General features: G+C 68.2%; 51 protein-coding genes and 6 pseudogenes (2 of these 57 cut by a window edge). 30 read left to right on the top strand and 27 right to left on the bottom strand.

Translation table 11 applies throughout. The features are described from left to right. From LZP97_RS21435 to LZP97_RS21420, 4 genes are all read left to right on the top strand, one after another. Positions 1 to 689 carry the 3' portion of a cytochrome c biogenesis CcdA family protein gene (locus tag LZP97_RS21435; protein ID WP_006554629.1) on the top strand. It extends 304 nt beyond the left edge of the window, so the window shows 689 of its 993 coding nt (coding positions 305–993); its start codon lies beyond the left edge, outside the window; it ends in the stop codon at positions 687 to 689. Between the two features lie 78 nt (positions 690 to 767). After that, positions 768 to 2129 (top strand): dihydrolipoyl dehydrogenase family protein, encoded by a 1362-nt coding sequence (locus tag LZP97_RS21430; RefSeq protein ID WP_006554628.1) that lies wholly within the window; start codon positions 768 to 770, stop codon positions 2127 to 2129. A gap of 182 nt (positions 2130 to 2311) precedes the next feature. Next, complete coding sequence (locus LZP97_RS21425) at positions 2312 to 3406, top strand: recombinase family protein (protein ID WP_006554627.1); 1095 nt, start codon at positions 2312 to 2314, stop codon at positions 3404 to 3406. Between the two features lie 207 nt (positions 3407 to 3613). Then, positions 3614 to 4087 (top strand): ATP-binding protein, encoded by a 474-nt coding sequence (locus LZP97_RS21420; RefSeq protein WP_006554626.1) that lies wholly within the window; start codon positions 3614 to 3616, stop codon positions 4085 to 4087. Between the two features lie 407 nt (positions 4088 to 4494). Here LZP97_RS21420 and LZP97_RS21415 read toward each other — a convergent pair whose 3' ends face one another. Together LZP97_RS21415 and LZP97_RS27525 are read right to left on the bottom strand one after the other, a co-directional pair. Further along, entirely contained in the window at positions 4495 to 5418 is a 924-nt protein-coding gene (locus LZP97_RS21415) for an HAD-IC family P-type ATPase (protein WP_048774330.1), read from the bottom strand. A 97-nt stretch (positions 5419 to 5515) separates the two neighbouring features. Continuing rightward, positions 5516 to 5650, bottom strand: a pseudogene (locus tag LZP97_RS27525) (IS256 family transposase); the annotation flags it as partial. A gap of 359 nt (positions 5651 to 6009) precedes the next feature. Between LZP97_RS27525 and LZP97_RS21410 the strand changes: the two are divergent. From LZP97_RS21410 to LZP97_RS21395, 4 genes are all read left to right on the top strand, one after another. Beyond that, on the top strand, positions 6010 to 6717 hold the full coding sequence (locus LZP97_RS21410) for a M23 family metallopeptidase (protein WP_006934825.1): 708 nt from the start codon (positions 6010 to 6012) through the stop codon (positions 6715 to 6717). A gap of 247 nt (positions 6718 to 6964) precedes the next feature. Further along, entirely contained in the window at positions 6965 to 7657 is a 693-nt protein-coding gene (locus tag LZP97_RS21405) for a DUF3105 domain-containing protein (RefSeq protein ID WP_081636958.1), read from the top strand. After that, entirely contained in the window at positions 7654 to 8388 is a 735-nt protein-coding gene (locus LZP97_RS21400) for a DUF305 domain-containing protein (protein ID WP_006934828.1), read from the top strand. Before LZP97_RS21405 ends, LZP97_RS21400 begins: the two co-directional genes overlap by 4 nt. Before the next feature lie 108 nt (positions 8389 to 8496). Next, the gene (locus LZP97_RS21395) at positions 8497 to 8736 is read left to right on the top strand and encodes a DUF4229 domain-containing protein (RefSeq protein ID WP_082061308.1); all 240 of its coding nucleotides are present in this window, start codon (positions 8497 to 8499) and stop codon (positions 8734 to 8736) included. A gap of 21 nt (positions 8737 to 8757) precedes the next feature. On the opposite strand, the gene LZP97_RS21390 is transcribed toward LZP97_RS21395, so the two are convergent. The 3 genes from LZP97_RS21390 to LZP97_RS21380 form a co-directional block, all read right to left on the bottom strand. Then, on the bottom strand, positions 8758 to 9996 hold the full coding sequence (locus LZP97_RS21390) for an Nramp family divalent metal transporter (RefSeq protein WP_006934830.1): 1239 nt from the start codon (positions 9994 to 9996) through the stop codon (positions 8758 to 8760). 90 nt (positions 9997 to 10086) lie between these two features. Beyond that, a complete protein-coding gene (locus LZP97_RS21385; protein ID WP_040273216.1) occupies positions 10087 to 11010 on the bottom strand; it encodes a cytochrome c oxidase assembly protein in 924 nt (307 codons plus the stop codon). 45 nt (positions 11011 to 11055) lie between these two features. Beyond that, complete coding sequence (locus tag LZP97_RS21380; RefSeq protein WP_006934832.1) at positions 11056 to 11616, bottom strand: copper resistance CopC family protein; 561 nt, start codon at positions 11614 to 11616, stop codon at positions 11056 to 11058. 185 nt (positions 11617 to 11801) lie between these two features. Here LZP97_RS21380 and LZP97_RS21375 point away from each other — a divergent pair, with 185 nt between their 5' ends. Beyond that, positions 11802 to 12461 (top strand): DsbA family protein, encoded by a 660-nt coding sequence (locus tag LZP97_RS21375; RefSeq protein WP_006934833.1) that lies wholly within the window; start codon positions 11802 to 11804, stop codon positions 12459 to 12461. Then, entirely contained in the window at positions 12458 to 13105 is a 648-nt protein-coding gene (locus LZP97_RS21370; RefSeq protein WP_006934835.1) for a vitamin K epoxide reductase family protein, read from the top strand. The genes LZP97_RS21375 and LZP97_RS21370 overlap by 4 nt, the downstream gene beginning before the upstream one ends. Before the next feature lie 69 nt (positions 13106 to 13174). On the opposite strand, the gene LZP97_RS21365 is transcribed toward LZP97_RS21370, so the two are convergent. The 7 genes from LZP97_RS21365 to LZP97_RS21335 form a co-directional block, all read right to left on the bottom strand. Then, positions 13175 to 13795, bottom strand: coding sequence for an Rv2732c family membrane protein (locus LZP97_RS21365; protein ID WP_006934837.1), 621 nt, complete (start codon positions 13793 to 13795; stop codon positions 13175 to 13177). 91 nt (positions 13796 to 13886) lie between these two features. Further along, positions 13887 to 14420: a hypothetical protein gene (locus LZP97_RS21360; RefSeq protein ID WP_006934838.1), complete on the bottom strand. Its 534-nt coding sequence runs from the start codon at positions 14418 to 14420 to the stop codon at positions 13887 to 13889. A 28-nt stretch (positions 14421 to 14448) separates the two neighbouring features. Beyond that, complete coding sequence (ctaD, locus tag LZP97_RS21355; RefSeq protein ID WP_006934840.1) at positions 14449 to 16215, bottom strand: aa3-type cytochrome oxidase subunit I; 1767 nt, start codon at positions 16213 to 16215, stop codon at positions 14449 to 14451. A gap of 111 nt (positions 16216 to 16326) precedes the next feature. Next, positions 16327 to 17274 (bottom strand): M56 family metallopeptidase, encoded by a 948-nt coding sequence (locus LZP97_RS21350; protein ID WP_006934841.1) that lies wholly within the window; start codon positions 17272 to 17274, stop codon positions 16327 to 16329. Beyond that, entirely contained in the window at positions 17271 to 17633 is a 363-nt protein-coding gene (locus LZP97_RS21345) for a BlaI/MecI/CopY family transcriptional regulator (protein WP_040273202.1), read from the bottom strand. The genes LZP97_RS21350 and LZP97_RS21345 overlap by 4 nt, the downstream gene beginning before the upstream one ends. A gap of 37 nt (positions 17634 to 17670) precedes the next feature. After that, the gene (locus LZP97_RS21340) at positions 17671 to 18567 is read right to left on the bottom strand and encodes a M23 family metallopeptidase (RefSeq protein WP_081636957.1); all 897 of its coding nucleotides are present in this window, start codon (positions 18565 to 18567) and stop codon (positions 17671 to 17673) included. Between the two features lie 137 nt (positions 18568 to 18704). Then, positions 18705 to 20696 carry a cytochrome c oxidase assembly protein gene (locus LZP97_RS21335; RefSeq protein WP_006934844.1) on the bottom strand — a complete coding sequence of 664 codons (1992 nt, stop codon included), beginning with the start codon at positions 20694 to 20696 and terminating at the stop codon, positions 18705 to 18707. A 211-nt stretch (positions 20697 to 20907) separates the two neighbouring features. Here LZP97_RS21335 and LZP97_RS21330 point away from each other — a divergent pair, with 211 nt between their 5' ends. Beyond that, positions 20908 to 21831, top strand: a complete 924-nt coding sequence (locus LZP97_RS21330) for a cation diffusion facilitator family transporter (protein ID WP_006934845.1) — start codon at positions 20908 to 20910, stop codon at positions 21829 to 21831. A gap of 667 nt (positions 21832 to 22498) precedes the next feature. On the opposite strand, the gene LZP97_RS21325 is transcribed toward LZP97_RS21330, so the two are convergent. Continuing rightward, complete coding sequence (locus tag LZP97_RS21325) at positions 22499 to 23728, bottom strand: L,D-transpeptidase (protein ID WP_044475839.1); 1230 nt, start codon at positions 23726 to 23728, stop codon at positions 22499 to 22501. Positions 23729 to 23989: 261 nt separating this feature from the next. Between LZP97_RS21325 and LZP97_RS21320 the strand changes: the two genes are divergently transcribed. Together LZP97_RS21320 and LZP97_RS21315 are read left to right on the top strand one after the other, a co-directional pair. After that, entirely contained in the window at positions 23990 to 24214 is a 225-nt protein-coding gene (locus LZP97_RS21320) for an SHOCT domain-containing protein (protein WP_200903480.1), read from the top strand. Next, entirely contained in the window at positions 24211 to 25713 is a 1503-nt protein-coding gene (locus LZP97_RS21315) for a multicopper oxidase family protein (RefSeq protein WP_234574913.1), read from the top strand. The genes LZP97_RS21320 and LZP97_RS21315 overlap by 4 nt, the downstream gene beginning before the upstream one ends. A 1074-nt stretch (positions 25714 to 26787) precedes the next feature. Here the strand turns inward: LZP97_RS21315 and LZP97_RS21310 are convergent. Continuing rightward, positions 26788 to 26970: a hypothetical protein gene (locus LZP97_RS21310; protein ID WP_006939070.1), complete on the bottom strand. Its 183-nt coding sequence runs from the start codon at positions 26968 to 26970 to the stop codon at positions 26788 to 26790. Between the two features lie 136 nt (positions 26971 to 27106). On the opposite strand from LZP97_RS21310, the gene LZP97_RS21305 reads away from it, so the two are divergent. Both LZP97_RS21305 and LZP97_RS21300 read left to right on the top strand, forming a co-directional pair. Beyond that, complete coding sequence (locus LZP97_RS21305) at positions 27107 to 27397, top strand: hypothetical protein (RefSeq protein ID WP_040273253.1); 291 nt, start codon at positions 27107 to 27109, stop codon at positions 27395 to 27397. 273 nt (positions 27398 to 27670) lie between these two features. Beyond that, positions 27671 to 28423, top strand: coding sequence for an Abi family protein (locus LZP97_RS21300; RefSeq protein ID WP_006939069.1), 753 nt, complete (start codon positions 27671 to 27673; stop codon positions 28421 to 28423). A gap of 454 nt (positions 28424 to 28877) precedes the next feature. Here the strand turns inward: LZP97_RS21300 and istB (LZP97_RS21295) are convergent, their stop codons facing one another. Together istB (LZP97_RS21295) and istA are read right to left on the bottom strand one after the other, a co-directional pair. Next, positions 28878 to 29651, bottom strand: a complete 774-nt coding sequence (gene istB / locus LZP97_RS21295) for an IS21-like element helper ATPase IstB (protein WP_040273250.1) — start codon at positions 29649 to 29651, stop codon at positions 28878 to 28880. Beyond that, the gene (istA, locus tag LZP97_RS21290; protein ID WP_283159852.1) at positions 29651 to 31225 is read right to left on the bottom strand and encodes an IS21 family transposase; all 1575 of its coding nucleotides are present in this window, start codon (positions 31223 to 31225) and stop codon (positions 29651 to 29653) included. Before istA ends, istB (LZP97_RS21295) begins: the two co-directional genes overlap by 1 nt. Before the next feature lie 188 nt (positions 31226 to 31413). Between istA and LZP97_RS21285 the strand changes: the two genes are divergently transcribed. After that, entirely contained in the window at positions 31414 to 32790 is a 1377-nt protein-coding gene (locus LZP97_RS21285) for a Mu transposase domain-containing protein (RefSeq protein WP_006935272.1), read from the top strand. Continuing rightward, complete coding sequence (gene istB, locus LZP97_RS21280; RefSeq protein ID WP_006935277.1) at positions 32787 to 33632, top strand: IS21-like element helper ATPase IstB; 846 nt, start codon at positions 32787 to 32789, stop codon at positions 33630 to 33632. Before LZP97_RS21285 ends, istB (LZP97_RS21280) begins: the two co-directional genes overlap by 4 nt. 7 nt (positions 33633 to 33639) lie before the next feature. On the opposite strand, the gene LZP97_RS21275 is transcribed toward istB (LZP97_RS21280), so the two are convergent. From LZP97_RS21275 to LZP97_RS21255, 5 genes are all read right to left on the bottom strand, one after another. Then, a complete protein-coding gene (locus LZP97_RS21275; RefSeq protein ID WP_145961968.1) occupies positions 33640 to 34356 on the bottom strand; it encodes an ETEC_3214 domain-containing protein in 717 nt (238 codons plus the stop codon). Further along, on the bottom strand, positions 34353 to 34916 hold the full coding sequence (locus tag LZP97_RS21270; RefSeq protein WP_006935278.1) for a recombinase family protein: 564 nt from the start codon (positions 34914 to 34916) through the stop codon (positions 34353 to 34355). Before LZP97_RS21270 ends, LZP97_RS21275 begins: the two co-directional genes overlap by 4 nt. Positions 34917 to 35041: 125 nt before the next feature. Next, entirely contained in the window at positions 35042 to 35854 is an 813-nt protein-coding gene (locus LZP97_RS21265; protein WP_225223587.1) for an AAA family ATPase, read from the bottom strand. Next, positions 35851 to 37236, bottom strand: a complete 1386-nt coding sequence (locus LZP97_RS21260) for a Mu transposase C-terminal domain-containing protein (protein WP_040273247.1) — start codon at positions 37234 to 37236, stop codon at positions 35851 to 35853. The genes LZP97_RS21265 and LZP97_RS21260 overlap by 4 nt, the downstream gene beginning before the upstream one ends. 1 nt (position 37237) lies before the next feature. Then, positions 37238 to 37840: a recombinase family protein gene (locus tag LZP97_RS21255; RefSeq protein WP_003939266.1), complete on the bottom strand. Its 603-nt coding sequence runs from the start codon at positions 37838 to 37840 to the stop codon at positions 37238 to 37240. A 197-nt stretch (positions 37841 to 38037) separates the two neighbouring features. Between LZP97_RS21255 and cmtR the strand changes: the two genes are divergently transcribed. The 12 genes and pseudogenes from cmtR to LZP97_RS21195 all read left to right on the top strand — a co-directional run bounded on the left by cmtR (position 38038) and on the right by LZP97_RS21195 (position 50265). Continuing rightward, positions 38038 to 38397, top strand: a complete 360-nt coding sequence (cmtR, locus tag LZP97_RS21250) for a Cd(II)/Pb(II)-sensing metalloregulatory transcriptional regulator CmtR (protein WP_234574912.1) — start codon at positions 38038 to 38040, stop codon at positions 38395 to 38397. Further along, positions 38394 to 38990 (top strand): cadmium resistance transporter, encoded by a 597-nt coding sequence (locus tag LZP97_RS21245; RefSeq protein ID WP_003939264.1) that lies wholly within the window; start codon positions 38394 to 38396, stop codon positions 38988 to 38990. The genes cmtR and LZP97_RS21245 overlap by 4 nt, the downstream gene beginning before the upstream one ends. Before the next feature lie 256 nt (positions 38991 to 39246). Next, on the top strand, positions 39247 to 39636 hold the full coding sequence (locus LZP97_RS21240; protein ID WP_081637036.1) for an ArsR/SmtB family transcription factor: 390 nt from the start codon (positions 39247 to 39249) through the stop codon (positions 39634 to 39636). Beyond that, a complete protein-coding gene (locus tag LZP97_RS21235; protein ID WP_006943047.1) occupies positions 39633 to 41591 on the top strand; it encodes a heavy metal translocating P-type ATPase in 1959 nt (652 codons plus the stop codon). The genes LZP97_RS21240 and LZP97_RS21235 overlap by 4 nt, the downstream gene beginning before the upstream one ends. Beyond that, positions 41588 to 42097, top strand: a complete 510-nt coding sequence (gene lspA / locus LZP97_RS21230; RefSeq protein WP_006943046.1) for a signal peptidase II — start codon at positions 41588 to 41590, stop codon at positions 42095 to 42097. Before LZP97_RS21235 ends, lspA begins: the two co-directional genes overlap by 4 nt. Positions 42098 to 42102: 5 nt before the next feature. Beyond that, positions 42103 to 42276: a DUF3703 domain-containing protein gene (locus LZP97_RS21225; RefSeq protein ID WP_081637035.1), complete on the top strand. Its 174-nt coding sequence runs from the start codon at positions 42103 to 42105 to the stop codon at positions 42274 to 42276. Positions 42277 to 43690: 1414 nt separating this feature from the next. Continuing rightward, positions 43691 to 44248, top strand: a complete 558-nt coding sequence (locus LZP97_RS21220) for a TlpA disulfide reductase family protein (protein WP_040273242.1) — start codon at positions 43691 to 43693, stop codon at positions 44246 to 44248. Next, a pseudogene (locus LZP97_RS21215) lies at positions 44245 to 45050 on the top strand (cytochrome c biogenesis CcdA family protein). Before LZP97_RS21220 ends, LZP97_RS21215 begins: the two are co-directional and overlap by 4 nt. Next, positions 45047 to 46678 carry a cytochrome c biogenesis protein ResB gene (gene resB, locus LZP97_RS21210; RefSeq protein WP_006942279.1) on the top strand — a complete coding sequence of 544 codons (1632 nt, stop codon included), beginning with the start codon at positions 45047 to 45049 and terminating at the stop codon, positions 46676 to 46678. Before LZP97_RS21215 ends, resB begins: the two are co-directional and overlap by 4 nt. A gap of 4 nt (positions 46679 to 46682) precedes the next feature. Then, positions 46683 to 47642: a c-type cytochrome biogenesis protein CcsB gene (gene ccsB, locus LZP97_RS21205; protein WP_040269861.1), complete on the top strand. Its 960-nt coding sequence runs from the start codon at positions 46683 to 46685 to the stop codon at positions 47640 to 47642. 114 nt (positions 47643 to 47756) lie between these two features. Then, complete coding sequence (gene lnt / locus LZP97_RS21200; RefSeq protein ID WP_040273286.1) at positions 47757 to 49256, top strand: apolipoprotein N-acyltransferase; 1500 nt, start codon at positions 47757 to 47759, stop codon at positions 49254 to 49256. 256 nt (positions 49257 to 49512) lie between these two features. Continuing rightward, a complete protein-coding gene (locus LZP97_RS21195; RefSeq protein WP_040273277.1) occupies positions 49513 to 50265 on the top strand; it encodes a M23 family metallopeptidase in 753 nt (250 codons plus the stop codon). A gap of 931 nt (positions 50266 to 51196) precedes the next feature. Here the strand turns inward: LZP97_RS21195 and LZP97_RS21190 are convergent. Further along, the gene (locus tag LZP97_RS21190) at positions 51197 to 52132 is read right to left on the bottom strand and encodes a M56 family metallopeptidase (protein WP_006946599.1); all 936 of its coding nucleotides are present in this window, start codon (positions 52130 to 52132) and stop codon (positions 51197 to 51199) included. Then, on the bottom strand, positions 52129 to 52491 hold the full coding sequence (locus LZP97_RS21185; protein WP_006946598.1) for a BlaI/MecI/CopY family transcriptional regulator: 363 nt from the start codon (positions 52489 to 52491) through the stop codon (positions 52129 to 52131). Before LZP97_RS21185 ends, LZP97_RS21190 begins: the two co-directional genes overlap by 4 nt. Positions 52492 to 52710: 219 nt before the next feature. Between LZP97_RS21185 and LZP97_RS21180 the strand changes: the two are divergent. Beyond that, positions 52711 to 54146: pseudogene (locus LZP97_RS21180) on the top strand (IS1380 family transposase). A gap of 244 nt (positions 54147 to 54390) precedes the next feature. Here the strand turns inward: LZP97_RS21180 and LZP97_RS27520 are convergent. The 4 genes and pseudogenes from LZP97_RS27520 to LZP97_RS21175 all read right to left on the bottom strand — a co-directional run. Continuing rightward, positions 54391 to 54540 (bottom strand): annotated as a pseudogene (locus LZP97_RS27520) (alpha/beta-hydrolase family protein); the annotation flags it as partial. A 25-nt stretch (positions 54541 to 54565) separates the two neighbouring features. After that, a pseudogene (locus LZP97_RS27515) lies at positions 54566 to 55069 on the bottom strand (alpha/beta-hydrolase family protein); the annotation flags it as partial. A gap of 44 nt (positions 55070 to 55113) precedes the next feature. Next, positions 55114 to 55344 (bottom strand): annotated as a pseudogene (locus tag LZP97_RS27510) (alpha/beta-hydrolase family protein); the annotation flags it as partial. A 457-nt stretch (positions 55345 to 55801) separates the two neighbouring features. Next, positions 55802 to 57340: the 3' portion of a phosphoketolase family protein gene (locus tag LZP97_RS21175; protein WP_040273279.1), read on the bottom strand. The gene runs 900 nt beyond the window's last position; only the last 1539 of its 2439 coding nucleotides appear in the window; the start codon falls outside the window, past its right edge — the gene reads right to left on this strand; the stop codon is at positions 55802 to 55804.

Below are 57340 nucleotides of genomic sequence, written 5' to 3'. Positions count from 1 at the left end.
GCCGGACCCTGACCCTCCGGCTGCCCGCCTCCGGTGGCCGGGCGGCCGAAGGCCCGCCCACCGCCCGCCGCATGGCCGTCTTCGGAATCGGCTACGCCGCCGCGTCCCTGTCCTGCACCTTCGGCGTGCTCCTCGCCGTCATCGCCCAGGCCCAGGCCACCGCCAGCTACGCCGGTCTCCTGCTGCTCTTCGCCGTGTACGCCGCCGGATCCGCCACCGTCCTGCTGCTCATCTCCCTGACCACCGCGGCCGCGGGGTCCGCCCTCACCCGGAAGGTCACCGCGCTGGCCCGCTACGGCCCTCGCGTCACCGCCGCCGTCCTGGTCCTGACCGGCGCGTATCTGACCTGGTACTGGTGGACCCCCGCCACCGCCGGCAGCACCTCCATGAGCACCACCTCGGGCGCTCTGGCCGGTTTCTCCGCCACCGCCTCCGTCTTCATCCAGGCCCACACCACCATCCTGGCCACCCTGGCCGCCCTCGCGGTGCTGGCCGTGATCACCGCCTACTGGCGCCACCACCGGCGCGTCCCCGCACCCCGACAACCCGCCTCCGGCTGCTGCACGGCGAACGACGACACCGCCCCCGCCGCTGCGCCCGCCGGCCGCCCGGGCGAAGAACCCTGCTGCACCCTCCCGGCTGCGGCCCGGCAAACAGCAGGCCAGGCTGAACACCGGACCCGGCACTGACCCACCCGCCGGCGGGAAGCCGCCACCGTACGGACCACAGCCCAGACCCGGGCCGGGCGCTCGGATCGGAGGAGGATCATGAGCGAGCACTTCGACGCCATTGTGATCGGCATGGGGCCGGGCGGGGAGGTAGCCGCCTCACGGCTACTGGCCGCAGACCGGCGCGTCGCCGTCATCGAACAGGAACTGATCGGCGGAGAGTGCGCCTACTGGGCCTGCATCCCCTCCAAGACCCTGCTCCGCCCCACCGAGGCACGCGCGGAAGCCACCCACACCGCCGGTCTCGAGCGGCCCGCCCTCAACTGGCCGCAGGTACGCGACTACCGCGACTACATGATCCGCCACCTGGACGATTCCGCCCAGGCCGACGGCTACCGCAAGCAGGGCGCCACGGTCATCAAGGGCACCGCCCGCCTGACCGGCCCCGGCCACGTCGACGTCGACGGCCGGCAGCTCACTGCCGAACACATCATCCTTGCCACCGGCTCCGAAGCCACCCGGCCCCCCATCGAGGGCCTGGAGACGGTACCGGTGTGGACCAACCGGGAGGCCACCACCCTTACCGACATACCCCAGCGCGCCCTGATCATCGGCGGCAGCGCGGTGGCCGCCGAACTCGGCCAGTTCCTCGCCCGCATGGGTACCCAGGTCACCGTCGTCCAGCGCGGCCCGCTGCTGCTGGGCCGCGAAGAGCCCCGCCTGGGCGAGATCGCCGCCGAGCACCTGGCTGCGGACGGCATCGACATCCGCCTGAACACCCAGGCCCGCGCCGCCCGCCGCGACGGCACGGACACGGTCGTCGAACTCGACGACAACACCACCGTGCGCACCGACGTCATCGTCCTCGGCGCCGGCCGCACCCCCCGAACCCGCGGACTCGGCCTGGAAAATGCCGGTGTTCAGACCGGCTCCCGCGGTGAACTCGCCGTCGATGCACACGGCCGCCTGACCGATGGACTGTGGGCGCTCGGCGACGTCACCGGCGTAGCGATGTTCACCCACGTCGCCAAGTACCAGGCCCGCATCGTCACCGACGCCATCCTCGGCACCCCTCGCCCCGCCGACTACACCGCAGTCCCCCGCGTCATCTTCACCGAACCCGAGATCGCCGCCGTCGGCCTCACCACCGAACAGGCCCGCCACCAAGAAATCGACACCGCCACCACCGAACTCGCCCTCGCCGACGCCATCGCCCGCCCCTGGACCTACCAGAAAGACCCCTCCGGCACCCTCGGGCTGATCGCCGACCGCAACCGCCGCACCCTCATCGGCGCCTGGGCCATCGCACCCCAGGCCGGCGAATGGATCCACACCGCAGCCCTGGCCATCCGCCACCGCCTGCCCCTGGAGGCCCTCACCGAGTCCATCGCGCAGTTCCCCACCTACAACGAGGCGTACGCCCAAGCCGCCGAACGCCTCACCCGTGACCTCACCCGATAGCGAGACGGCCCGCGCTCGGCTTGGGCAGCCGGCGCAGGATCACCCTGGGGGTCTCTCATAAATGAACAGTTGCGAGAGTTCTGCGAGAGGCCCGAAGTGGATCACGTTTCCGCAGGTCGCCGTTCGCAGAAGTCCTCTCAGAACCCGCACGTTGTGCGAGACAGTTCTGACAGACTTCCGGGGTGGATCTGACGCCCGATCAAGCCGCAAACGCGGTAGAACGAAACGACTGTCCGAAGTGTGAAGCCCCGGCGGGCAGTGCCTGCCGCACGCGCGGCGGGAAGACCGCGACGAAGTACCACACGGCCCGCTTCATCCTCGTGCCCGCGCTCCGCGAGGAACTCGACGTCCTCGTGCCCGAGGACCGCGGCCCGGGACGGCCGTGGAAGCCCGGTCCGCCCGCCGAGGCTCTGCCGGCCGCCGCGGCGGCCAAGCCGATCCGGATCGGGTACGCGCGCTGCTCGACCGCGCAGCAGGAGTTGCAGAGCCAGCTGGATGCGCTCGAACCGGTCTGCAAGCGGATCTTCTCCGAGAAGATCAGCACGCGCGTGAAGACGCGGCCAAAGCTGGAGGCGGCGCTGAAGCTGGCGTACGACATCAAGGAGGCCGCCCCCGACCAGGAGGTCATCCTCACCGTCCACGAGCTCAAGCGCCTGGCCCGCAACGCCGCCGAGCTGATGACCCTGTCCAACCAGCTCCAGAAGGCCGGCGTCCAGCTCGAACTCCTCACCGGCCCCCTCACCGGCATCTACGACCCCAACGGCATGGGCGCCATGTTCTTCGCCGTCCTCGCCGTCGCTGCCCAGCTCGACCGCAACTACATCCGGGAGAAGACCCTGGAAGGCCAGGTCGCCGCCGCGACCAAGGGCAACCACGGCGGACGGCCGAAGGTCATCGACGACGACATGCTGCTGTTCGCCCGCGCGCTCAAGGACAAGGGCGTGCCCGTCCCCGAGATCGCCAAGAAGCTGACCATCAAGACCGGGAAGAACGCCGGACAGCACCCCTCCGTCGCCTCCGTCTACCGCGCGCTCGCCGACGCCGAGGAGACCGGCCAACCGGCCGGGCCGGAGATCATCGCCCCGCGCCGCCCGATGCGGGTGGACCTCACCGGCCCCGGCAGCGGCACCGACCCCGAGCTGATGGAACGGCTCACCCGGCAGGTCCTCGAAGGCGACGGCGTGCTGGACACGCTCGTTGAACAGAGCGAGGAACAGACGGACGACGTCGTGGCGGCGCTGCTGGCGCAGGCCCGACGCGAAGGGGAGGGCGCGTGATCCGCACGCCGCACCGCACGAAGGGGCCCGGCGTACTCGGCGCCCAAGGCCCCGGCCAGGCCGGGCCGTTCGGCCGCTGGCCCGACGGCACCGAGGACGACGAGACAGACACGCCCGGGGACACCCAGGCCAGCCCGCGCACGCCTGATGTGAAGGTTCGGGGGTAAACGGGCCGCAGCGCGTTTGAGTACGGGGGGGCGGGGCGGCATGGAACAGACAGCAGACGGCGAGGACAGGCCCTCGCTGCTGGGGGACGTCATCTCGGTCTCCGGCGCGTTCGAGGGCAGCGAGGACATCGCCGTCGCCCGCGACCTCGCCCGTGGATTCCTCACCGATGTGCAGGCCGTACACGGGCTGCCGGTGTCCGCACGGGCGATGGGCATGGTGCAGCTCGTGGTCAGCGAGCTGGTCACCAACGCCCGCAAGTACGCGCCCGGCCCCTGCCTGCTCACTCTGGAGATCAACGGCGGCGCCATCGAGGTGACCGTCTGGGACAGCAACCCCACCCCGCCCGCGATCCTCGCGCCCGACCCGACCCGCATCGGTCAGCATGGGCTGGAGATCGTGATGGCCGTCGGCCAGAGCTTCGCCATCCACCGCGAACCCGTGGGCAAGCGGATCACCACCGCGATCGTGCTGGCCGACGACCCCGGCGGAGACGCCGCCGGCCGTCAGCTATGACGGCGTGAGACCGGAGCGAGCGGGTAGCCATCCGGAGCCGACCGGGGAAAGGCCATGGCACCTGGGGAGGTCGAAAGGCCTTCCCTGTCGGCAGACACGACCGTCCTGACCACCGAGAGCGGCAGGACACCTTCCCAGCCCAGCAGCCGCATCCCGGTGACGCGGTCACCACGAACGTGCAGCCCAGCGATGGTGGTCTCAGCCCAGCCACGGTCCTCGTCGCACGCCATGCCTCATCATCCACACCACCTGGGCGGATTCCCTTCGGGACGCTCCGAGCACGGCCAGGCGACCCGTCAGCCCCGGACCAAGATCACCGGCTTGGCGTTAACCGCTGTACCGATGTTCCCCCGATCTACCTGCGTTGGATGGCCCGGACGTGACCGGCCTCGCCCAAGATCAAGTCCTTAGCGCCAACGGCTGTTCCATTGTTCCCCGAGGCCGGTTTTGTCGAACGCGAAGACTCCGACCTTACTCAGCACTTCCAGATAACGGCCACCCTTGATCAGCAGCCCCTTCTTCGACGCACCACCGATCGCCGCGGCCACCGCGACCGGCGCCGAGACGACCAGGGCGTCCGGGCAGGCCAGCACCAGCAGGATCAGTGCACGCGTGACCCATGCGCCGAACGGCTGGCCCCCTACCAGCGGCGGCACCACCGCGATCAGCACCGCCGCACCCACGGCCGCGGGAATGTAGTAGCTTGCGAACCGGTCCAGGAAATCCTGCATCGGCGGCCGCGATTTCTGGGCCTGCTCGACCAGGGTGATGATCCTCGCCAGAACGCTGCTGCCGGCTTCGTGGGTGACCTCGACCTCCAGATAGCCGTTCTGATTCAACGTGCCCGCAAACACCGTCTCACCGGGGAACTTCTCCTTCGGCACGCTTTCACCGGTGATGGCGGCCTCATCCACGGACGACTGCCCGGCGACCACGACCCCATCGAGTCCGATGGTGTCACCAGGACGGATAACCACCACAGTGCCGGGCCGCACCCGATCGATCGGCATCTCACCGCCCTCCTGCAGCTGGGCGGTCTCGGGTGTGCGGTCAAGCAGAGCGGACACAGCCTTGCGTGAGCGTGCTTCACCGAACACCTCGAAGGCCTCGGCCAGCGCGAAGAAGAACATCACCGCGGCCGCCTCGATGATCTGCCCCAGATACAGCGCCCCGACCGCCGCGACGGTCACCAGCAGATTGATCGTGATCTTGCGTCGTGACAGATCCCTCAGCGCCGCCAGTGCGACAGGGACCCCACCCGCGACGAGCGACACCACGAACAACCACCCCGCAAATGGCCACTCCACCGCGAGGGCAACGAAACCGGCCATGAACGCCGCCGTAGCCAACCCCGTCAACAGCCTCTTCCACATCCGGGTGCCCTCGAGTCTGTCAGGAAATCGGGGGATCTAGCTCTGACGCATGGGATTAGTTGCTGTTCGGAGTGATGCGTCCTTCGAAAGCGATGGCGAAGGCATTCAGGGCTCCTTTCCACCCCATGTCCATCATGCGCGTCCCTTGCCGGTCCGGAGCCCGGGTGGCCAGATACAGACACGTGAGTGCGGTGTGGATTCAAGGGATCAACGCGACACGTCCTGGCGAGAGGGTCGGGCACGGGGCGTCCGGCGATATCGATCGAGGTTCAACGGCGGTCTTGAACCGAAATACTAACCAAGGTAGTTTTTCGTTGCTATCTCGTATATCGTTTCGTTATCTTCACCGAGCCGGGTGGACCGGGTCAACCTCGAAACCGCATGTCAGGAGCTAAGGACGTGGCACGACACCGCAGCACCCCTTCCCGCCGAGACCGGCAGGACCGTGATGCCGGCGTGATCTTTAGGGCGGCATCCACGGGCCGCGGCGGGGGTCGGCATCGAGCGGAGCCGACCGGCAGCGGGCGCCCCGCGAGGTGGGCGTCGGCGGTGGCCACCGGCGCCCTGGTGACCGCCGGAGCGCAGATCGCAGCCCCCAGCGTGGCGGCGGCCCAGCCTGCCGTCGCTCCCGCACCCGTCGCACTGCCGCCGGAGGTCGCCGTGCTGGCGACCCTGCCCGAGGTCGATGCGGTGCTCGACCAGCTCGCCGCGGCACCGGGGCTGCCCGAGGGACTGTCGACGGTTCCCGCCGTCCCGCCGGCGATCGCCCCGTCTCCCGCTCCTCCCCCGGCTGTCACGGCCCCGGCCGTACCTGCCACACCGGCCGTTCCCCTCTCGATCGCGACACCCTCACCGTTGGCGGTCGCACCGGTCTCGGGCACCTTGACCTCGTCCTTCGGCCCCCGATGGGGCGCCACCCACGCCGGCCTGGACATCGCCAACAGCATCGGCACCCCGATCTATGCCGCCGCGACCGGCACGGTGATCGACTCCGGCCCGGCCTCCGGGTTCGGGCTGTGGGTGCAGATCCGGCACGACGATGGCTCGACCAGCACCTACGGACACATCAACGAAACTCTGGTCACCGTCGGCCAGCGCGTACAGGCCGGCGAGCAGATCGCCACCGTCGGCAACCGGGGCCAATCCACCGGCCCCCACCTGCACTTCGAAACCACCAACGCCTCCGGGACCAAGATCGACCCGACCCAGTGGCTCGCCCAGCGCGGCGTCCCCCGGACCGCCCTGTCGAAGGCCTGACCAGAGCACATACACTCCTATACCACCACGCTCGACACCCGAACCGTCGACACACTCATAAAAAACTAAGATTCATAGTATTTACTGGGGGACGGTGCTGCCGGCGTATCGCGGTAACAGCACCACAAAGTCGGTGAGAAAGGTGGGTCCCGTGGCGGACGGCGCAGGCAAAGCACCCCGAAGCAAGCGGACACGGAAGAAACCCTCCCCGGTCACCCTGTCCGGTTCGCGGCGCGTGCCGTGGGCGATGATCGGTGCTGGCATGGCGATCGTGGCCTTGATCGGGTTGATCGCCTACAATCTGGCCCCGAAAGTCGCCGACCGGGCCGAGACACAGAAATACGTCCCGAGCGCGGACAACCCCGATCCGTCCACCGCGATCGCCGGGGTGGAGAAGGTCGACTACCCGGCAGGCACACACGTGCAGGCTCCGCAGCGAGTGGCCTACGACCGGATTCCGCCGATGGGAGGCCCGCACGACCAGTACTGGGCCACCTGCACCGGCACGGTCTATCCCGCGCCGATCCGCAGCGAGAACGCGGTGCACTCGCTCGAACACGGCGCGGTGTGGATCACCTACGATCCCGCCAAGGTGGTTGGAGACGAGGTAGCGGCGTTGGCCGCGCGGGTCGACGGCCAGCCCTACATGCTGCTCTCGCCGTATCCGGGTCTGCCCTCGCCGATCTCGGTGCAGTCGTGGGGCCATCGGCTCGCCCTCGACGCCGCCCAGGACGACCGGCTCGGTCAGTTCGTCGCTGCGCTGCGCCGCAACCCCAACACCCACCCCGAGGCGGGGGCGACGTGTTCGACCGTGCCGGGCGGGTTCGATCCGAGCGCACCGCCGCCGTTCGACCCCGCGCCGCCGGGACCGGATGCGGTGCCGATAACCGCCGATCCGCAGTCCGCGCCCGCCGCGCCGATGCCCACGGAGCCCCGATGACCATTGAGCGCGACCTTGGTGCCGAGTCCGCCGCCGAGTCGGCTTCCCACGGACGCCGCCGTCGGCGGGTCCCGGCGGCGGTGGCGGTGCTGACACTGCTCGGTGGGCTGGTGCTGGGCATCGGCGGTACCCTGCTGGTCACGAGCACACCCGCCCCACCCGGCGAGGACTCGATCGACGTGGGCTTCGCCCAGGACATGTCGATCCATCACAGCCAGGCCGTGGAGATGTCGGCGATGGCGTTGACCAACTCCGCCGACCCGGCGGTGCGCACCCTGGCCTACGATGTGATTACCACCCAGCAGAGCCAGCTGGGCACCATGCAGGGATGGCTGACGCTGTGGAACCGGTCGCAGCTGCCCACCGGGGAGCCGATGCGCTGGATGCGCAGCCCCACCGGCACGTCCGAATCGATGCCGGGGATGGACGGGCACGCCACGATGTCCCCCGCACCCACTCCCGTGGGGTCTCCGATGCCCGGCATGGCCACCACCGCCGAACTCGACGCCCTGCGCCGCACCACCGGTCCCGCCTTCGACACGCTGTACCTGCAATTGCTGCTGCGCCACCACCAGGGCGGTCTGCCGATGGCCCGTCATGCCGCGGCCACCGCCTCCGAGGCGGCAGTGGCCGCGCTGGCGCAACAGATCACCGAGACGCAGGAAGCCGAGGCGGCGACCATGACGCAGCTGCTGGCCGCCCGGGGCGCCACGCCCCTGCCGATGAACTGACCCTGACCCTGCGGTGCCGAGCGGATCCACGCCAACGACTCCGGACGAGCAGCCGGGCCCGCCTTTCCCGCCGAGAGATGCCTGATGCGCACGAAGGAGCCGTCGCCGATGCGACTGACCCGACTGGTCGTGGTCTACACCCTCGCCCGCCTGGCCGTCGTCGCCACATGTGCCGGCGCCGCCGTTCTGGGGGTGCGCCTGTTCGGTCTCGCGGTCTCGCAGTCCTGGGCCCTGGTCGTGGGTCTGCTCGCCGGTATGGCGGTGGCGATGGTGGCACTGCGCGGGCTGCGCCGCCGTGTCCACGACGAGATCGTCGTGGTCGACACCCGGCGCGGGCACCGGCGGTGACGGCGGCCGGGTGTCCGTGCGTCAGGGCCGCACCGTCAGGTAGATCAGCACCAGATTCAGTGCGGTGATGATTGCGGCGATCGCCCAGGCCAGCGCGGCGGTGACACGATGGTTGGCGTCGGTGCCCATCAGCGCCCGATCGCTGGTCAGCCGCACCAGGGGGATCAGCGCGAACGGGATGCCGAACGAGAGCACCACCTGCGAGAGCACCAGCGCCCGACTCGGATCGGTGCCGAGCGCGACCACGGCCAGCGCCGGCACCAGGGTGATCAGCCGCCGCGCCAGCAGCGGGATCCGGCGCCGCAGCAGCCCGTCCATGATCAACGCCCCGGCGTAGGCACCGACCGAGGTGGAGGCGAACCCGGAGGCCAACAGCCCCAGGGCGAACAGCAACGCCACTGTCGGGCCGAGTTCCTGGCCCACCGCGGTATGCGCCCCGTCGATCGAATCGACCCCCTCCCGGCCCTGCAGGGTGGTCGCCGCCATGAGCAACATGGCCAGGTTCACCGTTCCCGCCAGCATCATGGCCAACCCGACATCCCACCGGGTGATCTTGAGCAGCATCGTGCGTCGGGGTCCGGCCGTGGCATGGCCGTGCCGATCCCGGGCCAGACCGGAGTGCAGATACACCGCATGCGGCATCACCGTGGCGCCGAGCATCGCCGCGGCGAGCAGGATCGACTCGGCGCCGTCGAATCGGGGTACCAGCCCGTCGGTTACCGCCTGGCCCGGGGGCGGGGCGACGACGACGCTGGTGACGAAACCGAACGCGATCAGCAGCAACAAGCCGGTGATCACTCGCTCGAAACTACGCTGCCCGCGGGTGTCCTGCACCAGCAGCAGGACCAGCGACACCACACCGGTGAGCACTGCCCCGCTCAGCAGCGGCAGACCGAACAGCAGGTTTAGCGCGATCGCCCCACCGATCACCTCGGCCAGATCCGTGGCCATCGCCACCAGCTCGGCCTGTCCCCAGTACGCCAGCCGCATCGATCGGGGCATTCGCTCACGCAGGGCCTCGGGCAGCGACATGCCGGTGACCAGCCCGAGTTTGGCCGACAGGTACTGCACGAGAGCGGCCATGGCGTTGGCGGCAACGACCACCCACACCAGCAGATACCCGAACTGCGCGCCGGCGCTGACGTTGGAAGCCACGTTGCCCGGATCGACATAGGCGATCGAGGCGACGAACGCCGGACCCAGCAGCGCCCATCGACGCCACCGCCCCGTGCGCCCCTCCGAGTACTGGATCAGCACCATCCGCCTCCCCGATCGACTTCCCTGAATTAAAATTCAGGGCGGCCGAAACTTCAAGCGGGGCCGAGGTCCGGCCGGGGTCGTCCCGCCGGCTCAGCGTGGCAGGGAACGCAGATAAGTGTTGTAGGCGGCCAGGTCCTGCTCCGCCTGCACCGCGCCGTGGCGCTCGCGCACCGCCGCGGTACGCCGCTCGTGGCGGTACCAGCGCATCGCGAAGAGCACCACCACCGCCAGCGCGATTGGTTCGCCGTAGGACCAGGCCAGCGCTCCGGCCCACTGCTGATCGTCGAGCGGATCGATCCCCCAGTCCGGCGGCGGGGCGGCGAAGGTGGCCACCAGCGGTACCGAGGCCATCATCAAGATCACTCCGAAGAACACGTGCAGCGGCATCTCGACGAACAGGTCGAAGAACCGCCCCAGGTAGCCGGGTCGGCCCGGCAGCGGACCGACCGAGAGGATCGGCACGATGAACAGCAGCCCGGTACCCAGGAAGAACACCTCGAGGCCGGTGTGGCCGAGCCAGGTGCCCGCGACGGCGTCGAACAGCGGGGACAGATAGATCCCGTAGTAACTCACCAGAAACAGCGGAATCGTCACCCCCGGGCTGAGCAACCAGCGGGCCCCACGGCTACGCAGCACCGCCAACGCTGCGGCCGGGATCACCCTTGCGGGCCCGTGGTGGGGGGTGCTGCGCAGCAGCATCAGACCCGGGGCGCCGAGCACCAACAGCGGCGGCACCGCCATCGACAGGGTCAGATGCTGGAACATCCACACACTGAAGAGCGCGAACCCGTACCTCTCCATCCCCAGACCAGTGGTGATGCCCAGTAGCGCGCACCCTGTCAGGAATGCAACCGTGCGCACCGTCGGCCACCTGCGCCCACACCGGTGCAGCCGCCAACGCGCCCAGCAGTACCAGGCGGCCAGCACCGCCGCAGTGAGCGGCAGCACCGGCAGCGGGGGCGGATCCCACGCCAACAGCGTTCCCAGCGACGGTGGAGCCGTCGGCAGTCGCATCCAGTCGCCCATCATCGACCGCCCGGTGCGTGGTGCGCCGCCTGTTCAACCCTTGCGGAAGGCACGCAGCGCCGCCCAGGTCAGACCCGCGATGGCCAGCACCGCGACCACACCGCCGAGCAGGAGCCACAGGCTCGAGGGGCCGGGCCGCACGTCGTCGACCGCAGCCGACGACGCTTCACCGGCTGCGGTCGCGGACGGCGCCGGCGAGGTCGCCGCCGACGGGACCGCGGCGGCCGCCGCTGCTGCTGTGACGGTGAACGTGTACGAGCCGGTGATGGGATGACCGTCGGCCGAGACGACCCGGTAGCCGACGGTGTAGCCACCGGGGGTCAGCGGTTCCAGGACCGCCACCTGCACCCCGTCCCCGGTGACGTCGACCCGGGAACCGCCGCGCTGCGTCCCGTCCTCGTCGGTGACGGTCACCGTGGCGAACGAGGCGTTGATCGGCTGGTTGAACTGCAGCTCGATCCGGTCCGGGGAGGCCTCGAGGACCGCGTCGGCGGCCGGGGTCGAGCCGATCAGGGCACTGTGGGCTTGAACCGGGCCGGCGCCGAGCAGCAGCATCGACACGGCGACGGCCACGACGGCGACAAGATTTCTCATAAGCGCACTCCTCCTCCGCCCCGCGCCCAGCTGGCTGCAAGCCGCGCGGGGTGTGTGGGTTGTCGGCGGGCGCACCTGCGGGCGCTGCCCGGCGCCTACCCTACCGCATCTACTATGTGACGTAGTTTTACGGTTGGTCGGTGCCGGTGCCGGCCGCCCAGGATGACTCGGGGACGGACGAAGACATGAAACTGACGACCAACGTGAAGGTCAGCGCCGCCCTGGTGGCGCTGTTCGTGGTGCTGCTGACGGTGCTGCTCTATACCAACCGCACCCCCGCCGCCGAACGTGGCGGCGCCGGACCTGCCGTCACGCCGGTATGGACCGAGGAGATCCGCACCTTGACCACCGCCGCCGACGGCAAGGTCCAACTGGTCGAATTCCTCGACTTCGAATGTGAGTCCTGCCGGGTGCTGTACCCGGTGATCGAACGCATCCGCGCCGAGTACGCCGGACGGATCGACCTCGGCATCCGCTACTTCCCCATTCCCAGCCACACCAACAGCCATCTCGCCGCCCGCGTGGTCGAGGCCGCCGCCCGCCAAGGCCACCTCGAACCGATGTACCGGCGCATGTACGACACCCAGGCGCAGTGGGGCGAATCGGACCAGCCGCAGGAAGCGGTGTTCCGGCAGTTCGCCCAGGAGCTGGGACTGGACATGGCCCGATTCGACCGCGATGTCACCGATCCGGCCGTGGCCGCCCGCATCGACCGAGATTTCGACGCCGGTCTGGCCCTGGGTGTTCAGGGCACCCCGACGCTGTTCCTCAACGGCGTCGAGCTGCCGGTAATGCCCAGCTACGAGGAGTTGCGCGCCCGTATCGACGCAGCGCTCGCCCAGTGAGCCCGACGTCATCGCAGAGCCCGTCGTCGCAAGGGGTCGACATCGCCGACCCGGCGCCGGACGGCTCGGCCGCAGAGCGAGAGCACCTGGCCTGGCTCCTGACCGTCTGCGGTGGACTCGGGTTGGCGGCGGCGTTGATTCTGACGGTGGAAAAGATTGCCCTGCTCGCCGACCCGTCCTACCGGCCCTCGTGCAGCATCAATCCGGTCATCAGCTGCGGGTCGATCATGACGTCCTGGCAGGCGGAGCTGTTCGGTTTCCCCAATCCCCTGCTCGGGATCGCCGGATTTTCGGTGCTGGCGACCACCGGCGTGGTCCTGTTGGCCGGGGCCGTGCCGACGGGGTGGTACTGGGACGCAGTGTTCATCGGACTGACCGCCGCGGTGGTGTTCGTGCATTGGCTGATCTTCCAGAGCCTGTACCGGATCGGGGCGCTGTGCCCCTACTGCACGCTGGTGTGGCTGGTGACCGTGCTCGCCTGGTGGTACTGCCTGCTACAGCGGGAAACGGCAGATCCGGCTCGGCCGGGACGGTGGCGGCCGCTGCTGCGCCGTCACCACGCGGTGCCCCCCACCATGTGGGTGCTCACCGTGCTCGCTTTGATCACCGAGGCGTTCTGGCCCTACTGGCGGACCCTGCTCTGACCCCGGCGTTCGCCGAGGCCAGCTCGTGCCCGCACCCCTCGTTGGCGCGCGCGAACCGCCCGAATGCCCCTAGGGGTCGGCGGGCGGATCCTGCGCGGCGCGGCGAGGCGGGTCGAGCCGGTAGTGGAACTGCTCGGGCAGGTGGGTTTCGGCGTCGCGGCGGGCGGCCTCGGCCTCGAGCATCCGGGACGAACGGGCCCAGACCACCTTGAGCCAGTGGAAGGCGAGCACCAGGACCGCCGCCCAGCCCAGGAACAGTCCGGCGCCCGGGCCGGATCCCCCGGCGGCCGGCTCGAGGGTCTGCCGTGACCACACCGCCAGCACTGCGAACACCACCGCCAGGGCGCAGCCCGCGGACGCAACCCAGGCCAGCACCCACCGTCGGGTCACCAGAGCGAGCATCGACACCACGATCCCGAACACCGCGGCCAGGGTCAGGAAGATCCGCGAGGGCAGGGTGATCGTCTCGGCCACCGCCTGCTCGGATCCGGCCAGCATCTGCCAGCCGTTGGCGTCGCCGCTGTGCGGCAGGGCGAACGAGAGGGTCAGCACCACCACGGCTGCGGCGACCACCACCGCCCGCATTCCCGGCTCGATCTCCGCGGCCGCCTGCCGTTCGGCGGCCGCCAGCTCCTGACGGCGCTCGACCGGGTCGGGACCTGCGGTCGGCTCGTGCGACGGCTCGGTCATCGCGCCTCCTTCATCCGGTTCGGGATCCGACAACGCCGGGGCCGCCCGGTATTCCCGCCCCCGGTAGGCGAGGCGATACCGGGCAGGGGCGTCATCGCGGGTCGACGAACATCCGGGCCCGCGGTTCGTCCTGCCACACCTGCGAGACGACGGTGCAGTACGACCACGCCGTCGTCGACCAGCTGTCGAACGCCTCGGCCGTGCCCGCCCCGGCCGCGATCACCCCGGCCGCGGTGAGCACCGTGCGGTTGGCCAGGGCCGCGGCCGGGCTGCCGAGTTCGGCCACGGCCCCGGCCAGCAGCCCGGTCACCTCGAGCACCTCCCCCGGCACGGCGGGCGCGGAGTCGGTCGTCAACGGCGTCGGCGGCCGACGGCGCAGACCCGTCCGCAGATGCACCTCGATCTGCGCGAGGACCTGCTCGAGCGCACGCACATGGCGGCGCAGCTTGCCCGGACGGGTGATGTGCGCGCCGGTGATCGGCGGCAGCCGGTACAGCCGCTGCGGATCGGGCAGCCCGGCATGGGTGAGCACGAGCGGGGTCAGCTCGCGGATCAGCCACTCGGTCAGCAGCGCGGTGGCGTGGGGTGTGGCCGGCACGGCGACCGCCGGGGTGTGGGGGTGCATCCTCGTCCTCCTTCGACGGCGGTGACGATCACCGGGTGGACGGATCGGTGGGCGCCTCGGGCGCGGACCCGGTCCGCGAGGCGGCGGGCAGCTCCTCGGCGTGCCGGTGTCCCGGTCCGACATGGGCTTCGGTGCGCAGTCGCGTCACCATGTGCGGGTAGTGCAGTTCGAACGCCGGGCGCTCGGAGCGGATCTGCGGCAGCTCGGTGAAATTGTGCCGCGGTGGCGGGCACGTGGTGGCCCACTCGAGGGAGTTGCCGTAGCCCCACGGATCGTCCACGGTCACCACCTGCCCGTACCGGTAGCTCTTGAAGATGTTCCACACGAACGGCAGCACCGAGGCACCGAGCACGAACGACCCGATCGTCGAGACGACGTTCAAGGTGGTGAACCCGTCGTCGGGCAGATAGTCGGCGTAGCGGCGCGGCATGCCCTCGTTGCCGAGCCAGTGCTGGACCAGGAACGTGGCGTGGAAGCCGATGAAGGTCAGCCAGAAGTGCCACTTGCCCAGGCGCTCGTCGAGCATGCGCCCGGTCATCTTCGGGAACCAGAAGTAGATGCCGGCGTAGGTGGCGAAGACCACGGTCCCGAAGACCACGTAGTGAAAGTGGGCGACCACGAAGTACGAGTCGGTGAGCTGGAAGTCCAGCGGCGGGGAGGCCAGGATGACACCGGACAGCCCACCGAAGAGGAAGGTGACCAGAAAGCCGACGGAGAACAGCATCGGCGATTCGAACGTCAACTGCCCCTTCCACAGGGTGCCGATCCAGTTGAAGATCTTCACCCCGGTGGGCACCGCGATCAGGAACGTCATGAACGAGAAGAACGGCAGCAGCACCGCGCCGGTGGCATACATGTGGTGCGCCCACACCGCGATCGACAGGGCGGCAATTCCGAGCGTGGCGTAGACCAGGCCGGTGTAGCCGAAGATCGGCTTGCGGGCGAACACCGGGAAGATCTCCGAGACGATGCCGAAGAACGGCAGCGCAATGATGTACACCTCGGGGTGGCCGAAGAACCAGAACATGTGCTGCCAGAGCATCGCCCCACCGCTGCCGGGGTCGAAGATGTAGCCGCCGAGCAGCCGGTCGTAGAGCAGCCCCAACAGCGCCGCAGTCAGCAACGGGAACGCCAGCAGCACCAGGATCGAGGTGATCAGAATGTTCCACGTGAAGATCGACATCCGGAACATGGTCATGCCCGGTGCGCGCAGGCACACGATGGTGGTCACGAAGTTGACCGCGCCCAGGATGGTGCCCAGACCGGACACGGCCAGGCCCACGATCCACAGGTTCGCGCCCATGCCGGGCGAGTGCAGCTCCGAGTTCAGCGGTGCGTAGGCGGTCCAGCCGAAGTCCGCGGCCCCACCGGGGGTGAGAAAGCCGCTGACCGCAATGAGCGAGCCGAACAGGTACAGCCAGTAGCTGAAGGCGTTGAGCCGGGGGAAGGCCACGTCCGGAGCACCGATCTGCAGCGGCAGGATGTAGTTGGCGAAGCCGAACACCACCGGGGTGGCGTACATCAGCAGCATGATCGTGCCGTGCATGGTGAACAGCTGGTTGTACTGCTCGTTCGACAGGAACTGCAAGCCCGGCACCGCGAGTTCGCTGCGCATGATCAGCGCCATCACCCCACCGACCGCGAAGAACGCGAACGAGGTCACCAGGTACAGCAACCCCAGCACCTTCGGGTCGGTGGTGGTGACCACCTTGTAGACGAAGGCGCCCTTGCGTCCCCGCCGCGGGGGCATCGGGCGGGTGGCGACGGGGACGGGTGGGGGGACGAGAGCGGTCATGGGCTGTCCGATCCGGGTTTCTGCGCGCGCGCACAACGATGAGACACTCGGCAGCCTACCCAAATACTATGGCGAATAGTATTTGGGGGTGGGTGCGGTGCCGCCCACCCCTCAGAGCACGGCCAAGGCCAGGCACAGCCCGGCCGAGGCGGTGGCGAGGCCGGCCAGTGCGGTCGCCGCGGGCACGGCCATCGACACCACCGCCGCCGCCGCGTACGACATGCGCGGACACCGCATCCGCCAACTGGTGCGCAGTTTGACCAGACGCAGCGACGTCTCGTTGCTCAGCCCCAACGTCCCGGGCGGTTGCGGCAGCGGGGAAGCCGAGACGGCCACCAGCGCCGCGCACACCGTGGCGGCGCTGGTAGCACGCGCAGCGTGCTGGTCGGCAGTGAGCTCGACCAGGGTCTTCACCGCCGACGGGGCCGCGGCGAACAGCGGCACGGCCGGGAACACGGCCGCGAGAACGTCGCACGCGCCGACGATGCGGTGATGGCTGCCGCGCAGGTGGGCCCGCTCGTGGGCGAGCACGGCATCGCGCTCACCGCTGCTCAGGCACTGCGACAGTCCGTCGGTGGCGACCACGAAACCGGGCCGGCCGGCGACGCTGTAGGCCATCGGCATCGGGTGCTCGAGCCACATCACATCGTCCCCCCGTGAGCGGGCGACGATGCAGACCACCTCGCGGTGGTAGTCGAGCAGCCGGGCCTGCGCCCGGGCGTGCCGCCGACCCAGGATCACCACCCGGGCCACCACGGCGCTCAACACCACCGCCCCGGCCCCGGCGAGGGCTTCGGTGATCCACGGTTGGACGGCGTGCGAGACCGCGGCCAGACACCGCACCAGGGCCTCGACCGCGGTCTCGGCCGGGGCATGATCGGGCCAGATCAAGATGATCGCCGCCGAGGCCCCGAAAAACAGCGCGCCGGCCAGGCTGCCCAGCCATGCCGCCAGCACCATCCCCGGCGGCAGGGAGGTCGCGCCCACGCGGCGCAGCATCGGCGGCGCCGCCACCGTGATCAGGGCGGCGCCGAGGAGCAGGACCAGAGCCAAGGTCATTGCTCGGGGGCCCGGCTGGTCCGGCCCCGGCGCAGGGCGTCGTACTCGCGGTCGGTCACCGTCTTGGCGAAGTGCAGCAGCACGGCGCTGGGATCGGCGCTGCTGTCCAGCAGCGCCCGCAGGGCCTGAGAGGTGGCTTCCTCCCGGCTGCGCGAGGGCGAGTAGAAGTAGGCGCGGCTGCGCTTCTCGCGCTGCACCCAGCCCTTCTCGTACAGGTGGGTGACCACGGTCAAGATGGTGGTGTAGGCGAATTCTTTGCGATCACGCAGCCGGTCGACCAGATCGTGCACCGACTGCGGCTCGTCGGTCGACCACAGCTCGTTCATCACCTCGGCCTCCAGACCCCCCAATCCGTGCATGACTCCCCTCGCAGATACTCGCCGACCATCGATGAACCTACGCACGCGCATCCGGTGCGACCGGGACACCGCGTGCGTTCAACCATGCCATGGGATCGGCTTTGCGCCCGTCCGGCTCCCACACCTCGTAGTGCAGATGGGGCCCGGTCGACTGGCCTCGATTGCCGACGGTGGCGATCTCTTCCCCGGCGCGCACCCGCTGCCCCGCCGACACCAGCGCCTGGTCGATGTGGCCGAAGACCCCGATGGTGCCGTCATCCTGCAGGATACGCACCCACAAACCGAACCCGGAGGCCGGACCGGCCTCGAGTACCGTGCCGTCGGTGACCGAGACGATGGGGGTGCCGATCGCGTTGGCGATGTCGAGACCGTAGTGCGTCGTACCCCACCGCGGCCCGAAATTCGACGTCAACGTGCCCATGACGGGGATCCGCGTCTTCGGGCGCCGCGCCTCGGCCTCGCGCGCCGCCCGCCGCTCCTCCCGCAGCCGAGCCCGTTCGAGCCGGTCGGCGAAATCCGCCAGTGTCGGCACTTGAGAGACCTGCAACACCTGCGGGGCCTGCGACGGCGCGGCCGCCGCCCCCGCCGACTCGTCGGGATCGGCCTGCCGCCGGTCGAGGGTGTGCTCACCGGGGAGGGCGGCGTGCGCACTCGACGCCGCCGCGGCTAACAATGCCCCGGCCGCCACCGACACCACCATCACCCGCCCGCCGGCCCCGCCTGGCCGACGATGGGCTCCCCGGACCGGCGGCCGCCGGGCCCCGGCGAGCGGCACCCCGACCGTCGGCTGCTCAGCGTGGGGCGCGAGGCCGAGACACTCGGTCGGGGGCGCGGGCGCCGCCGCGGCGGGGCCGGTGCGCAGCGGGCCCCACCCCCGGCCGCGAGAGACGGCCGGGAAGGCGAGGCCGGACTGGGGTTTGCGATGTCGGGCCAAGATTGCATCCTTGTGAAGACGCTCGCTCGTTGATAACGGAACGGTGACGGACACCGACACATTACTACTATTCAGCATAGTTTCCACAACACGAATGCGCCGCGCCCGCGCCGGCCGCGCCCGCGGGCGCCGCGGCGTCAGGGACGCCGGCCGGGGCCGCCACCGCGTTGACCTGCAGGCCCGCCCAATCCGCGCAGCATCGTGTTGTAGGCGGCCAGTTCCTCGTCACCCTCGCGGCCGACCAGCTCGTCGCGCCGACGGGCTCGGCGCTCGTCGGCCGAGGCCCAGCGCACCGTCGCCAGCACCGCGGCCAGCAGCAGCGGCAGTTCCCCCACCGCCCAGGCCAGGTTGCCGCCGAGGCGCTGGTCGGCGGCCAGGTCGTCGAGGAAGCCGCGCCGCAGCGAGGTGTAGTACTCGCCGGCGACGACGGTCCCGGCATTGATCACCGACGTCAGGAAGAAGGCATACGCCGCCAGCGCCACCACCGCCGCACCCACTCGAGCGGTCGGCGCCGGGGGGCGCGGCAGCGGATCCAGGCCCACGGTGACCCAGAAGAACACCGATCCCACCACCACCAGCCACACGTTGGTCAGCACGTGGGCAACGTGCGATCCGGCGAGCGCGTCGTACAGCCCCGCGAGATACAGCAGATAGAAGGTGCCGACGAACACCGACACGGCCACCGCAGGACGGGTCAGCACCCGGACGACCGCGCTCGAGTACGTCGCGCGGAGCCACTCACGCACCCCGGGGGCCCCGTCCGGGTCGGGGCGGACCGTGTGGGCGGCCAGGGTGAGCGGGGCGCCGAGCACCAGGCACAACGGCACCACGACGGCGATCGCAGCGGTGGCCGTGAGGTGCACGCTGAACACAGCCGGCGCGTAGCGCCCCACTCCCGAGGACGTGGCGAGCAGCAGCACCAGGCATCCGAGCAGCCACCCGGCGGTGCGGTGGATCGGCCACTGCCCGCCCGCCGCCCGTATCCGGCGCACCCCGAGCAGGTAGAGCACCGCGAGCACCACCGCGGCGGTACCCAACAACAGATCGAACCGCCACTCGGTCAGCATGCGAACCGGTGTCGGCGCCCCGCCCAGTCCGTACCCCAGCACCTCCTCGACCAGGCTCGGCTCCCGGCGCTCTTCCACCGGCGGCGGGGTGCGTCCCAACGCCACCCCGAGACCGACCGCCGCCATCAGCACCGCCGACTCCACCACTGCCAACCGGGTGAACGCCCGCCGATCCGCCGGGTCGGCGGCGAGCGCGGTCACCGCCACGGTGCGCTGTCGCCACCCCAGCCCGCCCACCACGGCCAGGGCCACCACCTTGGCCAGCACCACGAACCCGTAGGCGCCCTCCAGGAGCTGTCCGAGCGGCACCCGTATCGCGGCATTGACCATTCCGGAGACGGCCATCACCCCGAACGCCGCCGCCGCGAGAGCGGAGAACCGGCGCGTGGCCACATCCAGATACCCCCCGCCGCGGACGGTGTGCAGCACCAGCGCCGCCAACCCGCCGCCCCACAGTCCGGCTGCCACCAGGTGCAGCACCAAGCTGTTGGTGGCCAGGTCGTGCGATCCGCCCGCCGACGAATGCCCCGTCACCGCCCGGGGCATCAGGCTCGCCACCGCCGATACCAGCAGTAACGCCGTCCACCGGTGCCGTAGAACAAGTCGGCATCCCAGACCCACCACCGCTGCCAGGACCGCCGTCCACAACCACGCGGTGGCCACCTCGATCTCGCCGACCGCCCGCAAGAACGGAAGCGGGTCGGCGAACACGGTTCCCAAGGGCTGGCCGGAGGTGTCCGACAACGACAGCGGCACCAATACCAGGGCACATCCGGCCCACACCGCTGCCGCCGCCCCGGCCGTGCGCACCGCCCGGTACCCGTCGACGTCGAGCACCCCCGAGCGCTGCGGCGGCACCAGCACGGCGGCGAGCAGCAACGAGCCGATCATCACCACCGCGGACACCTCCCCCACCGCGACGGCCGCCGGCAGGGCGTACCTCGTCAGCGCCCCCGGATCCGGTAATCCCAGCAAGCGCAACACCTCGGTGCTCGACAGCGCCGCCAGCGATGCGGCCACCACGGCCGCACCCACCGTCCAGCCGAGCACCGCCCCGAACACCGCTCTATTGCTCCCGATGCCTGCCACGGAAAAACCTCACCCTCGTCCCGTTGTTCGCCCGTTCCCGCCGGTCGAACCTGCAGGCGCGCGTACCGCCGCCGAAATACTATGAAGGATAGTTCCCTGCCGCGCCCCACTTCTTCATCACCCTACAATTGCATACATGCGCATGCGGCAATATGCTGCTGTCCGTGCCGACGAAAGGAAGTCGATGAGCCACGGACACGGACACGGCGTCCCCGCCGCCCAGGCCACCAGCGCCTCCGGCCGGCACGTCCGCCGACTCTGGATCGCTGTCGCCCTCGGCCTGACTACCTTCGTGACCCAGGTCGCCGTCGGTCTGTCCACCTCTTCACTGGCCCTCCTCTCCGACTCCGCGCACGTGTTCACCGACGTGTTCGGAATCTTGATGGCAGTTTCCGCCATCACCGTCGCCCAACGCGCCCGCACCCGACCGGACCGCACCTTCGGCCTGTACCGCGCCGAAGTCTTCGCCGCCCTGGTCAACGCCGTGCTGCTGTTCGGCGTCGCCGGCTGGGTCCTCTACGAAGCCGTCCACCGCCTGTCCGATCCCCCCGAAGTCCCGGGCCTGCCCGTGACCATCGTCGCCGTGGTCGGTCTGGCCATGAACGTCATAGCCTTCCTGCTGCTCCGCAAGGGCGCGCAGGAGAGCATCAACGTCCGCGGCGCCTACCTCGAGGTCCTCGCCGACATGCTGGGCTCGATCGGCGTGCTCGTCAGCGGTCTGGTGACCCTGGTCTCCGGCTGGAAGTACGCCGATCCGCTCATCGGCGTCGCCATCGGACTATTTGTCCTACCGCGCGCCTACAACCTCGGCCGCCATGCGATCGGCATCCTGCTCCAGCAGGCGCCGAGGCGCATCGACGTCCCCGAGATCAACGCCGCGCTCGTCGCACTGCCCGGCGTCCGAGAAGCCCACGACCTGCACATCTGGACCCTGACCTCCGGCATGGAGGTCGCCTCCGTCCACCTGACCACCGAACCCGGCGCCGACCCGACCACCGTGCTCGCGGCCGCACAAACCCTGCTGGCCGCACAATTCCACCTCGAACACGCCACCGTGCAGGTCGAACCCCCCATCGGCGAAGGCCGCTGCCGCGAACTACCGTGGTGACCACACCCCGCTGAGGTCTGCACCGGGCCCGAGAGCACGTCCGAGCACCCACGGCACCCGGATCGCGCGGCCCTTGCAGGACTACAACCACGCGGTTGGCCCTTGCAGGACTACAACCAAAGGCCGCCCGGCGTTCATGGCGGGCACCGGGAAGACGGCACTGGCATTGCTGCGCCCCACCGATGTCGGCGGGACTGTGGACTGCCTCGGTTGCCGGCAGCCGCCCCACGCCAAGCCCCTGCCCGTAGCCGGGAGGTTTCCACGGTGGCCGGCTGGGACGCACTCGTGCCCACCCGACCACCGAAAGTCAAGATCCGATGAAAACGATGAAGATCTGTTGAAGAACACAGATTTCGCATGTCGGGCGATTCCCCGGGTAACGAGGAGCGAGGACAGTGGAAGCGATTCCGCCCGAGAGTTGCTTCGGGCCCACGAAAGGTCACGGCTGTGAACATGATGGGCATGATGGACCAGGCGCACACCCTGCTGCACCAGTTGATGATGTGGCTGCACCAGATGAACGGGATGCCGATGATGAACATGCCGATGTGACGCGTTCCGACCGAATCGGCGCCCACGTCCCGGGGTGTGGCCCCGCCACGGGTCGGCTCCGCTTCTCCGGATCGTCCTCCCCGTGCCGGGGCCGTGGCTCCGGGCACGAGCGGGTTCAGCGCAGGGCGCTGCCCGCCTGCCATTGCTCCCAGGGGATGCTCCAGTCACCGTTCTGCCACAGTTGCAGCGGGGCGCCGCCGGTGTTGCGGACCTCCACGACGTCCCCCGGGCGGGAGAACTCGTAGAACCAGCGGGCGTCGGCGCCGCTGAGGTTCAAGCATCCGTGCGAGACGTTCGTGTTGCCCTGGGCCCACACGGTCGCGTCGAGCTGGTGCAGGTAGATCCCGTCGTTGCTGATGCGGGTGGCGTAGTTGATGACCTCCTTGTAGCCGAGGCGGGAATTGACCGGCAGCCCGTAGGTCGAGGAGTCCATCACCACCGGGTTGGCCTGGTCGAGCACGGTGTAGATCCCCGGCTGGGTCCAGAACGACAGGGTCCGGCCGTCGACCACCTCGGTGCCGCCCCTGCCCATCGAGGTCGGCATCGTGCGCACGATCTGCCCGTTGTCGGTCACCGTGACCTGTATGGTGTCATCGTCGGCGACGGAGATGTGCGCGTCCCCGAGGGAGAAGGACACCGACGCATCCTCTTGCCCGAACAGTCCGCCACCGAGGGGTTTGCCGTAGATGTCGGCGCGGACGGTGACCTGGGTGCCCGGCGGGTAGTAGCTGCGCGGCCGCCAGTGCGCATTCTGCTCGTCGGCCCAGTACCAGGCGCCGTCCACCGGCGGATTCGCCTGAACCGTGAGTGTCTTCTCCGCCGCGGCTCGGTCCGGGATCGGCTCGTCGAAGTGCGCGACGACGACGAGTCCGACGCCGTAGACCCCGCCGTCGGACACCGCGCCGCCGCCGGTGGTCCGGAACACCACGGCGGTCTGATTGTCGGGTGTGAGAGTGGTGAACCCGGTGGTGCGGTCGCTGCGGGTGCCGTCCGCGCCGATCGCGGTGGCGGTCACGGTATAGCTGCGCCCGTATCCGAGCGGGCCGGTGGGCTTCCACGTGTGCCGGTCGGGCGTGACGATGCCGTCGATGGTGCGCCCGTCCTCGTTGGTCATGGTCACCGACTCGAAGGTGCCGTCGGGTGTCTGGACCAGCACGGGCGCCAGTGGTTCGACCCCGGTGGCACCGTCGGACGGACTCACCTCGATCCGCGGCCCCACCGGAGCCGGTGAGGTGGCGCTCGGTGACGACCCGCCCGTGGAGGACCCGCAGCCGGTCAGAACCACGAGCAGCGCAACCACGCCGGCGGCACCGGCGGCGACGCGGCGTCGGTCAACAGTAGGCATGCAGACCATCATTCCGGCTCGAGCCGCGGTGCCGCACGGCGTGCCTGGGTGCCGGGTGGGATTCGGTGCCTGATTCGACGTGCGTGGTGGCGACGGAGCGGGCCGGACGAAGGTTCGGTGAAGATCTGTGGTGCGGGAGGCCGGTGTATTCGAGCGGGGCTACGATGGACGGGCGGGGCGATACCGGCAGGGGTATGTAATGGGAGGAGGTGTCCGGTGGGTGGGATGAACGGCGGGGGCCCGTGGGGCGAAGGGTGTTACATGGGTGGTGCAGGCTGGGGATGGGTGTTCCTGATACTGCTGCTCGCCGGGATCGCGGCGGTGGTCGTCGCCCTGGTCCGGCTGCGCACCGCCGGCCGCGGCGAGCAGAGTCCCGGCGCGGCCGGCCGGCCGTCGGCACGGCAGATCCTCGACGAGCGGTTCGCCCGCGGGGAGATCGACGCCGACGAGTATCAGCAGCGGGTGCGGCAGCTGGAGGACCGGTGACCGGACGCCCGATCGAGCGTCGCCGCGCGCTGCAGCTCGGGGCACTGGGGATAGCCGGGATCGCCGCCGGTGGGCTCGGGCTCTCGCGCACCGGACTGCCGTTCGCGTCCTCCCCCCGCAGCACGATCGCCGAGTCGGGGTTGCCGGTGGTCGAGCCGGCGGTGCTGCGCAGCGAGGCCGGAGTGCTGCGGGTGGAACTGACGGTGGCCCGCACCCGCCTCGATCAGGCCGGAACAGCGACGATGCTGACCTACAACGGCACGGTGCCGGGCCCGACCTGGCGGGTCCGTCCCGGGGACCGCCTCGAGGTGCGGGTGGTCAACACCCTCGATGCGGCCACCAACCTGCACTTCCACGGCCTGCGCGTGTCCCCCCAGGGCACCGGCGACAATCCGTTCGTCAGCATCGAGCCCGGCCGGAGCTTCGACTACCGTCTCGACGTGCCGCCCGACCATCCCCCCGGCGTGTTCTGGTACCACCCGCATCGGCACGGCTCGGTCGCCGATCAGCTCTTCGGCGGTCTGTACGGCACGATCCTGGTCGACGGCGACGACGCGATCCCGGTTGCGCGGGAGCGGGTGCTGGTGATCTCCGACGTCTCCCTCGCCCCGGACGGCTCCCTCGCCCGGGTGTACCCCCAGCAGGTGATGACCGGGCGGGAAGGAGAGCTGCTGCTGGTCAACGGCCGGCCCGAACCGCGGCTGACCGCCCGCCCCGGGGACCGTGAGCGGTGGCGGCTGGTCAACGCCTGCACCTCCCGCTACCTGCGCCTGACCGTCGACGGTCACCGGCTGCATCTGCTCGGCGTCGACGGCGGCCACGAACCCGGCACCCCCGAGGTCGGGGAGGTCCTCCTCGCCCCGGGCAACCGGGCCGACCTGGTGGTGGACATCGAGGCCGGGACCGGGCGGCTGCGCACCCTCGGCTACGACCGGGGCGGGGCGATGATGGGCATGATGGGCGGCGGCACCGAATTGTCCGGGCCGGCGATGCTGGCCACCGTCGTCGCCGACGGGCCCCCGGCCGCCGACGCCGGTCCGGTACCGCAGCGGGCAGTCGATCCGGACCTGCGCGGACGCCCCATCGCCGCCTCCCGGGAGATCACCTTCACCATGGGCATGGGCATGGGCATGGGCATGGGCGCCATGATGGGCTCCGGGCCCGGCGGGGCGGGGATGAACTTCGGGTTCGACAACCGCGCCTTCGACGCCCGGCGCACCGACCAGAGTCCCGCCGCCGGGACGATCGAGCAGTGGACGATCCGTAACCCCACCCCGATGGACCACCCGTTCCACCTTCATATCTGGCCCATGCAGATCGTCGAGGAGCACGGTGGACCCGTCGAGCAGCCGAGGTGGCGGGACGTGGTCAACGTCCCCGCGGGGGGCCGGGTGCAGGTGCTGATCGACTTCACCCGATTCCCGGGGCGCAGCGTGTACCACTGCCACATCCTCGACCACGAGGACGCCGGCATGATGGCCACCGTCGAAGCCCGCTGAAATTTATTCCACAGCGGCGCCAGCCTGAAACAGCACAAGCCCGACCCGCTCGGCGGCAGTGGACGCCGAGGCTGTACGGCACACACACCGAAGAACATTCCGCTGCGGAGAGACCGCCCCACCCTGGTAGACACGGGGTGCAGTGTCGGTCCGCATGTGCGGTCCGACGGAGCATCTCGTCGTCTGCGGGTCAGTCGACCGAGTCCACACAGCCAGCGCCGCCGATGGGGAGCCTGTCAACAGCTGCGCGCTCGCGTCGCTGCGCAACGGCGGTCGAGCGACAAGCGCTCGACGATACCGCTCGTGGTCACCTCTGCAGCGCAGGCTCGTCCCGCACTCGCCTCCAGGATTGTCGAGACATCCCACGGGGTAATTTGTCACGCAGCGTGGTCCTGACGCGCGGCGGCGGAGGCATGCCGGGCGGTCTGCTCGTCGTAGAGAGCGTGGTCGCCCGGGCACCCATGGAGAATGCGACGAGCCGGTGTCGTGGGTGGCGCTGCAAGCTCTGCCGGCGTCGTGGTTCAACGCCTCCACCTGAGCCCGCGCGTGAACTGCCTCGTCAGCCCGACGCGATTCGCCGGTCGGCGTGCTCGTCGTTGTCGATTTCTTGCGGAATCGGCCGCGTAGTGCGGTGAACACCGTTCCCCCCGTTTGCGTTTCCTGTGGCGTCTCATCATGCCCACAGTCCGAGCGACGTGGGCTGCGGCGATCGTAGTGGCCGGCACGTCGGTGGAGCCGTTCGGCAGTGCGAATTAGCGGTGGCTGAGGTATTCGGACCAGCCGAGAATCCAGCCGCGCTCGTACTCGGTGGCCGCGTCGTCGTCGAGCTGTTCATCCGGGGGCATCGCGAACCACACGGCGCCTTGGTCGGCGTCCTCGGTGGTGACATCACCGGCGTGTTCGCGGCCCAGTGCCGCCCGGTAGCCGGCGGCGTGTCCTCGATCGGGCAGTAGTCACCGTGCGGTCCTACCTTTCGGGTGGCGGACGAATACGGTCGATCCGTGACGGAGCGGTGCGCTACGGGTCTTTCCGGCGCGGCCTACCGCGCTGCGCGGCCCGCTCCCCGCCCCGCAGCTACAGCTCGAACAGGGAGAACTGGTCGGCGCGGGCCCGGGCCTCGGTGTCGGCTTCGTAGCGGCGGGCCATGGCTCGGGCGACGGTTTCGTCGCAGCCGAGTTCGGCCCCGACCTCGCGCCAGCTGTGGCCGGCGCGGGCCAGGTCGAATGCGGCGCGGTGCAGCTGCTCGTCGAAGCTCATCGCATGCTCTCCTGTCGGTGTACCCGCCCCTGGCGGGTGGGTGCTGGCACCGTGGGAGCACCCCTAGGGGGGTGCCCCCGCCTCGACTACTTCACCACGGAGGAGCCACCGAGGGGAGATTTCAGTGACGGTGTGAATGGCAGCGATCCTTCTCGACCGAGTGGGACGCGGCGAGATATCCCGTGTCGACGACTCCGGGGCTCTGAAGTGGGCGCACCAGACACTCACGTCAACGCCACTCATAACACGGCTGCCTAGCTACGCTCATAAGACGCGGGCAGCTCGCAGGTACTTCCTCGAAACGGGCGACTTCGCCGAGGGAAACCCCAACCTCCTCATCGGCCCTGAGGATGCCGTGACTGGGAGACTGCCCGATGTCCTGTTGCTCCTCGACCTCGACCTCGACGAGATCGACAGACCACGGTGATTGTCCGCCAGCAAGCTTCGCGCCGAAGTCGGGCGTTTCGGACAGTCTTTCCTTGCCGAGATCGCGAGATCGTCATGGTCGTGGGACACGACTGTGGCAGCCGCTCGGGACAGCGGAGTGTCCTGGTGTCACAGGCGAACGAAGAAAGTGTTTGACCATCAGGTTTGCAGTCGCACGGCTTTATCCGTTAGCCTCTAGGACGTAAGCCCCAGGGACTTCCGCTACCGCAAGGTAGGCCGCCCCCTGGGGCAAAACGCTTTTTGGGGAGGGTGTGTGGAGCCGGAGGAGCTGCCGCTTGAGTCGCTTATCTCCACCGCCCGATATGCCAAGTATCGCGCTGCCGCACGAGGCGACCATGCGAAAGCGTCCCGTCTATACATCTGGAACGCACATCTGTCTGCTGCTTACTGGCCTGCTATCGCAATGGTGGAAGTGGCGATCCGCAATGCCTTGAACGTGCAGCTCTGCAAGAAGATCGGCTGCACTCCCGAAACGGGCTGGTACGTTGATGCGCTGTCGGATCGACCACGGATCCACCTGCTTGACCGAGAGCTCGACAAGCTCAGAAAATCTCTGCTCAGCTTCGATCGGAAGCACAATCACGACTCCGGTCAGCGGCAGATAGAACCTACCGGTGACGATGTCATCGGGGGGACGAGCCTGGGCCTGTGGGTCGCCTTGTGCGGTGAAGGCGCGCCCAAGCTCGACCCTTGTTACAACTACCACCGCAATCTTTGGCGGCCAGCACTCCACGAGGCATTCCCCGGCTATGAGGGTCCCGAGATACAGAACAAACCGGGTCCGATCCGTGATGCACTTCGCGAGTTCGAGCGGCTTCGCAACCGCATTGCCCACCACGAGCCGATCTACATGTTCAAGCACAGTTACCAGCTCGAGAACATCTTCAGGCTCGCAGGCTGGCTGGACAACTCCCTTGCCAAGTTTCTTCGCAAGAACGACCAGGTGACTCCGGTGCTAAACGACTACGCCAAGTCCGTGGCGAAGGAAGAAGCTGTAGCTCCTTAGCTATAGTTGAGTATGCCTAGACCTGCGTCGGTGGGGCCCTTAGCGGCGATGAACCATGGCTAATCGCACCGTGTCATGATCGGGGCCCAGGACATCTCGGGACATCATCTGTGTCAGGAGTGGGTCCGTCCCGATCTGTGACTGTGGGTCCGTCCCGATCTGTGACTGTGGGTCCGTCCCGATGTTTCGTTGTGGCCCCAGCACGGTCAGCGTGTTGATGACGGCGCTCGCTGAAATTCCCCAGTAACGCTCATCGAAATTCCCCACCCGTGTGGCACCGCCAACGAGGGCGGGTCTCCTCCGATGCTGATGGTCTCTGACCACACATCAGCCAGTCGAAGGAGACCCGCATGTCAAGGGACAGTGGGACATCCCCGTAGGCGGACAGGTCGTGTCCCTGTGCGCGGACAGCTGATCTCCCTGTCGGCGGTCAGCTGATCTCCCGCATAGGGGGTCAGGTCAACGGCATCACCCCTCGTCCGGTGGTGGCGTCCTGCAGTCGCAACGAGGTGCCCTCGGTGATCACCACATGGGCGTGGTGCAGCAGTCGGTCGACGGCGGCGGTGGCGAGGGTTTTCGGCATGATCGTGTCGAACCCGGACGGGTGGAGGTTGCTGGTCATCGCCAGGCTGCGCCGCTCGTAGGCGGCATCGACGAGGCGATAGAACGCCTCGGCGGCAGCCTGCCCGGACGGCAACATCCCGATGTCGTCGACGACGATCAACTCGGCGCGGGTGATGCGGGTGATGGTCTTGGCGATCGACCCGTCGACCGCGGCGCGTCCGATCGCCGCGGTCAACGACTCGAGGGTGAACCACGACACCCGCATCCCGGCGTCGATCACCGCATGCGCGAGCGCCTCGACGAAGTGGGTCTTGCCGGTCCCCGACGGCCCGCTGACCGCGAGGTTCTCGACGCGGTGCACCCATTCGAGGGTCGCCAGGGCGCTTTGGGTAGGGACCGGGATCGACGAATCCGCCTCGCGCCACGAGGAAAACGTTTTCCCGGCCGGTAATCCGGCGCTCTTGCGGCGCATCGCCTTCGTTGCCTCGTCGCGGCCGCGGACCTCCTCGTCGAGCAGCACCTTGAGGACCTCGGTCGGATCCCACCGCTGGGCCTTCGCGGTGGCCAGCACCTCCGGGGCGGCAGCGCGTAGATAGGGCAGGCGCATCCGTTTGAGCACGGCGACCAGATCGTCCGGCAATGCCGGCGCAGGCTGGTGGTTCATCAGCTCGCTCCCGCCGCTGTGGTGGTGCCGAATCCGGCCCAGGCGGCGGTGCCGGGCTGGACCGAATGGGCCTCGTCGGCGACGACCACCCCGGCGTCGCCGGTGGTGGCGGTGTGGTGCGCGACGATCGCCGGCAGATCCGACTCGGCGAACCGGCCCGCCTCGGCCGCGACCGCCAACGCCGCATCGACGGTGTCGGCGCCGACGAACGCGGCCAACTCGACCGCGGCGGCCATCTTCGCCCGGATCCGAACCGCCCCGGCCGCCGACGCGGCGACCAGCCAGGTGTGCGCGCCGGGCCCGAGATCGAGGAACCGGGCCTCGGCCGCAGAGCGGGCCTTCGGGGCCGGCGGCTTCGGGACACCGCCCGGTTCCTGCGGATGGTTCGGGTAGTGCGCCGGGTCGATCCGCGGATTCCCCGGCGTCGAAAGCAGATGCCGGGCAACCTCACTCAAACCCCGTCTGTTCTCGGCCCAGTCCGGAACCCGGGGCAGCGCCGACAGGTCGGCGACGATCACCAGGTCGGTGCCGGCAGCGCGCACCCACACTTCGGTGCCCACCAACCCGGGCGGGGTCGAATAGCGAACCGACCCGAACCGGATCGTCTGATCGGTGCCGACACTGCGGGTGGTGCCCAACGCCAGGGTGTGCGGGGCCGACGGCAGGGTGTGCAGGCGGACGCGTTCCTCTGCCAGCGCCTCGCCGGGGATGCGGGCGCTCTCACGGTGCCGACGGGCATTGACGGTGGCGCAGAACCGGTCGCAGGCGGCCTCGAGATCGGCGAACGAGGCGTAGTCCGGCAGCAGGTTCGCGTCCGTGGGCACCAGGTCCGCTTTGGCGATCTTGACGGTTGCTTCGCTGCCGCCCTTCGATTCCGGGTCGAAGGGCACGCAGGTGTGCACGGCCATGCCATAGTGCCGGCCGGTCTCGACGATCTGCGGGTGCCGCACCGGGATCCCGGCGACGTGATCGATGCTCACGGTGCGGGGGTTGTCGGTCAACGCGTAGGTCGGCACCCCACCGAAGCGACGCACCGTGGCGTCGAGGCACGCGATCAACGTCGGCAAACTCTGGTCCCATACGGGGATCACCACCCGGTAGCGTGACCACGCCAGCCAGGCGCAGAACAACAGCGTCGAACGCAGGATCCCGCCCGGACCTGGCACTTTCGGGCCCTGACCCCAATCGAATTGCATCCACAGTCCCGGTTCGGTGATCCAGGGTCGGTAGGTGCGGCGGTGTCCGGCCCGCCATGAGGTTTTCGCATCGGCGACGGCGCGGCGGGTGGTGCGTTCGGTGCCGTCGAAGCCGAGGGCGAGGAGGCGCTGGTGGACGATGTCGGCGCGGACCTTGCCTTTGCTGCGCTCGACCCACTCCTCGATCTTGGGGAGGTGCTCGTCGAGGATGCGAGGTCGTCGCGACGGGCCGGTCACCGGCATGCCGGCGTCCCGGGCGGCGACGTAACGTCGGACGGTTTTCGGATCGACGCCGGCCAGTTGCGCTGCGGAGTGCGCGTTGCCGGTGGTGTCGTAGGCCTCGAGTATTTCCATGATGTCCCTGTCAGACTTCTTCATGCGTCCCTCCGGTGGGAGTCGCTCGGTGGTGGTCGAAGACCTCGAGCAAAACCCCGGAGGGGCGTCTGGTTCAGGACCGACACACCGCCGGCCCCTGTGTCCATCGACAGGGAGATCAGCTGTCCGTCAGCAGGGACGAACGTGTCCGTCTACAGGGAGGTTGGCATGTCCGCTAGCACCGCATTCTCATGCTGACATGGGAGGACGATGTGGAAGTACACGCCCTACGCAATCGAGGCTGGACGATCTCGGCGATCGCCCGTCACACCGGCCGAGACCGCAAGACCATCCGGGCTTATCTGAACAACGAACGCACCCCTGGGGTGCGCACACGCACCGAACCCGACCCCTTCGAACCGTTCGTCGACTACATCACCTGCCGGCTGCGGGAAGATCCGCACCTGTGGGCGCGGACCCTGTGCGACGAACTCGAAGAGCTGGGCTACCGCATGTCGTATCAGACGCTGACCCGGCAGATCCGCGACCGCGAACTCCGGCCGGTGTGCAAGCACTGCGCGAGCGCCACCGACCGGCCGAACGCGGTGATCGAGCACCCGCCCGGTGAGGAAACCCAGTGGGACTGGGTCGATCTGCCGAACCCACCCGCATCCTGGGGGTGGGGTTCGATGGCGCATCTGCTGGTCGGCTCGCTCGCGCATTCCGGGCGTTGGCGCGGGATGCTGGCGCCGGCGATGACCCAGCCGCATCTGGTCGACGGTCTCGACCGCATCTGCCGCGGCCTCGGTGGGCTGACCTGCAGCTGGCGCTTCGACCGCATGGCCACGGTCTGCCACCCCGACAGCGGACGGATGACCGCCAGCTTCGCCGGGGTCGCGAAACACTACGGCGTGACGGTGACGATCTGCCCACCCCGGGCCGGCAACCGCAAAGGAGTCGTCGAGAAGGCCAACCATACTGCCGCTGGGCGGTGGTGGCGCACCCTGCCCGACGACGTCACCGTCGAGCAGGCGCAGACGAGGCTGGACGAGTTCTGCCGGGTGCGCAGCGACACCCGACCCCGCCGCACCGCCGACGGGCGGACCACGGTGGCCGCACTCGCCGCTGCCGAAGCGTTGTCACCGCCACCGACAGTGCCGTATCCGGCGATCCTCACCGAGTCCCGGGTCGTGTCGCGGCAGGCGTTGGTGTCCTATCGCGGCAACCGCTATTCGGTGCCACCGGAGTTGGCGTCGGCGCAGGTCACCGTCACCCGGGTGCTGGGATCGGAGGTCATCGACATCGTCACCACCTCGCAGATCACCATCGCTCGACACCGCCTGGCGCCGGACGGAGCCGGAGTGATGGTCCGCGACCACGGGCACGTGCTCGCCCTCGAACAGGTGGCGATGGCCGCCGCCGGCACCGGTGGCCGTCCGCACCGCCGCAAGGAACGGATCCCACCGGGACCCGAGGCGATCGCTGCAGCACGCAAGCTCCGCACCAGCGACGAGACCACCACCTCATCGTCCGGTGACAGCGAACCGACCCCGGTCCCGGCCGCCTCGACGGTGATCGACCTGTCGACCTACGAACGGGCCGCCCGCGGAAGGAACACCCTGGCATGAGCACCGCATCTACCCCGCCGGACCCGATCCCGGCACCGGCCACCAGCGAAGCCGCCAGTCTCTATCAGCGGTTGCGCGGGCATCTGGCCGTGCTCAAACTGCACGACGCCGCCGAAGCGCTACCGGCGGTGCTCGACCGGGCCCAGAAGAACAACCTGTCGATGACCGCCACCCTCGAGCAGTTGCTGGCGATCGAGGTCGACGCCACCGAGGTGCGCCGTCTGGCGGGCCGGCTGCGGTTCGCCTGCCTGCCCACGCCGGCCTCGCTGGAGGACTTCGACTTCGATGCCGCCCCGAACCTCGACCGACCGCTCATCGCCGAACTCGGGACCTGCCGGTTCCTGGAAACGGCGACGAATGTGCTGCTCATCGGCCCGCCCGGGGTCGGGAAGACCCACCTGTCGGTGGGATTGGCCCGTGCTGCGGTCCATGCCGGGTATCGCACCTATTTCACCACCGCGGCCGACCTCGCCGCTCGCTGTCATCGCGCCGCGATCGAGGGTCGGTGGGCGACGACGATGCGGTTCTTCGCCGGCCCGACCCTGTTGGTCATCGACGAACTCGGTTATCTGCCGTTACCCGGGGAGGCCGCATCGGCGTTGTTTCAGGTTGTTGCGCAACGCTATCTGAAGACCTCGATCGTCATGACCACCAACCGTGGGGTCGGGGAATGGGGTGAGGTCCTCGGCGACACGACCGTTGCCGCCGCCATGCTCGACCGGCTCCTGCATCGGTCGGTGGTGCTCAACCTCGACGGTGATTCCTACCGGCTGCGAGACCATCACGCACGTTCGGAGAACCTCCGCAAAGCCACCACCGGCACCCGGCAACCGCTACAGTGAACACCGCTCACAGGTGGGGACTTTCGTCGAGCACAGCTGGGGATTTTCCCCGAGCCTCGTCATTGATGACGATTGACCGAGCCTCCGTCGGCATATTGTCCTGGAATCTGACCTGGGGGCTCGGGCTGCGGTGAGTGGCGTAGGTTCCGGTGTACGCATTTCTCCAGAAGTTTCCGAGTGGTCCTGTGGTAGCGCCACACATGTTGTGGGAAAGCCAATAGTCCTGGTAGCCACCCGGGTTGCCGAAGTAGTGGTGCTGGAGGTAGCCGTGCCGACGGGCTCCCACCCACATCCGCTCGCCCGACGGGTGATGGGATACGTCCGCAAAGTCACTTCGGCCGAGCCGAACGTGTAGTTGACCGAAGGAGAGTCGCTCCGTGGAGTGATACATGCGGGGGTCTGTGATGGTGATCGAGAAAGACAGCATAGCCCGTTCGTAGAGTTCGACAACTACCCAGCTTCCAGCCAGCCGGTAGATGCGCTGTTCCCTGCCATCGATCTTTTCCAGGAATTGCGGTAGTCCCAGCAGTGATTCAACAAACTCAAGCGAGCTACCGCAGGCGAGCTGATCCAGTATCCGGGACTGAGCCCGTCGACGACCGATAGTGCGGTCCCACTGCTTTCGGGTCAGCTGACCCATACCCCAGACAGCAGATAGCACCGTCGCGCCCGCTGCACCCGCGCCCAGACCCGCCGCAACAGAATCCCAGACTTCGGTACTCAAGCTGACCTCTTATCCGTCAGATACCGGTACAGCGTGGTGCGGCCGACGCCGAGGATCTCGGCGATCTCTAGTTGGCTCATGCCGCTGTCACGCATCTTCTTGGCCTGGCGGATTTTGTTGGGAGTCATCTTCGGGGGCCGGCCACCGGTTCGGCCGCGGGCGCGAGCGGCAGCGAGACCGACCTGGGTGCGTTCGCGGATAAGGTTGCGTTCGAACTCCGCGAGGGCGCCGAAGATAGCGAAGATCAAACGGCCACCTGGGGTGCTGGTGTCGATCTGTTCGGTCAGGGAACGGAAGGCGATGCCGCGTTCTTCGAGCTGTTGCACGGTCTCAAGCAGATGCGGCAGAGACCGACCGAGTCGGTCGAGTCTCCAGACGACGAGGGTGTCGCCGGCGCGCAGGTGTGAGAACAGATCGGATAGCTCGGGTCTAGAGGTGGTCGCCCCGCTGGCCTTGTCGATCCAGACCCTCGAGCACCCGGCGGCGCTGAGAGCGTCCACCTGAGCGTCGGGGTTCTGTTCGAGGGTCGAGACCCTGGCATAGCCCAAAAGTTCGTTCACAGCGATCAGTGTTCCATAACTCGTCGCGGTCAGATGTTTTGAACCATCGGTTTCCGACATGAGTTTTGAAACATCGTTGTGGGTTTGAGCGCTGTGTGGCGGTTTTCTGTGATCGCTCGGGGGCGTTAGTTTCCGATCACGAGGATGCTAGCGGCGGATTCTATGACGTCGTCGGTGATGGTCTCGAGTTGGTTGATCTTGAGCACTCGGGCGATCTGCGGGAAGAGGCGTTCGAGGAGTCGGAAGTTGCCCCGGGTGATGCGTTCGATCGCGGCGATAGCTTGAGCGTCGGTGAAGTCGTCAGGGTCGAGGGTGCGGCCGAGGCGTTTCCAGTGGCGGTCGAGGACGAAGAGCAGTTCTTCTCGGCCGAGTGCCCGGTAGCGGTGTGAGAATCCGAGGCGAGAGTAGAGCTGCGGGTAGTGGCGGAAACGCTGATCGATGCCAGGCATACCGATGAGGACGATTGCCAGTTGGTGGCGATCGTGGTGATCGCGGAGTAGTTCGAGCGCAGTCGGGGTCAGGCGTTCGGCTTCGTCGATGATTAATAGTTCGACCCACCTGGTCACGTCACCGGTGCGAGCGCCGGTGGCCTTGCCGATACTGCGTTGATGTTCGTCGACACAGATCCCGACTCTGATGCGTAGGTGCTCGATCTCGGCCATGAGCTGTTTATGCCGGGGCAGGACTTCGGGGGTGTAGAACACTGTGCGGGTCCGGTTTGCTGTGGCGTGGTGCTTCGCGTCGTCTTCGGTGCGGGGACCCCATTCGTCGATGTATGCGCCCAGGGTGTCCCAGTGGGCGTAGCGGCGTGCCGAGAGGGTCTTGCCGATGCCAGCATCGCCGTGGCAGATGCCGATCGTGTGTTCTTTGCGCACGGCGTTCGCGAACTCTCTAAAGCGGCGGTGTTCCTTGGTGACGATGAAGTCCTTGGTCATCATTCATCCTCTTCGTAGGTTCGCAGCTTCGATCGGCGGGCAACGGGCGCAGTGGTGCGGGGTTCTTCACGATCGGCGATACGGGGGATGCGGTCGTTGATGTCTTTACGCAGTTTCTGGCGGCGGGCACGGCGTGCTGTCTCGATCTCGCGCAGGCTCAGTCTCTCGTTCGGGTGGGCCTCGTCGATGGCGACGCAGACGAAGGTGTCGTGGTCGTAGACGCGGATCTCGGAGACATCGCGCGGGTCGTATCGGATCGTGACGGGGCGCCCAACGAACGGTGCCAGGGTCGATGAGCGGTAGCGGTGGCCTTGGAAATGGATTCCGTCACGCTGCACGGTGCGGTGTTTGGGCACCGTCAGCAGTAGTCCGTCGAGTTCATCGAGGGATTCGGGCATGCGCGGCAACCAGCCATCACCAATCCACGCCTTCTTCGGGCTCGTGCCGATCTCCCGGTGAGTCCGCTCGTTGTAGGTGGCGATGAAACTGGCGATTTCTTGATCGAGCGCAGGTAGGTCCAACGATGGTTGCGGCGCCTTTGCCCCGGGCGCCAGGTGTCCTGGCAGGGTGGCCAGGAGTTCGGTGTTGACTGTGCCGAAGAATCGCTCAATCTTGCCTCGGCCTTGCGGTCGTCCGACGGTCGAGAAGATGAGGCGGATCTTCAGTGCGATCGCGGTGTACTCGAGGTGGTGGCTGGTGAAGTCGCTGCCGTGGTCGATATAGAGGACGTCAGGTAGCCCGCACATCGCCCAGGCCGGATCAGTCTTGCGCCAGATCGCCTGTCGTAGCGCCGGCGCGGTGTTCATCGCCGAGGGCGCCCCGGTGAAAACCATGTATCCGCAGACAGCGCGGGAGTAGTCGTCCATCACCACCGTCAGCCAGGGCCGCTCGGCGGTGCCACTGGCGCCAGTGATGAGGATGTCGAGTTCGGTGTGATCGGCTTGCCACGTCGTATTCGGGCGTTCGGCACGATGGCGGAACACCAGTTCGTACCGGTCCCGATATGCTGCCGGCCCCTCCAGAGCAAGCGTCACCAGGGCCGGGTCCAAAGCGAGGACGATGGCGCGGACCGTGGCATAACTCGGGGCCGCCAAACCCAAGCGCCCCGCTTCGGTCACGGTGAGCCGATGCAAAGTAGCGGTACTCGGGCGTGGGCGGGTGAGCGCGAGGTGCTCGAGGAACGTGACCAGTTCCGCCGGAGTACGTCGAGATCCCGTGTCGCGCCGTGGCCGCGGCTCCAACGCCGCGATGCCGCCGGTCTTGTAGAGCTGGTGCCAGCGTTGCAGGGTGCGCAGCCCGGTACCGGTGTCGCGGGCCAAGGCCGTCAGCGAGATGCCGTCCTCGACGTGAAGTCGCAGGATGCGCCACCGCTGCGGCCCGTCCACGTCACACCTGCTGGGAGACCGTGTCGCGGTCGCGGGCAGCTTGTTGGTGCCGGTAGAGAGTGGCGCGGGACCACCCGACCAGCCGGGCGGCCTCTTCGGCTGTGCGGCCCTTGGCTCTGGCGTCTCGGGCGATGTCGAGTTTTTCGGCAATCACCGCTGGGTCAACAGGTGGACGACCGAAGCGGGTGCCGCTCTGCTTCGCCGCAGCGATGCCGGCATTGACTCGCTCGGTGATGAGCTCGCGCTCGTACTCGGCCAGCGTTGCGAGCATGCCCAGCATCAGCCGGCCGGAAGTGGTCTCCGGGTCGATGCCGTCCGAGAGAGACTGGATCTTGACGCCCTTGTCCCGAAGCAGGTTCACAGTGTTGAGGACATCGATCAGGGAACGGCCGAGCCGATCGATGCGCCATACCACGACCGTGTCGCCGGGCTCGACGTAGTCCAATAGCCGCTTCATCCCGGGGCGCTCGATCGCGGTCCGGCTACCCGAGGTCACATCCGCAAACACATCCCGCTTCTGCACCCCGGAATCCACGAGTGCATCCAACTGCAACTGCGCGTCCTGACTCGCGGTACTCACGCGGGTGTACCCCAACAGCCTCATGACCCGATTGTGCCTCACAAACCCCTGCCGAGCACCACCCTGCGACACTTTGCAGTGAGACGACTTCGAGAGACGAAAAATGTGTCCATTGACCCATGAAGCGATCTCGAATTTCAGCCTCCACCTGATGTCTCATAAATCTTTAGGTTTTTAAGGCGCTGTCCCAACAGTTCAGCAGACGCTGTATAGTTCAGTAAGTGCTGACTATTGTTTCTCGTGTGGATGTGATGAACCGGTTAGGGCGGGCGATGGCCGACCCGACGCGGTCCCGGATACTGCTGACCTTGCTGCAGCAGCCGGCCTACCCGGCGGAGCTGGCCCGCGATTTGGAGCTGACACGGTCGAACGTGTCGAACCATCTGGCATGCCTGCGCGACTGCGGGATCGTTGCCGCAGTGCCCGAAGGCCGCCAGACCCGGTACGAGATCGCAGACCCGCACTTGGCGCGGTCGCTATCCTCCTTGGTCGAGGTCACCCTCGCGGTCAACGAAAACGCCCCCTGCTTGGAGCCCGACTGCTCAGTGCCGGGTTGTCACGCCACGAAGGTGCAGGCGTGATCCTGTCCTCGGCCCTGCAGGCGATCGGCCTGTTCATTGCCACCAATATCGACGACATCATCGTCCTGTCGCTGTTTTTCGCCCGCGGAGCAGGCCAACGCGGCACCACCGCACGCATTCTGGCCGGCCAGTATCTTGGCTTCGTCGGCATCCTCGGCGCCGCAGTGCTCGTCTCCCTGGGCGCGGGAGCCTTCCTGCCCCCGGGGGCCATCCCTTACTTCGGACTGATCCCACTGGGCTTGGGACTGCGGGCCGCGTGGCAGGCCTGGCGCGGGGACGATGATGACGACGACGCAAAGATCGAGGGCAAGAACGTCGCAGTATGGACCGTGGCCGGCGTAACCTTCGCCAACGGCGGCGACAACATCGGCGTCTACGTCCCCGTCTTTCTCAACGTGGGCACGGGAGCCGTAGTTGCCTACTGCATCGTGTTCCTGGTGCTGGTGGCGGGACTGGTGGGCCTGGCCAAGTTCGTCGCCACCCGCCGACCGATCGCCGAAGTCCTAGAGCGCTGGGAACATATCCTGTTCCCGACTGTCCTGATCGGCCTGGGCGCCTTCATCCTGATCAGCGGCGGAGCATTCGGACTCTGACAAAACCGACGCAAACCCCACCACGCACCCGTGAGTCGCCGACTCGCTCTAATTCTTCCGGCCAGAACGCCCGATTGGTACGTCGCCGCCAAGAAGTAGCCACAGAAGACCGCCACAAAGCGATCAAGTCCACACCGGATTCCGCAGGACGCGATCGGGTGCCTGGTGGGGGTGGGGTGTGCTGTCTGAGGATCGTCAAACAGCACACCCTCCCAGGTAATTCCGTATAATCGTCGTAACCCGCTATCATCGCGGCATGACGATCAATGCGGACTGTTGTGCGACCAGAGCCTCATCGAGCGCGGCAATCCCGAATCTCGATGCGGCGGTCGCGTTGTTCCACAGCCTCTCGGACGGAACCCGGTTGGCGATCGTGCGCCGCATCGCTGAAGGTGAGGCGCGGGTGGCGGATCTGGTTGGCGAGTTGGGGTTGGCGCAGTCGACGGTGTCGGCACACGTGGCGTGCCTTCGAGACTGCAATCTTGTCGAGGGCCGCCCGCAGGGCCGGCAGGTGTTCTACTCGCTGGCCCGGCCGGAGTTGATGGACCTGCTCGCGGCCGCGGAGACGCTGCTGGCCGCGACCGGGAACGCGGTCGCGTTGTGCCCGAACTATGGCACTGACGCTGATGCGGGGGTGACGGCATGAGCGACGCGTGTGGTTGCGGCCACGACGAGCCCCGTCCTGAGGGTGAGGAGGAACGCGAGCCCGAAAAGCTGTGGCAGGTCACCGAGATCCGGGCCGCCGCCGCGGCCGGTGTGCTGCTCGTCGCGGCCCTGATCGTCCGAGTTGCTGGCGGAGCCGATGCCCTCGGATTAGGCCTCGAGATAGCGGCGCTGATCGTGGCCGGCTACACGTTCGTCCCGTCGACACTCACGCGGCTGGCCAAGGGCAAGATCGGTGTCGGCACGCTGATGACGATCGCGGCGGTCGGGGCGGTGATACTCGGCGAGGTCGGCGAGGCTGCCATGCTCGCGTTCCTGTTCGCGATCAGCGAGGGACTCGAGGAGTACGCGGTCACCCGCACCCGCCGTGGCCTGCGCGCCCTGTTGTCCCTGGTCCCAGACACCGCCACGGTGCTCCGCGGCGGCCGCGAGGAGACTGTGGCCCCGGCGGAACTCGCTCTCGGCGAGATCATGATCGTCAAGCCCGGGGAACGGATCGCTACCGACGGCATCATTCGCACCGGCCGAACCGCCCTGGACACCTCCGCGATCACCGGCGAGTCGGTGCCCGTCGAAGCCGGGCCCGGTGACGAGGTGTTCGCCGGGTCGATCAACGGCACCGGGGTCCTCGAGATCGAGGTCACCGCTGGCGCGCAGGACAACTCGCTGGCCAAGATCGTGCGGATCGTCGAGGCCGAGCAGTCCCGCAAGGGCGAGGCACAGCGTCTGGCCGACAAGATCGCCAAACCTCTTGTCCCGGCCGTCATGGTGGCGGCCGCGATCATCGCCGCCGTCGGCAGCCTGGCCGGGGACCCGCGGGTGTGGATCGAACGCGCCCTCGTGGTGCTCGTCGCAGCCTCACCGTGCGCGCTGGCGATCGCGATCCCCGTCACGGTCGTCGCCGCAATCGGCGCCGCGTCCAAGCTCGGTGTCCTGGTCAAGGGCGGTGCCGCGCTCGAAGCGCTCGGCCGCATCCGCGCCGTCGCGTTGGACAAGACCGGCACCCTCACCCGTAATCAGCCCGTCGTGATCGACGTCGCCACCGCGAACGGCACCACACGCGAAGACGTCCTCGCAGTGGCCGCCGCATTGGAGGCGCGCAGCGAACACCCGCTGGCCCGAGCGATCCTCGCTGCCGTCGACCACTACGTGCCCGCGGATGAGGTCGAGGCCGTGACCGGTGCCGGACTGACCGGCCACATCGACGGCACACCGGTCCGGCTCGGCCGACCCGGCTGGATCGACCCCGCTGTGCTCGCCGCCGATATCGAGCGGATGCAGCACGCCGGCGCCACCGCGGTCCTGATCGAACGCGCCGGCACCGTCATCGGAGCGGTCGCCGTCCGCGACGAACTCCGCCCCGAGGCGCGCGAGGTGATCGCGGGCCTGCGCCGCGACGGCTACCACGTCGCGATGCTCACCGGCGACAACGACCGCACCGCCCGCGCCCTGGCCACCGACGTCGGCATCGACGAGGTGCACGCCGACCTGCGCCCGGAGGACAAGGCCCGCATCGTCGGAACCCTCCGGACTGCTCGTCCGACCGCGATGGTCGGCGACGGCGTCAACGACGCGCCGGCCCTCGCCACCGCGGACCTCGGAATCGCGATGGGTGCGATGGGAACCGACGTCGCCATCGAAACCGCCGACGTCGCCCTGATGGGCGAGGACCTGCGCCACCTGCCTCAAGCACTGCATCACGCGCGCCGGTCCCGGACGATCATGCTGCAGAACGTCGGCCTGTCCCTGGCGATCATCACCGTCTTGATGCCGCTGGCCCTGTTCGGTGTTCTCGGCCTGGCCGCCGTCGTCCTCGTCCACGAAGTCGCCGAGATCGTCGTCATCGCCAACGGCGTCCGGGCCGGGCGCGCCCGAACCCTCACCGCGGCGACACCCTCGGCGATCGCGCGCGAACCGCTCGCCGGAGCCCGGTCATGACGTCCGCTGAGGTCCCTGTCTCGACCTCCCCGGCGGGATGGCGTCACGGCCGCCGCACCCTCGTCACGGTCGCCGTCATCCTGGCGGCGGCAGCGATGGTCGTCGGTCCGATTGCACACGAAGCCCTGTCCGGAGGTCGCACCGTCGACCTCGGCCTGCTGCAACTGCAGCTGACCTACAACACCGGGGTCGCGTTCAGTCTCGGTGACCAACTCCCCACCGCGGTCGTTCTCACGGTCACCGCAGCCGTCACCGCAGCGATCAGCGTGTTCGCCTGGCGCACCGCACCTGACGGCCGACCGATCCAGACCGTCGGACTCGCCGCGATCGTCGCCGGCGCCACCGCGAACGTCATCGACCGACTCCTCGACGGCAAGGTGACCGACTACTTCTATACCGGATGGTTTGCCACCTTCAACCTCGCCGACACCTTCATCACCTGCGGCGCAGTCCTCGTCATCGGTGCCCTACTCCTCGAATCCGCCAGCAAGGACGACGTGCCGTGAGCCGAATGGCTGAACACCTGCGCAGCGCCTACACCGCGGAAATGACCGCCGCCCGCCGCGCTGCCAACAACACCAATCCCTGGCGGCACCTCGAACGCGCCCACATCATCTCCCAGCCCTACCCCGGGAAGACCGGCTTCCGGCTCGGGTTGGTGCTTATCACACCTACTTCCTGCTGATCCGCGGGGATGGAACAGTCCGATGATCCCGCCCAGGACAACCCGTGGACCTGGAAGTAGAGCTGTCCGGCTGACGAAGCCTTCCCGGCCGGGTCCGCCTCGATTCAGCCTCGCCTGACTGTCGTCCGCATGAACACGGCACCGCGACGACGCCGGCAAGATCCGCTGCTGTCGGGTCCGGCCGAAAAACGAGCAGATCGCCCCGGAATACCTGCTCAGTCTTCAACTGGAACCGACAGCTGCGCCTGTCTCTGACCTTGACCCCGCCCGGCAACAGCGCACGTCGGAATGTATCCCTATCACCAGTCGAGTGTGTGCAGGCGAGATCCTGATTCCCGCACACCGGCCCGCTGGTGGTCGGCGAGATCTGTCAGGTAATCGGAGGTCTACCTGCGGTTCATCGACGTCACCAGGTTCGGTGACACCACCCCCGGATCATTCGAGAGACAGGGGCAAGAAGTCATACCGAACTTAGCGACCGTCGCCCCGCGGTGCGGGACCACCGAAGAAGGTAGCGGTACGTTCCATTCTGTCGCGTGGATCAGAGAAGCACCATGATGACGCCTGGTGATCAGGTGCAGGTCGGCCCGGGCGCGGCATACCCCGACCCAGGGAAACCGACCCACAAGGAAAATGGCCGTCGAGCCGCAGCTGAGCCCGGCCAATCGGCCGGTAAATACTATGTCGCGTAGTATTTCGACCGGACGACAACGGAAGGGGCCCACATGTCTACCAGAGCTGCGCGGTCGATCGCGTGTCCGCTCGTCATCGCCGGGCTCGTGGGCCGTTGTGGCCTGACGGGAAGACGACGACAGACCCCCAGCGGATTCCGGCCTACCGCCCACGACCGTAGCCGCACTCTCCAGCCCGGCTGGCAGGGCCCTGCCCGGTCCGGGCGCACCACCGTCCTGTCCGACCGGCGCCGGCGTCGGCACCGCGCGCCCTGGAGCGGACACAACGGTGCGGTGCCGGAGTCCGGAGCGGCCGGTCGATGTCGGTGCCGCCATGACCGGGGCGCCGGCACTGCTCGCCCGGGGGGCGTCGTGGTACGGACCGTGCCGGGAGAGGATTCCCCTGTTCAAAGCCTACGCTCACGAGACCGGCGCGGTGCGCGCGATCGGGGTCAACGTGCCGGATCCCGTGGCTTCCGCCGCGACGCCGACGACCGACCTGTGCATCGGCTATCCCTCGTTCCTCGAGACCGACGACCGGGCGCAGAATGCTCTTGCCTGCCTACCCGGGCTGCCTCCGACCTTGCTCCGGCGGCGGGACGGTTCGGGGGGGACCGGATCGCCACTCCTACGATGCGCTCGGACCGGCTCCGTGCCGCCGTCAACTGGCTGCCGTGAGGAGGGGCGCGACGCCGACTGGTCGACTGGGGTGTCGACTGCTGGCACGGGCGGTCCTCGCCGTGATGGTGCTGCTGGGGGCCGGTGCCTGTGGCACCGGAACCGACGCCGTCGCCCAGGGCGGCACCTTCGATTTCGTCGCCCCCGGCGGCCAGACCGATATCTTCTACGACCCGCCGTCCGCCCGCGGCACCCTCGGGCCGCTCTCCGGCCCGGATCTGATGGCCGACGGTGTCACCGTGGATTTGGCCGACTATGCCGGCCAGGTGGTGGTGCTCAATCTGTGGGGCCAGTGGTGCGCCCCGTGCCGCAGCGAAGCCGACGATCTCGAACGCGCCTACGCCGCCACCCGGGCTCTGGGGGTGCAGTTTCTCGGCATCAACGTCCGCGATCCTCAACGTGACAAGGCACAGGACTTCGTGATCGACAACAACGTCTCCTACCCGTCCATCTACGATCCGCCGATGCGCACCCTGATCGCCCTGGGGGGGAACTTCCCCACGAGCGTCATCCCCTCCACCCTCGTTCTCGACCGGCAGCATCGGGTCGCCGCGGTGTTCCTGCGGGCGCTGCTGACCGAGGATCTGCAGCCGGTCATCGAGCGAGTGGCGGCGGAGTCATGATCGTCCTGGCGCAAGAACTGGGCACCAGCTTCCAGACGGTCGCCGCCACCGGGCCGCTCGTGTTCGCGCTGGCGGCGGCGGCGCTGGCCGGTCTGGTCTCCTTCGCTTCGCCGTGCTGTATTCCGCTCGTGCCCGGGTACTTGTCGTACCTGGCCGCGGTCTCGGGGGCGGAAGCACCGACGGTCACGGCGGGCGATACGCGTGTCCGCGCCGCCGGACGGTGGCGGGTCACCGGTGCCGCGTTGTTGTTCGTCGCCGGGTTCACCGTGGTGTTCGTCCTGGCCACGGCGTCGGTCTTCGGGGTGATCGGGGCGTTGCGCGTCAACCAGGAACTGCTTCAACGCATCGGTGGCGCCGTCACCGTGGTCATGGGGTTGACCTTCCTCGGGTGGGTCCCCGCCTTGCAGAAGAATCTGCGTTTCGCCCCGCGGCAGATCTCCTCGCTGGCAGGAGCTCCTTGCTGGGTGGAGTGTTCGCCCTCGGCTGGACACCGTGCCTGGGCCCGACGCTGGCCGGGGTGCTCTCGGTGGCCGCCGGCACCGAAGGCACCACCGCCGCCCGTGGCGTGGTGCTGATCATCGCCTACTGCCTGGGGTTGGGATTGCCGTTCGTCGCGCTGGCCTTCGGCTCCTCTTCCGCCCTGCGTGGGGTGGGATGGCTGCGCCGCAACTCCCGCAATATCCAGATCGCCGGGGGCATGCTGCTCGTGGTGGTCGGATTCGCCTTGATGACCGGAGTCTGGGAGATGTTCATCGCCTGGATCCGCGACGAGTTCGTCACTGACGTGGTGCTGCCGATATGACCGTCACCGACCGTGCTCCGGCCTCGAAGCCGTCACCGCCGCCGGAACCCTCACCGCTGCGCCGAGCCGTCGCCACGGCACGCAACCTATGGCGTCAGCTCACCTCCATGCGCACCGCTTTAGTGTTGCTGTTCCTGCTCGCCCTCGCTGCCGTCCCCGGGGCGTTGCTGCCCCAGCGAAGCCTCAACGCCGGCAAGGTCGACGAGTACATCGCCGCGCGTCCGGTCCTCGGCCCCGTCCTGGACCGGCTCGAAGCGTTCGACGTGTTCGCCAGCTTCTGGTTCACCGCCGTCTACGCCCTGCTGATGGTTTCGCTCATCGGCTGCCTGATCCCCCGGCTGCGCGAGCATCTGCGCGCTGTGCGCAGCGCCCCGGTACCTGCACCGCGCAACCTGTCGCGATTGCCGCATCACCACCAGGGGCTGCTCGACGCGCCGGTCGAGGAGTCCCTCGACCGGGTCCACGACCTGCTGCGAGGCTGGCGTCTGACCACCCGCACCGAGCCCGGCGCGGTACAGGCGGTATCCGCGGAAAAAGGGTATCTGCGCGAAGCCGGCAACCTGGTCTTCCACTTCTCGCTGGTCGGGCTGCTGGTGGCGGTGGCCACCGGTCGGCTGTTCGGGTACGAGGGGTCGGTGATCGTCATCGCCGACGGCGGGCCGGGATTGTGCAACACCTCCCCGGCGGTGTACGACTCGTTCCGCGCCGGAGCCGCCACCGACGGCACCGGACTCGATCCGTTCTGCCTCAAGGTCGAAGATTTTTCCGCCGACTACCTCGACAACGGGCAAGCCGAAATGTTCACCTCCACGCTGTCCTACCAGACCGGCACGGACATCGGCACCGACCGCTGGCAGCGGTACCAAGTGCGGGTCAACGAGCCGCTGCGGCTGGGCGACGAACGGGTGTATCTCACCGGTCACGGTTACGCCCCCCGGTTCACCGTGACCTTCCCCGACGGGCAACAACGCACCGAGACACTGCAGTTCGCCCCCGAAGACGCCACCACGTTCCTCAGCAGCGGAGCGCTGCGCTTCGACCCGCCCGGCGGCACCTATCCGGATCCGGACGAGCGTCGCCGCAACCAGATCGCGATCGAAGGATTGTTCGCTCCCACCGCCGCGTTCAACGGCACCCTGCTCACCTCGGTGTTCCCCGACATGCGCGATCCCGCAGTGGCCGTCGACATCTACAAGGGCGACACCGGCCTCGACACCGGCATTCCCCAGTCGATCTTCTCGCTCAACGCCGAGATGATCAACCAAGGCCGACTGGTCAAACAGGCCCGGGTCAACCTGCGACCCGGAGAACACACCACCCTCACCGACGGCACCACCGTCCGGTTCGACGGCGCCGAGGAATTCGCCTACCTGCAGGTCTCCCACGACCCTGCCCAGAACTGGGTGCTGGTCTTCGCGATCACCATGATGGGCGGGCTGGTGGCCTCACTGGTGATCAAACGCCGCCGGATCTGGGTGCGGCTGCGCCCCGCCGGCCGCGGCACCGCCGTCGAACTCGGCGGGCTGGCCCGCACCGACCACGCCGGCTGGGGACCGGAATTCACCGATATCTGCCGACGCCTGGCCCCCGGGACCGGGGCATCACCTGCTGCGAAAAAGGACCGCTAGAGCCATGCCGATCGACGACACCCTCGCCCGTTACTCCGACCTGAGCTTCGAGGCCGCCTTCGCCGTCTACCTGCTGGCCCTGGTGCTGTTCGTCGCCGAATTCGCCGCGGTCCGCACCCGCCGCACCGACCCCACCCTCGTCCCCGCCGCAGCTGTCCCCCCGGCAGCCCCCGGGCCCGGCCGGGTGATCACGCCGACCGGGCGCGAGCTGTCGGACCGGCTCGGCCGGATGGGCATCAGCGTGCTCGTGGTCGCCTGGATCCTGCACGTGGGGTCGATGGTGCTGCGCGGGCTGGCCACCGCCCGTTTCCCCTGGGGCAACATGTACGAGTTCGTCACCGTCACTTGTGCGATCGGGGTGCTCGCCGGTCTGATCGTGCTGCGCCGCCCGGCGCTGCGGGTGGTGTGGATGTTCGCGTTGCTCCCGGTGCTGGTGCTGCTGTTCGTCGCCGGCACCGTGCTCTACGCCGACGCCGCCCCGGTGGTGCCGGCGTTGCAGTCGTTCTGGCTGCCGATCCACGTGTCGGTGGTGTCCGTCTCGAGCGGGGTGTTCCTCGTCTCGGGGGTGGCCAGCATGTTGTTTCTGCTGGCGCTGCGCGCCGAACACCGCCCCGGGAGCCGGCTGGCGACGATGACGGCGCGCCTGCCCGACGCCCGCGCCCTCGACCGCCTGGCCTACCGCACCACGATCTTCGCCTTCCCGCTGTTCGGCGCCGGGGTCATCCTCGGGGCGATCTGGGCCGAGGCCGCCTGGGGCCGATTCTGGGGCTGGGACCCGAAAGAAACCGTCTCGTTCATCGCCTGGGTGATCTACGCCGCGTACCTGCACGCCCGCGCCACCGCCGGCTGGCGCGAAACCCGCGCCGCATGGATCAACATCGCCGGTTTCGTAGCGATGCTGTTCAACCTGTTCGTCATCAACATGGTCGTCTCCGGCCTGCACTCCTACGCCGGGCTGAACTGACCCTGCCCACCCCGACCCCGGCAGACGCATCGGCCTCTCGCCGCAAAGGACCATATGACCCTCGCCGTGACAGGCACCACTGCCGACACCGGACCGTGGCCGAGCCGACGGGAGATGTGGTCACCACGCCTGCTGCGCTGTGCTGCCGCGGCGCTTGCGGGGCTGCTGCTGTACGCCAGTTTCCCTCCCCGCACCGGATGGTGGTGGCTGGCTCCGGCCGGGATCGCCGTACTGACCGCAACGGTGACGCGCCGCAGCCTACGTGCCGGATTCGGCTACGGCTACCTTGCCGGCCTCGGGTTCTTCCTGCCGTTGCTGCCGTGGGTGGGGGTCTACGTCGGAGCAGTGCCGTGGGTGGCGCTTGCCGCCGTCCAGGCGCTGGCCGTCGGCGGGTTCGGGGCACTCGCCGCGGCGCTCAGTTCTCGCCCAGGGGCGCCGCTGTCCATCGCCGGAGCCTGGGTGGTCACCGAGGCGGTGCGCGCACGAGTGCCCTTCGGTGGATTTCCCTGGGGACGGCTTGCTTTCGGTCAGGCCGAGGGCCCTTTCCTGTCTCTGGCATCGTTCGTGGGCGCGCCGGGAATGAGTTTCGCTGTGGCACTGACCGGTACTGCCGCCGCAGCTGCCGGGGTCTTCCTGCGAGTCCGGCGGCGCCGCGCAGGGCTTTCCATGGCCGCGCTCGCCGGGGTACCGCTGGCATTGTCACCCCCGGCCGCGGTGATCGGCTCGGTGGCCGCACCGGGCCCGCCGGTCACCGTCGCCGCAGTGCAGGGCAATGTCCCTCGGACGGGGCTGGACTTCAATGCCCAACGGCGCGCTGTACTCGACAATCACCTTGCGGCCACCGAACGGCTCGCCGCCGAGGTGGCAGCAGGACGACTCCCGCGTCCCGATCTGGTGATATGGCCGGAGAACTCCTCGGACATCGATCCACTACGCAACCGTGATGCCCGCGCCGGGCTCGACCGGGCCACCGCGGCGATCGGTGTGCCGGTCCTCGTCGGCGCCGTCCTCGACAACGGTGACGGCACCAGCGGCAACAGCGCACTGGTGTGGGATCCGACCACCGGCCCCGGCCAGCAGCACCTCAAACGCCGCCTGGTGCCGTTCGGTGAGTATCTTCCGCTGCGCCCGGTAATCGAACGGTTGTGGCCGGCCTCGGCTCGAGCCGGCAACTTCGTTGCGGGAGACGGCACCGGCCGCATCGATCTCAACGGTGTGCCCGTCGCGGTGGCCACCTGCTATGAAGTCGCCTTCGACGATGCGGTCGCCGAGTCGGTGCGCGCCGGAGCTCAATTGATCACCGTCCCCACCAACAACGCCACATTCGGGCGCACCGAGATGACCTATCAGCAATTGGCCATGTCGCGGGTGCGCGCCGTCGAGCACGGCCGCTCCGTGATCGTCGCGGCCACCACCGGAGTCAGCGCCTTGATCATCCCCGACGGCACTGTCGTCGAGCACAGCGCGATGTTCACCGCCGACACCCTCGTCGGAAAGCTCCCGCTGAACACCGAACTGACTTGGGCCACCCGCCTGGGCGCTGGACCGGAAGCATTGTTCTCCCTCGCTGCTTTGCCCTCTCTACTGGTCCGTCGTCGGCCTCACACCCGATGAACTACTAAACGAGGTAGTTTTTTCCGTACTCGTCGTATATCTTTTCGTTATCTTCAGTTACCGGCTCCCTACGGGCGCCGGAGAGAAAACGCATGTCAGGAGTAGTTAAGTGGGGCGACACCATCTTTCCGCGCCGGACCGGGACCGACGCATCCGTGACACGACTGTGACTTTTCGGTCACAGTCGTCAGGGCGGAGCGGTCGCCACCGGGTACAAGCAGCACGTGAGACGCACACGACCGTGTGGGCCTCGGCAGTGGCCACCGGAACGCTGCTGACGGTGGGTTCCCAGTTTGCTTCTCCTGCGGTGGCCGGTGCGCACCCCACCCAGGTGAACAACGACGTCCACGCTGCCGCTCCCCTCCCTGCAGACATGGCCGCGCTGACCGCCCTGCCCGAAGTCGATGCGGCACTCGACCAACTCGCCGCCGCCCAACACCTCCTCCCCACACTCCCTACCCCGGATCCAACTCCTGCCCCGGAGGCGAGCCAGGTCCCGACCCCCCAGCCGGCCCCGGATCCCGCCCCCTCACCCGCACCGGCTCCGGCCGCCCCGTGGAACGTACCCCCGCTCGCCGTCATGGCCCCGCCGACGTCGCCCCAGCCGCTCGCAGTGGCACCCGTCTCGGGGACCTTGACCTCTCCTTTCGGCCCCCGATGGGGCACCACCCACGCCGGCCTCGACATCGCCAACAACATCGGCACACCGGTGTACGCGGCCGCGGCCGGCACCGTGATCAACTCCGGCCCGGCCTCCGGGTTCGGCTTATGGGTCCAGATCCGCCACGACGACGGATCGACCACCACGTACGGGCACATCAACGAGACCTTGGTCGCGGTCGGCCAACAGGTGCAGGCCGGCGAGCAGATCGCCACCGTCGGAAACCGAGGTCAATCCACCGGCCCGCATCTGCATTTCGAAACCACGGATTCGAACGGGATGAAGGTCGATCCGATCCAGTGGCTCGCAGCACGCGGAGTCGCCGAGGCGGACCTGGCGCGCGTGTAGTTCACGCGTGTCTCTAGTGCGTCGAGGACGCTGCCGTGATTTGGGGCGCTCCGAAACGGTCATACCGACCCTGAGGAGACCTCGAGCACTCATTTTGAATGCATGGGTGGCCGCGGGAGCGATAGCGGTGACGCAGCGCCGCGGCGTCCGTCCTCGACAATTCTCCAGTCCGTTAACGTCCCGTGGCGGGGCGTACGCAGGCGCCTCCTCTCGGGTGACCTCGATGTGGTGTCCTGGTCGCTCCGGGGATCGCCACCGAGGGCGCACGTGAGGTACGAGTCCCCGCACGCGGGTGGCAGCTCAGGCCCCGGCGTCGGAGACCCTGGAGATGAGGTGTTCCGGCGCAGCTTCCTCGCTTCGCTGAACAGACGCAGCCTGTCCGTGCCCGATTGGTGATCGGCGACCAGCATGCCGACGTGGCCGCCGCATTGCGGCGCCGCTTCCCAAGGGTGGGTTTCGTCAATGGTCTGGCCGCAGGGGCGAGGCGTCACCGGTGCCAGGTGCATGTCGTGCGTGATGGCGCTGGCACACGTGCCGTCGACAACGTCGCAGTCCGACATGGTCACCGCGGTGTTTCGCACGATCTTCGTCCAGTCCGATCCCGACCAGTTGGCCGCGGATTCCCCAAGATCGGTCCTTTGAGGGGCCACGCCAAGGCGGTGGTGTCGGCGTTCAGTGCATTCCCGCGCGCGCATGGTCGAAGATTTAGTCGACCACTCCGTTGGGTGGGTAGACAAGAGGCTCGAGTGCTGAGCCGGCGTCGTGGGATCGCCCGCAGGCGAAGCAGCCGTGCTCCGGCTCGAACACCGCGCTCCGGGCCAAGAACCTGTGGATCCAGGATCTGCGGAGAGGACGACGCGTCGCGAGCCCGGTGGGCGCCACCGCTACAGAGAGGAACTACCGCTGCAGGGTAGGCCCTGGGGGATCCTTCTCAGGCCACACACGCGACGGCGGACGCAACGGTGGCGCCCGCGAGAACGGTGACGGCGGGCCCCAGCATCGAGACGGCGACGATGGCCGCGCATGACAGTCGCGGCCAGCGTGCCCGACCGGTAGTCCGCAACTTCCGCAGCCGCAGTGACGTGTCGTTGCTCAATCCCAACGTCCCAGCGGGGCGGGGCAAAGAGGACGCCGACACCGCAGTCAACGCGGCCCGTACCGTGGGAACGCTGGTGATCCGGGCCGCGTGCTGATCCGCAGTGAGTTCGACGAGAGTCTTCACGGCAGTTGGGGCCGCACCGAAGAGGGGTACGTAGGGAAACACCGCGGCGAGAATGTCGCACGCACTGACGATGCGATGGTGCCGGCCCAGTAGGTGAGCGCGCTCGTGCGCGAGCACAGCGTCGCGTTCGCCGGTGCTCAGACAGTTGGACAATCCTTCGGTAGCCACCACGAAGCCGGGCCGACCGCTGACGCTGTAGGCCAAGGGCATCGGATGATCGAGCCACATCACGTCGTCGCCCCGTGATCGAGCAACGATGGCCACGACCTCACGGTGGTAGTCACGCACCCGTGCCTGCGCCCGCGTGTATCGCCGGCCTATCGCAGTCGTGCGGACTACCGCGGCAACCAGAGCGAGAGTTCCGATGCCGGCGAGCGCCTCGGTGATCCATGGCGCCGCGGCGTGAGAGACAACCGACAAACACCACACCAGTGCCTCGACGGTCGCTTCGGCGGGGGCATGGTCGGGCCAGAGGGAAACGACGACCGCCGACGTGCCAAAGAACAGCGTGCCGCCGATGCTGCCCAGCCACGCTGCCAGCGCCAGCCCCGGCGGCAAGGGTGTGTCGGTCAGGCGTTGAAGCAGCCTCGGTGACGCTACCGCGATCAGAACGGCACCGAGGAGCAGAATTACGGCCAAAGTCATCGATTGGGCGTCCTACGCGTCCGGCCTCGACGCAGAGCGTCGAACTCCCGATCGGTTACCGTCTTAGCGAAATGCAACAGCACGGCACTGGAGTCGGCGCTGCCGTCGAGCAACGCCCGCAACGCCTGGGAAGTGGCTTCCTCTCGGCTACAGGTGGGCGAGTAGAAGTAGGCGCGGCTACGTTTCACCCGCTGCACCCAACCCTTTTCATGGAGGTGGGTCACCACGGTCAAGATCGTGGTGTAGGCGAACTGCTTGCGGTCGCGCAGGCGCTCCACGAGGTCGTGCACCGACTGTGGTTCGTCGGTGGACCACAGTTCGTTCATCACCTCGGCTTCGAGCCCCCCCAGTCCCTGCATAGTTCTCCTTGCAACATCCGCCATCCGTCCATCGCCCCGGACGGGGCTCCCCGGCTATGGGTTCCTCGTTCAGCGGTTATCCCTTGTCATGCTACTAAGCCTGGATGCACCGAACCGGCGGAGATAACCAGCGCGTCGTAACAACGAAATGCCCTGTCGTAGTGAAAGAATTGAACTTCTCACAGAAACAATTCGGCCACCACGAAGGGCATCTCGCAGATGCAACTCTCTCACACCCGCCCCGTCACCGCCGCGAGGTTCGACGATGCGAATCTCGTGTCGACCGCCGGACTGGTCCCGATCATGGCCTTGGCCCGTAGTGGCGGCCTGCTCACCCTCACCGAGCAGCATCTGAGCCTGCCCACCGACAAAGGCGCCCACCCCGGAGCCAAGATCGGATCGTTGGTCGCGGGCATGGTCGCCGGCGCTGACAGTATCGCCGACATGGCCCTGCTACGACACGGGGCGATGGGAACACTGTTCGACCGCCCGTACGCGCCCTCGACGCTGGGGTCGTTCCTGCGCACCTTCGCCTTCGGACACGTCCGGCAACTCGATGCCGTCGCCTCCCGATTCCTGTGCGCCCTGACCACCGATACCCCACTGGCCTCGGGTTTCGACACCGGACGGATGCTGGTCGACATCGACGATTCGATCATCGAAGTGCACGGGCACGGCAAACAGGGTTCCGGATACGGCTACTCCGGGGTCCGCGGACTGAACGCGCTGATCACCACGGTCACCACCGACACCGCAGCCCCGGTGATCGTCGGACAACGCCTACGCAAAGGGTCCTGCGGATCAGCGCGTGGAGCAGCCCGGATGATCGCCGACACCCTGTCCACCGTCGCGCACCTGCGCCGAGCGACCGACCCAGCAGCGGGAACCACAGCGCCAGCCGCACCGGCACCGCTGGCGCGGGCCGACTCGGCGTTCTACGGATATCCCACCATCTCGGCTGCGCTGCGCGGCGGAGCCGACGTCTCGGTCACCGTCCGCCTGACCACGCCTATCAAGACCGCGATCGCCTCGATCGACGACGATGCGTGGACCCCGATCGAATACACCAACGCGGTCTACGACCACGACACCGAACGATGGATCTCGGCAGCCGACGTCGCGGAGATACCGTTCACCGCGTTCGCCTCGAAGAAGAAGGCCCGCCGGGTTCCGGGTCGGTTGATCGTACGGCGTATCCCTGACCTGCGGCCGAAGAAGACCAGGGACAAGGCGAGTTGTTCGACGTCTGGCGGTTCCATGCCTTCTTCACCACCACCGACCCCACCGATCTCGATACCGTCGCCGCCGACAAGCTCCACCGCCATCACGCGATCATCGAGCAGGTCCACGCGGACCTGAAGAACTCCGCGCTCGCTCACCTGCCGTCGTCTCGGTTCACCGCCAATGCTGCATGGTTGGTCTGCGCGGTGATGGCCTTCAACCTCACCCGCGCCGCGGCCGCCGTCACCGGCGATCCGAAGCTGATCAAGGCGACCACAGGCAGTATCCGGCGGACCATCGTGTCGGTTCCCGCACGTATCGCGTCGTCGGCACGCCGGTTGACGTTGCATCTACCCCGGAGCTGGCCGTGGGAACCGGCGTGGAACACCCTGTTCGACACGGTGTTCGGGCGAAACCGGCCGATCGTCAGCTAACCGGCTCGTCCTTGCCCGTCTACGACACGAAAGATCCAGTGGAACAACCCGACACGAGCGGTCGGGCGGTCAGCTATCTCCACACTCTTCCCGAAGGCGCGCAAAGGAAGTCACGACGACAACATCAGCCGATCGGTGCATTGAGGCTAAGTAGCGTAGTTGGGCGCCTATCACACCGAGAAGGTGCGGTCCGTTTCCCGACCGAGGGACTGTTCGGGGGTGTGGTGGCCGGCGCGCGGTGTTCTCAGCGCTTCTGTGGTGACGCCGCCGCAGCGCGAGCGATACGCTCGGTGTCGGTTTCGCTCCATCCCTGCGGCGTTGCGACCGCGACCCAGGCGTAGGGCATCAGGTCGGTGTAGTTGTGTCCGTGTCCCGGCGACGCAGCCTGCGCCTCGGCGAGGTCGACGGGTTACCTGTCCGAAGGTCACGAACGGGTGCCAGCGCATGGCGGGGCTGCGATCAGAACCTGGCGTTTCGGACAGCCAGTCCGGCCGCGAAATCACTAGCGCAGGATCCCACCACACAAGCGGATCGGAGCTGTGTTGCAGGTACAACATCCGTGGGGGCGTCCACGGGCCGGTCGCGGTGTGCAACGCGTCCGTATCGGACCCCGCCAGATCCTGCCGGGTCGCGGCGAACCGGACGACGAGCCCACCGGCGTAGGTCGGCAGCACCTCGGTTGTGCAGGGATCGCGCCGATCTTGCACAGTGCGCCACAGCCGCGTCGAGTTCGGGGGACCGACGAACAGTGCGCCGTCGACCGATCGCCGCAGGTCATCCAGGTCATCGAAGGCGGATTCCATCGCCTGCGCGCCGAGACCGTCACCATAGACAACCAGGCGCGGGCGGTGGTCCGGAGGAAGCTGCGCCCACCGCTGGCGGACACCTTCGACGAGCGCGGTGGCGGCGGCTCGGTCGACCAGATACGAGAGTCAGCTCGGCAGGAACGAGTACTGCATGCGACGATGGCGGTGTCTCCGTTGTACATCAACTCTACGGAGTCGGTTGCGACCGGATCGATTTCGCCGGCCCCGGTCGTACCGGCCACGACGAGGATCTTCCGATCCCACGCCCCGGTGCGATCGAGTTCGGCGAGAACCAAACTCACCCGCGCGGCGATGCCGGTCGTGGATTCGAGGCCGACGTAGACCCGGATCGGTTCGCGGGCCGCGCTGGCGTCGATCGTCGCCAATTCCACCGGTCCGCGACCGCCGCTGACGAACGACCGCCCCTGCAACCCGAGTGTGTCCCACGACGACGAGCACCACCACCACCGCCAGCAGCAGCACGCGCGGTGCAGCTACATTCGCCGCGCCCGCAGGCAGTCGCACTCGCAGGCAGTCGCGCTCGCACGCGGAGCAGATGCCCCACCCCGCAGTACCCGGCCGCAATGGACCGTAGGTGACCGCACCCAGGTGGTGCACTGCGGGTCACCCTAATGAGAGCCGGCAGGTCCGGCGATACGGCAGACTCGTCACCGGTAGCGGCGGACAGGTGAGCACTCGATCTAGGGCGACATGCCCGTGGACCGCTCGCTCCGCACCGACGAAACCAGGTGAAGCACCCCGGGACGAGGCGGGCGTCCGCCGCAAGAGCATCGGCAGACGAGCGAGACACCGCAGCACGTCACCTGAATCAGATTGCATGTTCTCCGGTCATGCTTGGTGCTCGGCGGAAAGAACTTGGTCGGATGTCCCCGGGACCGTTCCCCGTGCCCGGCCCCACTCCCAGTCGCGGATGTCGGGCATGTCCTCCCCGTGCGTGCGGATGAACTGGTGGTGCTCGACGAGCCGGTTCTTCAGGTACTCGCGCGCGTACGCGGAGATCGGATGCAGACGGGGCACCCGGTCGACGACGTCCATGGCGAGGTCGAACCGGTCGATCTGGTTGAGCACGCACATGTCGAACGGCGTGGTGGTGGTGCCCTCCTCCTTGTACCCGCGCACATGGATGTTGTCGTGGTTGGTACGCCGGTACGTCAGGCGGTGGATCAGCCACGGGTAGCCGTGGTAGGCGAAGATCACCGGCTTGTCCGTGGTGAACAGCGAGTCGAATTCGCGGTCCGACAGTCCGTGCGGATGCTCCGTGTGGTCCTGCAGCCGCATCAGATCCACGACGTTCACGACGCGGATCTTCAGGTCGGGGAACCATTCGAGCAGGATCTCCACGGCGGCGAGGGTTTCCATGGTGGGCACGTCGCCGGCGCAGCCGAGCACCACGTCGGGTTCGACCCCCTGGTCGGTGCCGGCCCAGTCCCAGATCCCGATTCCCTTGGTGCAGTGCACGATTGCCGCATCCATGTCGAGGTACTGCAGTTGCGGTTGCTTGCCGGCGACGATCACGTTGACGTACTGCCGGGTGCGCAGGCAGTGGTCGGCCACCGACAGCAGGGTGTTCGCGTCCGGCGGCAGGTACACGCGGATCACGTCGGCCTTCTTGTTGACGACGTGGTCGATGAAGCCCGGGTCCTGGTGCGAGAAGCCGTTGTGGTCCTGCCGCCACACGTGCGAGGTGAGCAGGTAGTTCAGCGACGGTATCGGCCGGCGCCAGTCGATGCCGTTGGTGGTGCGCAGCCACTTGGCGTGCTGGTTGAACATCGAGTCGACGATGTGGACGAAGGCCTCGTAGCAGGAGAAGAAGCCGTGCCGGCCAGTCAGCAGATAGCCCTCGAGCCAGCCCTGGCAGGTGTGCTCGGACAGGATCTCCATCACCCGCCCGTCGGGGGCGAGTCGGTCGTCGGTGGGCAGGATGCGGGCGTTCCAGGTGCGTGCGGTGGCCTCGAGGACCGGACCGAGGCGGTTGGAGTTGTTCTCGTCCGGTGAGAACACGCGGAAGGTGCTCGTGTTCTCGCGCATGACGTCGCGCAGGAAGGTACCGAGCACGCGGGTCGATTCGACGCTGCCGGTACCGGGCGCCTCGACCGGCACGGCGTAGTCGCGGAAGTCCGGCAACGCCAGGTCTCGTACGAGCGGCCCGCCGTTGGCATGGGGGTTGGCGCTCATCCGCCGCTCCCCCGCCGGGTGCAGGTCGCGGATCGCGGGCACGGGGGCACCGTGGTCGTCGAACAGTTCCTCGGGCCGGTAACTGCGCAGCCACTCCTCGAGAATCTTGCGGTGGCTTTCGTCGTCGCGGGCATTGGCGAAGGGCACCTGGTGCGAGCGCCAGTACCCTTCGACCGGGAGACCGTCGACCTC

It is taken from the genome of Rhodococcus sp. DMF-1 (genome assembly GCF_021441945.1).
In the GTDB taxonomy this organism is placed as follows: Bacteria; Actinomycetota; Actinomycetes; order Mycobacteriales; family Mycobacteriaceae; genus Rhodococcus; species Rhodococcus ruber.
Note: the sequence above shows the minus strand (reverse complement) of the source record. Positions and strands in the feature narration are given on the sequence as shown.

Excerpts from the sequence above, each read along its gene's own strand:
- LZP97_RS21255 (WP_003939266.1), bottom strand. The coding sequence starts at position 37,840 with ATGAGGCTGTTGGGGTACACCCGCGTGAGTACCGCGAGTCAGGACGCG.
- LZP97_RS21320 (WP_200903480.1), top strand. The coding sequence starts at position 23,990 with ATGGGTGGTGCAGGCTGGGGATGGGTGTTCCTGATACTGCTGCTCGCC.
- LZP97_RS21375 (WP_006934833.1), top strand. The coding sequence starts at position 11,802 with ATGAAACTGACGACCAACGTGAAGGTCAGCGCCGCCCTGGTGGCGCTG.
- LZP97_RS21395 (WP_082061308.1), top strand. The coding sequence starts at position 8,497 with ATGCGACTGACCCGACTGGTCGTGGTCTACACCCTCGCCCGCCTGGCC.
- ccsB (WP_040269861.1), top strand. The coding sequence starts at position 46,683 with ATGCCGATCGACGACACCCTCGCCCGTTACTCCGACCTGAGCTTCGAG.
- LZP97_RS21430 (WP_006554628.1), top strand. The coding sequence starts at position 768 with ATGAGCGAGCACTTCGACGCCATTGTGATCGGCATGGGGCCGGGCGGG.
- LZP97_RS21380 (WP_006934832.1), bottom strand. The coding sequence starts at position 11,616 with ATGAGAAATCTTGTCGCCGTCGTGGCCGTCGCCGTGTCGATGCTGCTG.
- LZP97_RS21185 (WP_006946598.1), bottom strand. The coding sequence starts at position 52,491 with ATGCAGGGACTGGGGGGGCTCGAAGCCGAGGTGATGAACGAACTGTGG.
- LZP97_RS21265 (WP_225223587.1), bottom strand. The coding sequence starts at position 35,854 with ATGATGACCAAGGACTTCATCGTCACCAAGGAACACCGCCGCTTTAGA.
- LZP97_RS21345 (WP_040273202.1), bottom strand. The coding sequence starts at position 17,633 with ATGCACGGATTGGGGGGTCTGGAGGCCGAGGTGATGAACGAGCTGTGG.
- LZP97_RS21350 (WP_006934841.1), bottom strand. The coding sequence starts at position 17,274 with ATGACCTTGGCTCTGGTCCTGCTCCTCGGCGCCGCCCTGATCACGGTG.
- lspA (WP_006943046.1), top strand. The coding sequence starts at position 41,588 with ATGACGTCCGCTGAGGTCCCTGTCTCGACCTCCCCGGCGGGATGGCGT.
- LZP97_RS21390 (WP_006934830.1), bottom strand. The coding sequence starts at position 9,996 with ATGGTGCTGATCCAGTACTCGGAGGGGCGCACGGGGCGGTGGCGTCGA.
- LZP97_RS21385 (WP_040273216.1), bottom strand. The coding sequence starts at position 11,010 with ATGCGACTGCCGACGGCTCCACCGTCGCTGGGAACGCTGTTGGCGTGG.
- resB (WP_006942279.1), top strand. The coding sequence starts at position 45,047 with ATGACCGTCACCGACCGTGCTCCGGCCTCGAAGCCGTCACCGCCGCCG.
- LZP97_RS21310 (WP_006939070.1), bottom strand. The coding sequence starts at position 26,970 with ATGAGCTTCGACGAGCAGCTGCACCGCGCCGCATTCGACCTGGCCCGC.
- LZP97_RS21220 (WP_040273242.1), top strand. The coding sequence starts at position 43,691 with ATGGTGCTGCTGGGGGCCGGTGCCTGTGGCACCGGAACCGACGCCGTC.
- LZP97_RS21190 (WP_006946599.1), bottom strand. The coding sequence starts at position 52,132 with ATGACTTTGGCCGTAATTCTGCTCCTCGGTGCCGTTCTGATCGCGGTA.
- istB (WP_040273250.1), bottom strand. The coding sequence starts at position 29,651 with ATGAACCACCAGCCTGCGCCGGCATTGCCGGACGATCTGGTCGCCGTG.
- LZP97_RS21235 (WP_006943047.1), top strand. The coding sequence starts at position 39,633 with ATGAGCGACGCGTGTGGTTGCGGCCACGACGAGCCCCGTCCTGAGGGT.
- LZP97_RS21415 (WP_048774330.1), bottom strand. The coding sequence starts at position 5,418 with ATGGCCGGTTTCGTTGCCCTCGCGGTGGAGTGGCCATTTGCGGGGTGG.
- LZP97_RS21330 (WP_006934845.1), top strand. The coding sequence starts at position 20,908 with ATGAGCCACGGACACGGACACGGCGTCCCCGCCGCCCAGGCCACCAGC.
- istB (WP_006935277.1), top strand. The coding sequence starts at position 32,787 with ATGAGCACCGCATCTACCCCGCCGGACCCGATCCCGGCACCGGCCACC.
- ctaD (WP_006934840.1), bottom strand. The coding sequence starts at position 16,215 with ATGACCGCTCTCGTCCCCCCACCCGTCCCCGTCGCCACCCGCCCGATG.
- LZP97_RS21325 (WP_044475839.1), bottom strand. The coding sequence starts at position 23,728 with ATGCCTACTGTTGACCGACGCCGCGTCGCCGCCGGTGCCGCCGGCGTG.
- LZP97_RS21225 (WP_081637035.1), top strand. The coding sequence starts at position 42,103 with ATGGCTGAACACCTGCGCAGCGCCTACACCGCGGAAATGACCGCCGCC.
- lnt (WP_040273286.1), top strand. The coding sequence starts at position 47,757 with ATGTGGTCACCACGCCTGCTGCGCTGTGCTGCCGCGGCGCTTGCGGGG.
- LZP97_RS21420 (WP_006554626.1), top strand. The coding sequence starts at position 3,614 with ATGGAACAGACAGCAGACGGCGAGGACAGGCCCTCGCTGCTGGGGGAC.
- LZP97_RS21360 (WP_006934838.1), bottom strand. The coding sequence starts at position 14,420 with ATGCACCCCCACACCCCGGCGGTCGCCGTGCCGGCCACACCCCACGCC.
- LZP97_RS21405 (WP_081636958.1), top strand. The coding sequence starts at position 6,965 with ATGATCGGTGCTGGCATGGCGATCGTGGCCTTGATCGGGTTGATCGCC.
- LZP97_RS21400 (WP_006934828.1), top strand. The coding sequence starts at position 7,654 with ATGACCATTGAGCGCGACCTTGGTGCCGAGTCCGCCGCCGAGTCGGCT.
- LZP97_RS21305 (WP_040273253.1), top strand. The coding sequence starts at position 27,107 with ATGGCAGCGATCCTTCTCGACCGAGTGGGACGCGGCGAGATATCCCGT.
- LZP97_RS21240 (WP_081637036.1), top strand. The coding sequence starts at position 39,247 with ATGACGATCAATGCGGACTGTTGTGCGACCAGAGCCTCATCGAGCGCG.
- LZP97_RS21365 (WP_006934837.1), bottom strand. The coding sequence starts at position 13,795 with ATGACCGAGCCGTCGCACGAGCCGACCGCAGGTCCCGACCCGGTCGAG.
- LZP97_RS21285 (WP_006935272.1), top strand. The coding sequence starts at position 31,414 with ATGCTGACATGGGAGGACGATGTGGAAGTACACGCCCTACGCAATCGA.
- istA (WP_283159852.1), bottom strand. The coding sequence starts at position 31,225 with ATGAAGAAGTCTGACAGGGACATCATGGAAATACTCGAGGCCTACGAC.